This is a genomic window from Acinetobacter sp. 1130196 (assembly GCF_000588095.1).
GTDB classification, from domain to species: domain Bacteria; phylum Pseudomonadota; class Gammaproteobacteria; order Pseudomonadales; family Moraxellaceae; genus Acinetobacter; species Acinetobacter nosocomialis.
Map to the genome: position 1 here is coordinate 1 of NZ_JFWX01000012.1, position 57,671 is coordinate 57,671.

Annotated in this window: 55 protein-coding genes, 1 pseudogene and 1 riboswitch (1 of these 57 running past the window's edge); of the genes and pseudogenes, 21 read left to right on the forward strand and 35 right to left on the reverse strand. The window is 38.9% G+C overall.

Annotated elements, in window-relative coordinates; translation table 11 throughout:
• The first annotated feature begins 103 nt into the window (after nt 1-103).
• The 4 genes from J671_RS12100 to panD all read left to right on the forward strand — a co-directional run bounded on the left by J671_RS12100 (nt 104) and on the right by panD (nt 2,562).
• Nucleotides 104-1,054, forward strand: a complete 951-nt coding sequence (locus J671_RS12100) for a ribose-phosphate pyrophosphokinase (RefSeq protein ID WP_031982366.1) — start codon at nt 104-106, stop codon at nt 1,052-1,054.
• 98 nt (nt 1,055-1,152) lie between these two features.
• Complete coding sequence (gene rplY / locus J671_RS12105) at nt 1,153-1,449, forward strand: 50S ribosomal protein L25 (protein ID WP_002050375.1); 297 nt, start codon at nt 1,153-1,155, stop codon at nt 1,447-1,449.
• 20 nt (nt 1,450-1,469) lie between these two features.
• Nucleotides 1,470-2,051, forward strand: coding sequence for an aminoacyl-tRNA hydrolase (gene pth, locus J671_RS12110; RefSeq protein WP_004888501.1), 582 nt, complete (start codon nt 1,470-1,472; stop codon nt 2,049-2,051).
• Nucleotides 2,052-2,181: 130 nt separating this feature from the next.
• Nucleotides 2,182-2,562: an aspartate 1-decarboxylase gene (gene panD / locus J671_RS12115; protein WP_005129474.1), complete on the forward strand. Its 381-nt coding sequence runs from the start codon at nt 2,182-2,184 to the stop codon at nt 2,560-2,562.
• A 52-nt stretch (nt 2,563-2,614) separates the two neighbouring features.
• Here panD and J671_RS12120 read toward each other — a convergent pair whose 3' ends face one another.
• Both J671_RS12120 and J671_RS12125 read right to left on the reverse strand, forming a co-directional pair.
• On the reverse strand, nt 2,615-3,175 hold the full coding sequence (locus tag J671_RS12120; RefSeq protein WP_031982367.1) for a GDYXXLXY domain-containing protein: 561 nt from the start codon (nt 3,173-3,175) through the stop codon (nt 2,615-2,617).
• Entirely contained in the window at nt 3,175-4,956 is a 1,782-nt protein-coding gene (locus tag J671_RS12125) for a DUF2157 domain-containing protein (RefSeq protein WP_031982369.1), read from the reverse strand. Before J671_RS12125 ends, J671_RS12120 begins: the two co-directional genes overlap by 1 nt.
• Before the next feature lie 176 nt (nt 4,957-5,132).
• Nucleotides 5,133-5,283, forward strand: a riboswitch (FMN riboswitch).
• Between the two features lie 90 nt (nt 5,284-5,373).
• Here J671_RS12125 and ribB point away from each other — a divergent pair.
• Complete coding sequence (ribB, locus tag J671_RS12130; protein ID WP_006581105.1) at nt 5,374-6,033, forward strand: 3,4-dihydroxy-2-butanone-4-phosphate synthase; 660 nt, start codon at nt 5,374-5,376, stop codon at nt 6,031-6,033.
• 59 nt (nt 6,034-6,092) lie between these two features.
• Here the strand turns inward: ribB and J671_RS12135 are convergent, their stop codons facing one another.
• Nucleotides 6,093-6,767 carry an HAD-IA family hydrolase gene (locus J671_RS12135; protein ID WP_006581106.1) on the reverse strand — a complete coding sequence of 225 codons (675 nt, stop codon included), beginning with the start codon at nt 6,765-6,767 and terminating at the stop codon, nt 6,093-6,095.
• A 97-nt stretch (nt 6,768-6,864) separates the two neighbouring features.
• On the opposite strand from J671_RS12135, the gene J671_RS12140 reads away from it, so the two are divergent.
• The gene (locus J671_RS12140) at nt 6,865-7,632 is read left to right on the forward strand and encodes a hydroxymethylpyrimidine/phosphomethylpyrimidine kinase (RefSeq protein ID WP_006581107.1); all 768 of its coding nucleotides are present in this window, start codon (nt 6,865-6,867) and stop codon (nt 7,630-7,632) included.
• Between the two features lie 45 nt (nt 7,633-7,677).
• Here J671_RS12140 and lysM read toward each other — a convergent pair whose 3' ends face one another.
• From lysM to J671_RS12170, 6 genes are all read right to left on the reverse strand, one after another.
• A complete protein-coding gene (gene lysM, locus J671_RS12145; RefSeq protein ID WP_002050305.1) occupies nt 7,678-8,151 on the reverse strand; it encodes a peptidoglycan-binding protein LysM in 474 nt (157 codons plus the stop codon).
• 188 nt (nt 8,152-8,339) lie between these two features.
• Complete coding sequence (gene acpP / locus J671_RS12150) at nt 8,340-8,576, reverse strand: acyl carrier protein (RefSeq protein WP_001279871.1); 237 nt, start codon at nt 8,574-8,576, stop codon at nt 8,340-8,342.
• 84 nt (nt 8,577-8,660) lie between these two features.
• On the reverse strand, nt 8,661-9,395 hold the full coding sequence (gene fabG, locus J671_RS12155; protein WP_006581108.1) for a 3-oxoacyl-ACP reductase FabG: 735 nt from the start codon (nt 9,393-9,395) through the stop codon (nt 8,661-8,663).
• On the reverse strand, nt 9,392-10,378 hold the full coding sequence (fabD, locus tag J671_RS12160) for an ACP S-malonyltransferase (protein WP_001274818.1): 987 nt from the start codon (nt 10,376-10,378) through the stop codon (nt 9,392-9,394). The genes fabG and fabD overlap by 4 nt, the downstream gene beginning before the upstream one ends.
• A gap of 152 nt (nt 10,379-10,530) precedes the next feature.
• Entirely contained in the window at nt 10,531-10,716 is a 186-nt protein-coding gene (rpmF, locus tag J671_RS12165; RefSeq protein ID WP_000290730.1) for a 50S ribosomal protein L32, read from the reverse strand.
• Between the two features lie 74 nt (nt 10,717-10,790).
• Nucleotides 10,791-11,351 carry a YceD family protein gene (locus J671_RS12170; protein WP_002050389.1) on the reverse strand — a complete coding sequence of 187 codons (561 nt, stop codon included), beginning with the start codon at nt 11,349-11,351 and terminating at the stop codon, nt 10,791-10,793.
• Nucleotides 11,352-11,447: 96 nt separating this feature from the next.
• Between J671_RS12170 and J671_RS12175 the strand changes: the two genes are divergently transcribed.
• The 5 genes from J671_RS12175 (at nt 11,448) to rluB (ending at nt 15,390) form a co-directional block, all read left to right on the forward strand.
• The gene (locus tag J671_RS12175) at nt 11,448-12,110 is read left to right on the forward strand and encodes an elongation factor P hydroxylase (protein WP_006581109.1); all 663 of its coding nucleotides are present in this window, start codon (nt 11,448-11,450) and stop codon (nt 12,108-12,110) included.
• Between the two features lie 89 nt (nt 12,111-12,199).
• A complete protein-coding gene (locus J671_RS12180) occupies nt 12,200-12,817 on the forward strand; it encodes an L-threonylcarbamoyladenylate synthase (RefSeq protein ID WP_002050309.1) in 618 nt (205 codons plus the stop codon).
• 226 nt (nt 12,818-13,043) lie between these two features.
• Entirely contained in the window at nt 13,044-13,835 is a 792-nt protein-coding gene (locus J671_RS12185) for a segregation and condensation protein A (RefSeq protein ID WP_006581110.1), read from the forward strand.
• Complete coding sequence (scpB, locus tag J671_RS12190; protein ID WP_002050325.1) at nt 13,832-14,425, forward strand: SMC-Scp complex subunit ScpB; 594 nt, start codon at nt 13,832-13,834, stop codon at nt 14,423-14,425. Before J671_RS12185 ends, scpB begins: the two co-directional genes overlap by 4 nt.
• A 41-nt stretch (nt 14,426-14,466) precedes the next feature.
• Nucleotides 14,467-15,390 (forward strand): 23S rRNA pseudouridine(2605) synthase RluB, encoded by a 924-nt coding sequence (gene rluB, locus J671_RS12195; protein WP_006581111.1) that lies wholly within the window; start codon nt 14,467-14,469, stop codon nt 15,388-15,390.
• A 62-nt stretch (nt 15,391-15,452) separates the two neighbouring features.
• Here the strand turns inward: rluB and bioD are convergent, their stop codons facing one another.
• From bioD to J671_RS12220, 5 genes are all read right to left on the reverse strand, one after another.
• Nucleotides 15,453-16,097 (reverse strand): dethiobiotin synthase, encoded by a 645-nt coding sequence (gene bioD, locus J671_RS12200; RefSeq protein ID WP_002050388.1) that lies wholly within the window; start codon nt 16,095-16,097, stop codon nt 15,453-15,455.
• Nucleotides 16,098-16,847, reverse strand: coding sequence for a malonyl-ACP O-methyltransferase BioC (bioC, locus tag J671_RS12205; RefSeq protein WP_031982371.1), 750 nt, complete (start codon nt 16,845-16,847; stop codon nt 16,098-16,100). It lies immediately after the preceding gene.
• Nucleotides 16,844-18,001: an 8-amino-7-oxononanoate synthase gene (locus J671_RS12210; RefSeq protein WP_031982372.1), complete on the reverse strand. Its 1,158-nt coding sequence runs from the start codon at nt 17,999-18,001 to the stop codon at nt 16,844-16,846. Before J671_RS12210 ends, bioC begins: the two co-directional genes overlap by 4 nt.
• Before the next feature lies 1 nt (nt 18,002).
• Nucleotides 18,003-19,283, reverse strand: coding sequence for an adenosylmethionine--8-amino-7-oxononanoate transaminase (gene bioA, locus J671_RS12215; RefSeq protein WP_006581113.1), 1,281 nt, complete (start codon nt 19,281-19,283; stop codon nt 18,003-18,005).
• 90 nt (nt 19,284-19,373) lie between these two features.
• The gene (locus J671_RS12220; protein WP_031982374.1) at nt 19,374-20,108 is read right to left on the reverse strand and encodes a hydrolase; all 735 of its coding nucleotides are present in this window, start codon (nt 20,106-20,108) and stop codon (nt 19,374-19,376) included.
• Nucleotides 20,109-20,462: 354 nt separating this feature from the next.
• On the opposite strand from J671_RS12220, the gene otsB reads away from it, so the two are divergent.
• Both otsB and J671_RS12230 read left to right on the forward strand, forming a co-directional pair.
• Nucleotides 20,463-21,314 carry a trehalose-phosphatase gene (gene otsB / locus J671_RS12225; protein WP_031982375.1) on the forward strand — a complete coding sequence of 284 codons (852 nt, stop codon included), beginning with the start codon at nt 20,463-20,465 and terminating at the stop codon, nt 21,312-21,314.
• Nucleotides 21,302-22,732, forward strand: coding sequence for an alpha,alpha-trehalose-phosphate synthase (UDP-forming) (locus J671_RS12230; RefSeq protein WP_031982376.1), 1,431 nt, complete (start codon nt 21,302-21,304; stop codon nt 22,730-22,732). The genes otsB and J671_RS12230 overlap by 13 nt, the downstream gene beginning before the upstream one ends.
• Nucleotides 22,733-22,799: 67 nt before the next feature.
• On the opposite strand, the gene J671_RS12235 is transcribed toward J671_RS12230, so the two are convergent.
• From J671_RS12235 to J671_RS12265, 7 genes are all read right to left on the reverse strand, one after another.
• Complete coding sequence (locus tag J671_RS12235; RefSeq protein ID WP_002050338.1) at nt 22,800-23,993, reverse strand: MFS transporter; 1,194 nt, start codon at nt 23,991-23,993, stop codon at nt 22,800-22,802.
• A 353-nt stretch (nt 23,994-24,346) separates the two neighbouring features.
• Nucleotides 24,347-24,751, reverse strand: coding sequence for a heteropolymeric bacterioferritin subunit Ftn (gene bfr, locus J671_RS12240; protein ID WP_032040461.1), 405 nt, complete (start codon nt 24,749-24,751; stop codon nt 24,347-24,349).
• Nucleotides 24,752-25,005: 254 nt separating this feature from the next.
• Complete coding sequence (gene ligA, locus J671_RS12245; protein WP_031944290.1) at nt 25,006-27,042, reverse strand: NAD-dependent DNA ligase LigA; 2,037 nt, start codon at nt 27,040-27,042, stop codon at nt 25,006-25,008.
• Nucleotides 27,043-27,136: 94 nt separating this feature from the next.
• Nucleotides 27,137-28,174: a cell division protein ZipA C-terminal FtsZ-binding domain-containing protein gene (locus tag J671_RS12250; protein WP_031982377.1), complete on the reverse strand. Its 1,038-nt coding sequence runs from the start codon at nt 28,172-28,174 to the stop codon at nt 27,137-27,139.
• A 1-nt stretch (nt 28,175) separates the two neighbouring features.
• Nucleotides 28,176-31,625, reverse strand: coding sequence for a chromosome segregation protein SMC (gene smc / locus J671_RS12255; protein ID WP_006581119.1), 3,450 nt, complete (start codon nt 31,623-31,625; stop codon nt 28,176-28,178).
• Between the two features lie 10 nt (nt 31,626-31,635).
• Entirely contained in the window at nt 31,636-32,331 is a 696-nt protein-coding gene (locus J671_RS12260; protein WP_001047228.1) for a GntR family transcriptional regulator, read from the reverse strand.
• A gap of 249 nt (nt 32,332-32,580) precedes the next feature.
• Nucleotides 32,581-33,384: a sulfite exporter TauE/SafE family protein gene (locus J671_RS12265; RefSeq protein WP_004710335.1), complete on the reverse strand. Its 804-nt coding sequence runs from the start codon at nt 33,382-33,384 to the stop codon at nt 32,581-32,583.
• Nucleotides 33,385-33,414: 30 nt separating this feature from the next.
• On the opposite strand from J671_RS12265, the gene J671_RS12270 reads away from it, so the two are divergent.
• Together J671_RS12270 and J671_RS12275 are read left to right on the forward strand one after the other, a co-directional pair.
• The gene (locus J671_RS12270) at nt 33,415-34,167 is read left to right on the forward strand and encodes a biotin--[acetyl-CoA-carboxylase] ligase (RefSeq protein ID WP_031982379.1); all 753 of its coding nucleotides are present in this window, start codon (nt 33,415-33,417) and stop codon (nt 34,165-34,167) included.
• Between the two features lie 15 nt (nt 34,168-34,182).
• Nucleotides 34,183-34,917 (forward strand): pantothenate kinase, encoded by a 735-nt coding sequence (locus J671_RS12275; RefSeq protein ID WP_031982381.1) that lies wholly within the window; start codon nt 34,183-34,185, stop codon nt 34,915-34,917.
• Nucleotides 34,918-34,966: 49 nt separating this feature from the next.
• On the opposite strand, the gene ffh is transcribed toward J671_RS12275, so the two are convergent.
• Complete coding sequence (gene ffh, locus J671_RS12280) at nt 34,967-36,376, reverse strand: signal recognition particle protein (RefSeq protein WP_000460622.1); 1,410 nt, start codon at nt 36,374-36,376, stop codon at nt 34,967-34,969.
• A gap of 140 nt (nt 36,377-36,516) precedes the next feature.
• Between ffh and J671_RS12285 the strand changes: the two genes are divergently transcribed.
• Together J671_RS12285 and J671_RS12290 are read left to right on the forward strand one after the other, a co-directional pair.
• On the forward strand, nt 36,517-37,326 hold the full coding sequence (locus J671_RS12285) for a cytochrome C assembly family protein (RefSeq protein WP_000624644.1): 810 nt from the start codon (nt 36,517-36,519) through the stop codon (nt 37,324-37,326).
• Between the two features lie 84 nt (nt 37,327-37,410).
• A complete protein-coding gene (locus J671_RS12290; protein ID WP_006581124.1) occupies nt 37,411-38,355 on the forward strand; it encodes a tRNA dihydrouridine synthase in 945 nt (314 codons plus the stop codon).
• A 75-nt stretch (nt 38,356-38,430) separates the two neighbouring features.
• Here J671_RS12290 and J671_RS12295 read toward each other — a convergent pair whose 3' ends face one another.
• The 7 genes and pseudogenes from J671_RS12295 to J671_RS12325 all read right to left on the reverse strand — a co-directional run bounded on the left by J671_RS12295 (nt 38,431) and on the right by J671_RS12325 (nt 47,981).
• The gene (locus tag J671_RS12295) at nt 38,431-39,384 is read right to left on the reverse strand and encodes a DUF6160 family protein (RefSeq protein WP_031982382.1); all 954 of its coding nucleotides are present in this window, start codon (nt 39,382-39,384) and stop codon (nt 38,431-38,433) included.
• Nucleotides 39,385-39,543: 159 nt separating this feature from the next.
• Nucleotides 39,544-41,955, reverse strand: a complete 2,412-nt coding sequence (locus J671_RS12300) for a DUF6160 family protein (protein ID WP_031982384.1) — start codon at nt 41,953-41,955, stop codon at nt 39,544-39,546.
• A gap of 32 nt (nt 41,956-41,987) precedes the next feature.
• The gene (locus J671_RS12305; protein WP_004888567.1) at nt 41,988-42,713 is read right to left on the reverse strand and encodes a DUF6160 family protein; all 726 of its coding nucleotides are present in this window, start codon (nt 42,711-42,713) and stop codon (nt 41,988-41,990) included.
• A gap of 15 nt (nt 42,714-42,728) precedes the next feature.
• On the reverse strand, nt 42,729-44,861 hold the full coding sequence (locus tag J671_RS12310; RefSeq protein WP_031982386.1) for a hypothetical protein: 2,133 nt from the start codon (nt 44,859-44,861) through the stop codon (nt 42,729-42,731).
• A gap of 229 nt (nt 44,862-45,090) precedes the next feature.
• Nucleotides 45,091-46,392: a hypothetical protein gene (locus J671_RS12315; protein WP_031982387.1), complete on the reverse strand. Its 1,302-nt coding sequence runs from the start codon at nt 46,390-46,392 to the stop codon at nt 45,091-45,093.
• Between the two features lie 310 nt (nt 46,393-46,702).
• On the reverse strand, nt 46,703-47,272 hold the full coding sequence (gene dcd / locus J671_RS12320; RefSeq protein WP_000985728.1) for a dCTP deaminase: 570 nt from the start codon (nt 47,270-47,272) through the stop codon (nt 46,703-46,705).
• Between the two features lie 113 nt (nt 47,273-47,385).
• Nucleotides 47,386-47,981 (reverse strand): annotated as a pseudogene (locus J671_RS12325) (LysE family translocator).
• Nucleotides 47,982-48,336: 355 nt separating this feature from the next.
• On the opposite strand from J671_RS12325, the gene J671_RS12330 reads away from it, so the two are divergent.
• Entirely contained in the window at nt 48,337-48,903 is a 567-nt protein-coding gene (locus tag J671_RS12330; protein ID WP_006581130.1) for a DUF2062 domain-containing protein, read from the forward strand.
• Between the two features lie 30 nt (nt 48,904-48,933).
• On the opposite strand, the gene J671_RS12335 is transcribed toward J671_RS12330, so the two are convergent.
• The 3 genes from J671_RS12335 to J671_RS0104430 form a co-directional block, all read right to left on the reverse strand.
• Nucleotides 48,934-49,806: a 5'-methylthioadenosine/S-adenosylhomocysteine nucleosidase gene (locus J671_RS12335; RefSeq protein WP_004888582.1), complete on the reverse strand. Its 873-nt coding sequence runs from the start codon at nt 49,804-49,806 to the stop codon at nt 48,934-48,936.
• Between the two features lie 142 nt (nt 49,807-49,948).
• Nucleotides 49,949-51,178 (reverse strand): iron-sulfur cluster carrier protein ApbC, encoded by a 1,230-nt coding sequence (apbC, locus tag J671_RS12340; RefSeq protein ID WP_031982388.1) that lies wholly within the window; start codon nt 51,176-51,178, stop codon nt 49,949-49,951.
• Nucleotides 51,179-51,324: 146 nt separating this feature from the next.
• Nucleotides 51,325-51,873, reverse strand: a complete 549-nt coding sequence (locus tag J671_RS0104430) for a hypothetical protein (RefSeq protein WP_050675041.1) — start codon at nt 51,871-51,873, stop codon at nt 51,325-51,327.
• 358 nt (nt 51,874-52,231) lie between these two features.
• Between J671_RS0104430 and metG the strand changes: the two genes are divergently transcribed.
• Nucleotides 52,232-54,298 carry a methionine--tRNA ligase gene (gene metG, locus J671_RS12345; RefSeq protein ID WP_031982389.1) on the forward strand — a complete coding sequence of 689 codons (2,067 nt, stop codon included), beginning with the start codon at nt 52,232-52,234 and terminating at the stop codon, nt 54,296-54,298.
• A gap of 81 nt (nt 54,299-54,379) precedes the next feature.
• Here the strand turns inward: metG and J671_RS12350 are convergent, their stop codons facing one another.
• The 3 genes from J671_RS12350 to J671_RS12360 all read right to left on the reverse strand — a co-directional run bounded on the left by J671_RS12350 (nt 54,380) and on the right by J671_RS12360 (nt 55,670).
• A complete protein-coding gene (locus J671_RS12350) occupies nt 54,380-54,715 on the reverse strand; it encodes an EF-hand domain protein (RefSeq protein WP_002050345.1) in 336 nt (111 codons plus the stop codon).
• Nucleotides 54,696-54,884: an NF038215 family lipoprotein gene (locus J671_RS26060; protein WP_004888592.1), complete on the reverse strand. Its 189-nt coding sequence runs from the start codon at nt 54,882-54,884 to the stop codon at nt 54,696-54,698. Before J671_RS26060 ends, J671_RS12350 begins: the two co-directional genes overlap by 20 nt.
• A 162-nt stretch (nt 54,885-55,046) precedes the next feature.
• Nucleotides 55,047-55,670: a LysE family translocator gene (locus J671_RS12360; RefSeq protein ID WP_002050276.1), complete on the reverse strand. Its 624-nt coding sequence runs from the start codon at nt 55,668-55,670 to the stop codon at nt 55,047-55,049.
• 177 nt (nt 55,671-55,847) lie between these two features.
• Here J671_RS12360 and J671_RS12365 point away from each other — a divergent pair, with 177 nt between their 5' ends.
• On the forward strand, nt 55,848-56,417 hold the full coding sequence (locus tag J671_RS12365) for a TetR/AcrR family transcriptional regulator (protein WP_022575897.1): 570 nt from the start codon (nt 55,848-55,850) through the stop codon (nt 56,415-56,417).
• Nucleotides 56,414-57,671 carry the 5' portion of an MFS transporter gene (locus tag J671_RS12370; RefSeq protein WP_031982390.1) on the forward strand. It continues 386 nt past the right edge of the window, so the window shows 1,258 of its 1,644 coding nt (coding positions 1-1,258); it begins with the start codon at nt 56,414-56,416; its stop codon lies beyond the right edge, outside the window. Before J671_RS12365 ends, J671_RS12370 begins: the two co-directional genes overlap by 4 nt.

Below are 57,671 nucleotides of genomic sequence, written 5' to 3' on the forward strand. Positions count from 1 at the left end.
CGCCAAGTGGTAAGGCAGCGGGTTTTGATCTCGCCATCCGTTGGTTCGAATCCAGCCGCCCCTGCCATCTATTTCATTACATACCAACCGCCAAGGGTGCTTCATGCCCAATCTTGTCGTTTTTAGTGGAAATGCTCATCCACAGTTCGCTCAAAAAGTCGTAAGTCACTTACATATCCCTCTAGGTGCTGCATCAGTCGGTCACTTTTCTGATGGAGAAATTTCAGTAGAAATTACTGAAAATGTTCGTGGTAAAGACGTATTTATCGTTCAGCCTACTTGTGCGCCTACCAATGATAACCTTATGGAAATCTTGGTTATGGCAGATGCTTTGCGTCGTGCAAGTGCTGGTCGTATTACCGCTGTTATTCCTTATTTTGGTTATGCTCGCCAAGACCGTCGTCCACGTTCTGCACGTGTGCCGATTACAGCTAAAGTTGTTGCAGACATGCTTACCACTGTTGGTATTGATCGTGTCGTAATGATTGATTTACATGCTGACCAAATCCAAGGTTTCTTCGATATTCCAGTCGACAACATCTACGGTACTCCTGCTTTGCTTGCTGACTTACGTCAACAACAACATGATAACCTTATGGTGGTTTCTCCTGACGTTGGTGGTGTAGTACGTGCTCGTGCTGTTGCCAAACATATGGGTGACATCGATTTAGCAATTATCGACAAACGTCGTCAAAAAGCCAACGAATCGCAAGTTATGCATTTGATTGGTGATGTAAAAGATCGTGATTGCGTTATTGTAGATGACATGGTTGATACTGCTGGTACATTGTGTAAAGCAGCTGATGCACTTAAGCAATTTGGTGCACGTCGTGTTGTTGCATATGCAACTCACCCTGTACTTTCAGGTAAAGCAATTGAGAACTTACGTAACTCAGTAATTGATGAGTTAGTCGTAACTGACACAATTCCTCTTTCTGAAGAAGCATTGAACTTGGGCAAAATCCGTCAAGTTTCTGTTGCTAGCATGGTTGCTGAAACGATTCGTCGTATTAATAACGAAGAGTCTATCAGCGCGATGTTCGATAGTTTATAATATTGCAGCTTTTTCTTAACCCTGGCCTTGGCTGGGGTTTTCTATCACTAAACTGGTCGCAAGTTTAGTTTATTTAATCTTTAATGAGGATTTATCTCATGGCAAACTTCGTATTCAACGCTCAAGCGCGTGCTGAAGACAAACAAGGGAAAGGTGCGAGCCGCCGCCTTCGTCGCGAATCTTTAGTTCCAGCTATCATCTACGGTGGTAACGCTGAACCTGTAAGTGTTACTTTAGAACTTCGTGAGCTTGTAAAAGCTTTAGAAAGCAATGCTTTCTTTGAAGAAGTTGTAGAAATCAAAGTGGGCGATAAAGTTGAAAACGTTAAAATCCAAGCGTTACAACGTCACCCATCTAAAAACACTCCTATGCACGCTGACTTCAAACGCGCATAAGTGTTTAAAGGCGTAAATTAGTGTCAAATATTTCGCTAATTGTTGGTTTGGGCAATCCTGGTTCAGAATATGCCCAAACCCGCCATAATGCAGGTTTTTGGTTCGTTGAACAGCTTGCAGATAAATATGGCATTACATTAAAAAATGATCCAAAATTTCACGGAATTAGTGGTCGTGGTAATATAGAAGGGCACGATGTTCGTTTACTTCTCCCAACGACTTATATGAATCGTTCCGGACAAAGTGTTGTTCCTTTCTCAAAGTTCTATCAAATTGCTCCTGAAGCAATTTTGATTGCTCATGATGAACTTGATATGAACCCTGGTGTAATTCGTCTTAAAACAGGCGGTGGTCACGGCGGTCATAACGGTTTACGTGATATTGTCCCACATATTGGCCCAAATTTTCATCGTTTACGAATTGGTATTGGACATCCAGGTTCAAAAGAAAGAGTTTCTGGCCATGTACTCGGAAAAGCGCCAAGTAGTGAACAAAGCCTGATGGATGGAGCAATTGATCACGCTCTTTCTAAAATGAAGTTACTTGTTCAAGGACAAGTATCACAGGCCATGAACCAAATTAATGCGTATAAACCAGCTTAAATTGTTGAACAATCAAGCTTGCTATCTTGCTTTTTTAGGAGCAAAATGCGCATCAGCCACATTGCCAGAACGGCAAAGGCAAAAGATTTCACTATAAGATCTTCTTAGGTCTACTCAGGAGACGCTAGCCATGCTATCTCGTTTATTAAAATGCAAAATTCACCGTGCAGTTGTAACCCATGCTGAACTTCACTATGAAGGTTCTTGTGCAATTGATGGCGTATTAATGGATTTAGCTGGTATTCGTGAATACGAAGAAATCCACGTTTGGAACGTAACTAATGGCAAGCGCTTCACAACTTACGCGATTCGTGGTGAAGATAACTCTGGCATTATTTCAGTAAATGGTGGTGCTGCTCACCAAGCAGATGTTGGCGATCTTGTAATTATTGCTACGTTTGGTGATTTCACTGAAGCTGAAGCAAATACTCACAAACCACGTTTGGTATATGCAAACCCAGACAATACAGTCAATCACACAGCGAACTGCATTCCTGTGCAAGTTGCCTAATTAAAGATTTAAAAGTAAAAAAGCCCGTAAATACGGGCTTTTTTATACGCCTTTATAAACTTCTAGCAGTCCCCTTCCACCAACTGTGCTGTTGCTTACAGTTTAAAGGCTGTAGCTCTTCTCCACGTAAATCAAATAAAATCGCCTCTCCTTTTGTATTTACTTTAAATTCAGCATACTTTGCTTTCCCATAACATTGAGCTAGACCTTCGGCAAATAAGAAGCTTCGAGAAGCTGGATATAAAGCCTGTAAACGATTTTCAGGATTTTTTAAAATTAAACGCTGTCCAGTAAATGAATTCTGAGTATCTAAAATGGTACGAACTACTCGATTTTGTGAATCTAAAATAACTTTTGCTGGAACAGAAGCATGATTAAAAATCACTTGATCTAAAGCCTCACTTTCACTTCCCGAAAGCGCTTTGAGAGATTGTAAATTTAATTCATATGCGAGCGCCATATAGTCCCCCTGTAAAATAGAGCGAGGGTCAACCGGCTTAAGCTTAATAAAAATACTTTTACCCTGATACAGGTGCCATTCATTTTTCGCAACCAAACCTGCAAAAAATAATACAGTGGCTACTGCAAGCATAAGGGAGAAATACTTTTTCATTACTTTTCCCCCTCAATAAAATTGCTTTTAGCTTCCTTCAGAAGCAATCCATATAAAGCCAACAATATAATTCCTGACACTAAGATTGATGCACTTTTAGCTAAAAAACTTAATTGTAAACTGTAATAAAGTTGCCAAAGCACAAAGGTAAATACTATGAGCGTAACACCATAAACAATGCGATCTTGATTTTTTAAAGCCCATGTCAAAATTACAAATAGAATGAATACATCAAAATAGCCGAGTGCAATAAGTGCTATGCCAAAAATTAAAAAAGCAACGAAAGTGATAGCTTGAAGCTGCCTATATAAATAGAAAAGGCTAAAGCACAATAACCATAGACTTGGAAAAATATAGATAAACCATAATGGCTGATCAGCAGAATCAATCAACGCAAGCCCCATAAAATTGTCAAAGAATGAGCTCACAAAAATGACGCTAAGTACAGATAAAAAAATACTCCGCTCATACCGTAAAACCGCTTTACTCCCTATCAGTAGTATCAAGCTAAAAATCAAATAGTTAAGTAAAGTTAAATTGAAATAAGTTTGAGTAGAATGTACCGACCACAGTGAATGGTCTAGTTGCAGTATGTAGATAAATGCTATGCCATAAGTTGCGAGCATTTGAATTAAAACAAAGAACCAATGAGGCTTAAGAAAATAACTGACGCATAGAATAAAAATCTGGGCAATCAATACCCATAAAATTTGATTTGTTTCAGAACCAAGATGAAATAAAAAAGCAGTCTGTCCACTCACAAATAAACAATATGCAAATTGCCGAATGAAATAGCTTTGCGATTTTGTTAGTAAAGTTATAGCTATAGCAACAAAGATGATTCCAATAACTAAGGAAATAGTTTCCCAAAATACTAAAGTAAATGCTGCAAGTGCTAAGCCAGCAAGCCAAGCACCAATTGCTAAAGGAATGATATAAAAACGGCTTTGGCGAAAAATTCTTATTAAGAAATAACTAATGAGTGCAAACCAAATAAAAATAATGCCCGCAATCAATAAGAAAATGAATTCATTAGAATCTTTAAATAGATAATTAATACCATCAAAAAGCCATATTGTAGCTGTCACGCCAAGAATAGCAGCCATTAAACTGGCACATAGCTGATCATTCTTTTTGAAGAAATAATAAAAAGCAATAATTCCTAGTAAGAACGCCGAGATCAGATAGGGTAAATTTTCACTTGATAAGAATTGAATCATCCCTGTTATTGAAATAACAGCAAACCAAGCAATAAAAACAAAACGTAAGGCTATATATTTCTTTTGACAGATCCAGAACTGTACAAGACTTAATAAATTTAGAGCAAAAAGATAAAGATAAGGAAACTTTTCTGCCCAGAAAGTCTGTTTAAAAAATAAAAATAGGGCGAGTTGGCTTGTAATACAAATTAAAGCAAAGATTCCAATATTTGGTCGATATAGCCACGGCAATAAAAGCAAAGTCCAAATCAAGAAAAGTAAATAACTGTCTGCACCAGTTTGATAAACTTGTCCAATTACAGCCAAACTCAAACCGATCATTAAGCCGCAAGTACCATGTAAAGTCTGCCGTATTCCCTCGCTTAAGGTATCTTTTATGCTCACCCAAGCTATGACAAGCAATATAACAGGTGGAATGATGAGTTGAATGCTATCAGGAAGCATCAACCAATTAGCAGCAATTAAGTACAGAATACTGAGCGCCATAAATACATAACTGAAAATATGGAGATGCTGAATAAATAAAGTATTCCTAAATGGATAATAGTCTCTTATCTGCATGAAACACCTGTTTTATTTATAATTTTCTATAAAAAAACATAGCATTCCCTTTTAAAGCCAACAAGTAAGCGCTTGTTAAAAACCTATTTCGATTTATGAAAATACTTATTCATAATGAGACTTAGCATTCTACAAAAGCATCTAGCCAATTTTGCCAAGCGCGCTATAATAAAACCCATCGCTTCAGGGCGGGGTGTAATTCCCCACCGGTGGTAAAGTTAATTTTCATATATAAATTAACAAGCCCACGAGCTTAAATTGTGTAATTTGAGCAGATTTGGTGAAACTCCAAAGCCGACGGTATAGTCCGGATGAAAGAAGACGACGAACTGGGATAAATCCGTTTTATTTCAGTGCCAGCCTGTTTTTACATCAGTCCTGAAATGTTCAACCGTATTTTTACGAGAGCGTTTCATTATGTCTAGCTTAATTCAACCAGAACTTTTTTTCTCAGCCCTCTCTCCTGCAGAACAGCGCATTCAACAAGCATTAGAAGATATCCGTCAAGGTAAACCTGTATTGGTGATGGATGACTTTGATCGTGAAAATGAAGCAGATTTAATTGTTGCAGCCGAAACCCTAACTGTTGAGACCATGGCACGTATGATTCGTGATGGCTCAGGTATTGTATGTTTATGCCTGACAGAAGAATTAGCAGATCATTTAGATCTTCCACCAATGGTTTCTCAAAACTCAAGTCAGTTTCACACTGCATTTACAGTGACCATTGAAGCTGCTCAAGGTGTTACCACTGGTGTTTCTGCAAAAGACCGTGTAACAACGATTAAAACTGCAATTAAAGATGGTGCTGTTGCAAGTGACTTAAATCGTCCTGGTCACGTTTTCCCATTACGTGCACGTAATGGCGGCGTGCTTACTCGACGTGGTCATACTGAGGGAACAATTGATTTAGCAAGATTAGCGGGTTTAAAACCTGCTGGTGTGTTATGTGAATTAACTAATCCGGATGGCACTATGGCATCAGGCATTCAAGTTTTGGCTTATGCGCAAACTCATCATTTAACTGTGATTACGATTGAAGAACTTGTTCAATATCGCCAACAACACGGTGTTTAAATAAAAAAAGGTTTGGCTTTATATCAAAGCCAAACCTTTAAATTAAAACTTACTTATATTTAAGAAACTTTCTTTTGTGCTGCCACTTCTTCAACATAGTCCAAGAGTTCAGAGAATTGATTAATCATTGCTTTTGGCTGTGCTTGAGCAAGTTCCTCTGCTGTTCCATAACCATAAGTCACAGCTACCGCCTCAATACCATTGTGGCGAGCACCTAAAATATCATATTGACGATCACCCACCATTAAACACTCTTCTGGATTTAATTGCTCACGTTCAAGAATATAATGGATAAGCTCAGCTTTATTGGTGCGTTCACCCGTTAATTCACTGCCATAAATATGTACAAAATACTGGCTTAATTCAAAATGGTCTAAAATTCGTTTTGCATAAATCGTTGGTTTAGCAGTAGCAACGAACAAACGATATCCTTCTGCTTTTAAAGCTTTAAGGGTTTCTGCAACAGATGGATATACTTCATTTTCAAATAAGCCAATCACCGAAAAACGCTCACGGTAAGCAAGTAAAGCTTGCTCAGCTAGAGCATCATCTTGGGTAGCTAATAATTTTGCTAATGATGCTTTTAATGGCGGTCCAATTGTCCAATCAATATTTAAATCGGCAGCTAAAGGATAACCAAGCTTCTCCATTGCATAACGAATTGATGTATGGATGCCAACTTTAGGGTCTGTTAAGGTTCCATCTAAATCAATCAAAATATGTTTTATAGCCATTCAATCACTAACCCAGTAAAGTATTTAATTCAATTGGTCGAGAGTTTAATTAAACTCTCTTATACTAACGTAAATTTAAATTGAAAAGGAAATAACCGTGCGTCCAACCGTACTTTGTTTCTCGGGTTTAGACCCTTCAGGTGGTGCAGGTTTACAAGCCGATATTGAAGCGATTGGACAAAGTGGTGCCCATGCAGCAATTGCGTGTACAGCTCTTACCATTCAAAACTCACAACAAGTATTTGGCTTTGAAGCAACCTCAAAAGAACTATTATTAGCCCAAGCAAATGCTGTTGTAGGCGATTTACCGATTAAATGTGTTAAGTCCGGCATGCTTGGCACAACAGATAATATTGCGGCTCTAGCCGAATTTTTACGTGCCCATCCTGACTATCAGTATGTATTAGACCCAGTATTAGTTGCTAATAGCGGTGGTTCTTTAGGAGATCAGGCAACTTTAGTTAAAGCATTTGTTGAGCTGATTCCCCTAGCGACACTTATTACGCCAAATACAGTTGAATTACGTGCATTAACAGGTATTGATGACTTAGAAGAAGCGACTCACAAGCTCTTTGAAATGGGTGCTAAAGCTGTATTAGTAAAGGGGGGACATGAAGATACCCCTAACTTCATTAAAAATAGTTTATATATTGATGGTGAACTTGCAGCGAGTAGTACTTGCCCTCGCCTTGAAGGTGAATATCATGGCTCAGGGTGTTCATTAGCAAGTTTTATTGCAGGTCGCTTAGCTTTAGGTGATTCTCTAAAAATTGCAGTACAGCATGCAGAAACATGGTTGTTTGGTGTTTTAAAAAATGCCGAAACACCTGTACCTAATGGACAAAAGATTCCAAAACGATTTTAACAACCAAATAAAAAGGCGCTTAAAGCGCCTTTTTATTTATTCCAATTACTGTGGAATACGTAAAACTTGCCCAGGGAAAATCTCATCCGGATCTTTGAGCATTGGTTTATTTGCTTCAAAGATTTTCGGATACTGGTTGGCATCACCATAAAACTCTTTCGCAATTTTTGAAAGATTATCACCAGATTTTACCGTATAAAATTTGCTTTCCGGTTCAGGCGTAGCAACGGTCATCTGGTCATCTACATGTGCAACATGATCGACGTTACCAACAATAAGAATAATCTTTTCTTTATCCGCTTGGCTTTGTACTTGACCATTAATAGTCGCAGTATCAGTTGAACCATTATATGTTACAGATAAGCCTTCCACCCCGAGGCCTAAACTTTTAATTAATCCTAATAATTTATTCGCTACTTCTTGTGCAGAAGGTTCTGCTGGCGTTGCTGGAGCTGGTTGTGGTTCTGCTGGTGCGGTATTTTTCTTACCAATACCTTTTACAAAATCAAAAAGACCCATTTTTAGTCCTCATCTTATTGTTTATAGTAAAGTCATTAAACTGACCCTTATTGTTATACTTGAAAAAAGAGACACCTCTGCTATCAATTGAGGTTGATCTTGTAAAAATATGTATCTCTCTCAATTATTTTACTCAAATAAAAAAAGCCACCTTACGGTGGCCTTCTTTTTAATCAGCAATATGCGAATTAACCAAGTTTTTTAGTTACATAGTCAATTGCAGATTGAACTGTAGTGATTTCGTTTGAATCTTCATCAGGGATAGTGATGTCGAAGTCATTTTCGAAAGACATAACAAGTTCAACTAAATCTAAAGAGTCAGCACCCAAGTCATCCATGAAAGATGCTTCGTTTTTAATCTCTTCAGCTTTAAGACCAAGTTGTTCTGCAACCGCTTGTTTAACGCGTTGTTCGATATCGCTCACAGGAATTCTCCTCATTGCTTGTGGCGTTTGATTTGCCACTAGTTTAATTGAATATAAAAATTTTTAAAAGTTTATACATCGGCGTTAGGCCATGTATAAACCACCATTTACATGTAATACCGTACCGGTAATGTAACCTGCTTTATCACTTGCAAGGAAACTCACCGCATTTGCGATATCTTGTGGCTCACCTAAGCGATTTAAAGCCACTTGATCACTCATTTTTTTGCGAATGTCTTCACTAAGTGCATCTGTCATTTCTGTTGCAATAAAACCTGGTGCCACACTGTTTACAGTGATTTGGCGGCTACCCATCTCTTTTGCAAGACTACGGCTAAATGCTTCAATACCTGCTTTAGCAGCAGAATAGTTCGCTTGGCCTGGGTTTGCAAAATGAGCTACAACAGAACTGATATTAATAATGCGACCAAAACGCGCTTTCGTCATACCCTTAAGCACGCGTTTAGATAAACGATAAACGGCTTTAAGGTGGATATTGAGGATGTCATCCCAATCATCTTCAGACATACGAAGCAACAAATTGTCTTTCGTAATACCTGCATTGTTAACGAGAACAAGTACAGGACCATAGTTCTGTTCAATATGAGATACGACTGCTTCAATCTCATTGAGATTGCGCACATCGAGAGCCAAACCTGTACCTTGCTCACCAAAGCTATCAGTTAGCTTTTGTGCACCAGATTCAGAAGTCGCAGTACCTACGACAAAATAACCGTCTTGAATAAGTTGCTGGGCAATTGCAGCGCCAATGCCCCGACTCGCGCCCGTTACTAATGCAACTTTGCGTTCTTGTGTCATGCAATTTTTCCTTCTGCCACTAAAACAGCATTTAGGGCATCTTCCATTTTGCTCTTACTATCAATAGAAAAAGCTTTTTCAATATTTGGTAAACGCTTTGCGAGATTACTCAATACTGTACCTGGGCCACACTCAACAATGTACTGAATACCTTGGTCTTGAAGAGACTGCATGGTACGAGTCCATTGTACAGACTGGTACAATTGTGCTGTTAAAGCCTGACGTAATTGAGCAACATCGGTAGCAATTCCCGCGTTGACATTTTGTATTACAGGAATGGTAGGTAGCTCAATGGCAGTTTGTTCCAAAGCTTCTGCAAATTTTTCTGCTGCCGGCTTCATCAATGAACAATGCGATGGAACAGAAACCGGTAAAGCAATTGCTTTAGCAGATTGTTCTTTTGCAAGTGCCATAACTTGCTGTACAGATGCAGTACTACCAGCAATCACAACTTGACCTTGTGAATTATAGTTTGCTGCTTCAACTGAACCTTGACCTGATGCACTCACGCTCTGGCACAATTCAACTACTTTATCATCAGCTAAACCAAGAATAGCAGCCATAGCGCCTTCCCCTTGAGGAACAGCATTTTGCATGAGTTTTCCACGCAAATTAACTAATTTAACTGCATCCGCCAAACTCATTGAACCTGCTGCAACTAAAGCGCTGTATTCACCTAAAGAGTGACCTGCAAGGTATTTAGGGGCTAAACCACCTAAATCTAACCATAAACGCCATAAAGCAATACTGGCAGTTAATAATACAGGTTGGGTATTTTCTGTTTGGTCTAAACCTTCACCACTTTGTGCAATGTGCCAAAGATCAAATCCTAGCGCGTCTGAAGCTTCGGCAAAAGTTTGCCCAACTCCACTAAACTGTTCTGCGAGTTCAGCGAGCATACCAACTTTTTGTGAACCTTGACCTGGAAACACAAATGCAGTTTTTGTGGCTAAAGCTACTTGTTCAAGACGTTTAGCAGACATAAGAAATCCTTTTTGGGTTTTCACTCATTTCTCTGGAACGGAAATTTAACATTTAATTTGTATATTTATAATTGCGAAAAACAACAAAAAAAGGGAGCTTTCGCTCCCATTTTTTCTATACTTAAGCATCACGCTTAATGCATATCATGCAATTATTCAGCATCAGCTGCTTTAGCGAATAATTGGCGACCACGGTAGAAACCGTCTTTAGTCACGTGGTGACGACGATGAGTTTCACCAGTTGCTTGGTCTACTGTTAATGCATTCTCGGTTAAAGCGTCATGTGAACGGCGCATGTCACGGCGAGAGCGACTTTTACGGTTTTGCTGAACGGCCATGATGGCTCCTTACAAAGATCGAAAAAATGGATCAGAACAAATTCAGTTGTCTTATCTCATAATCATAACACAAATTATGAGTTAAGTTTACCCTTCAAACCTGCCAAAACATCAAACGGGTTATCCCGTTTCTCTTCGACAACGTTCTGAATGGTAGGTTGATGTTTATGTTCACAAGCATCATGCTTGGGAGATAAAGGCATCAACAATAACAGTTCATCTTCTAGTAATGCGAGTAAGTTGATCGAAGCAGGTGTATCAAAATCACCTTTTGTCGAAGACTCACTTTCACCTAAAACGATGAAATCAGCATCCTCATCCAAGCGCTCTATCAGTGACTCATCATCTACAAGTGCAATATGAAAGTCAGAAACAATTGGCATTTCAACAGGTTCCAAACAACGTTGGCACTCCATTGGAACTTTTGTTTCCATGTGACCATCTAACCACACAATGCGATGATAGGCATCCATTGATAGCTTACAGTCTATGTTGATCAATTGGTTATCAATTGATCCAACAGCTTCACGAGCAATACGAGCAAGACGAGACAATGGCAGTTGACCTGACCATGTAAAGCCTTGTTCAGCCCATTTAAACGGCTCAATCTGTGCCGGAAAGGTATTTGCTGACATAATTAATGCGGCAATTCTACAAATTCATCGGTACTCTGTCAAAGATTAAGATACAATTTTGTACTTCTTTAGACAGAACTCGGGGTAAATTAAGCAATGCACCTGTTGCAGCCGCAACCTGAAGTTAACACTTCATTACTCGTTTGCACCCATTCAACTCACCAAAACACTCTTTTACCTGACGTGGTGCAACTCTCACCATGGCCAAGCTCAAAATTAGAGTCTGAGCAAGTTGATTGGCTTATTTTACACTTTAATCACTGGTTTTCCCACCATAATGTGACATTAGTTCGTGGAGAATTTGAACCAGAATATTTCCCAGCAAATGAACATGAGCCAGCTAAAATCCAATTTGCTCATGGTTTTTTCAATAGCGCTTTGCATGAAATTAGCCATTGGACAATTGCAGGTGCAAAACGACGTCTGTTGCCCGATTTAGGTTATTGGTATGCGCCAGATGGCCGAACTAAAGAACAGCAGGATTTATTTGAACAAGTAGAAATTAAACCTCAAGCCATTGAATGGTTATTTGCCCAATCTTTTGGCAGAAAATTTAGAGTATCTCTAGATAACCTGACAGGTGATGGCGGAGATGGCAAAAAGTTTAAAGATAATGTTTATATCCAAGTTCAACGTTACTTTTCTGGTGAAGCTAAACTACCTGTTGATGCAGCAAGATTCATTGAATGTATTTGCCAATGTACACGATCAGGTACAGCGTTACAATTAGATGAATTTAAACGTGAACTCCTTGATTAAATGACAAAAAAACTACGTAAGTTACTTGCTTCCGAAGTTTGAAAAGTCTAATACTATTTTTAATAATGGCGTGATGGAGTCTCTAAAATATGCTGCATTTACATGTACATCCTGAAAATCCACAGCAACGCCTCATTGATCAAGCAGTTGAGCGTATTCGTGCAGGCGATGTTGTGGTCTACCCGACCGATGCTGCCTATGCAATCGGATGTCAGATTGGTAATAAAAATGCGATGGAACGTATTGCCCAGATTCGTGATTTAGGCCCTAAGCATCAATACGCAATTATGTGTTGTGATTTATCAGATATCGCGACTTATGCAAAAGTTGATAATGCGACGTATCGGTTATTAAAAGCAAATACCCCTGCCATTACGACTTTCATTTTACCTGCAACAAGTGAAGTTCCACGCAGGTTAATGCATCCTAAAAAGAAAACGATTGGTTTACGCATTCCAAGTAACCCGATTTGTCAGGCTTTATTAAAAGAACTTGGTGAGCCTTTACTTACAAGTACATTAATTTTACCCGGACAAGAAGACCCACTTGATGATCCTTACGATATTGAAAGTCAGTTGTCTAAACGTATTGATGTCTTTATCGATGGTGGTTTTGGTACTTTAACAACAACTAGTATTGTTGATTTATCGGGTGAACATCCGGAAATTATACGTCACGGTGCTGGAGATGTAAGTGCTTTCGAATAAGCACTTACTCTCCTTTTTACCAATAGTTAAAAAAAAAAGTATTATCAAGAAAAAAAATACTCTTTATTTAGTTTGGATTTTTTTTACACTTTAGTCGTTAAGCAATTTATTAAAAGCCACAATTCCTTTAGAATGTTTTTCACTATCTGCTGTTCTTCTGCTACAGCTCTTATTGACTTGAAAACAAGTCTCATGCTTTTGAAAATTCGCGTGGCTTATAATCGTAATGAACCAATCACTTCATCAATCCATGGAAGACGTTCCACACATCCGTGTTTTAGATGAGTGGCACGACACAATTCCTGAAGATCTTTATATTCCTCCGGCTGCTTTTGAGATTTTACTCGAACAGTTTGAAGGACCACTCGACTTTTTAATTTATCTGATTCAGAAAAACGGTTTTGATCTCATCCAGCTCGATATTGCACCTATTGCAACTCAATATTTGGCTTATATGGATAGTATGAAATCCTTAAATATTGAGTTGACTGCCGACTATATGGTTATGGCTGCTCTATTGGCTGATTTGAAATCTCGCTTACTCTTACCTAAACCTACAGTAGTGAGTATCGAAAAAGATCCTAAACAGGATCTTATTGATCGACTTGAAACTTATTTACGCATTAAACAAGCGGCTGAACGTTTAGGTCAAATGCCAGTTCTTGACCGTGATACATTTAGTGCCAATGTAAGCTTAGGTCATATCGCGCCTGTTTATGAAGGTTATGATGTTTCAGCATTACATGACGCTTTGTTTTGCGTATTTAATCGTCCTGAACCCGTAACACACACAATTGCGCAAGAGCCTGTACTGTTAGAAGAACGTATTGCTTATATTGAAGAGAAATTAGAGTCAGGCGACGTGTTAAGTTTTAAAGAATTACTTAATCCCCAACAAGGCCGTATGGGAATGGTTGTAACTTTTATGGCTGTTTTAGAATTGACCCGACAACAAAAGATTAAAATTATTGCTACAGGTATTGAAGCTCCATTGGCTATTCAAGGGTCTGCGGCATGAGTTTTGAACAAAATAATAATGATTTGTCATTAGCTGACATTCATCACGAAGTTTTATTGCAACTTGAAGCGATTATTTTTGCCAGTGAAGCACCTGTTTCGATTGCTCGTTTAAAAGAAGCTTTTAATAATCAATATAACAAACAACAGCTTCGTCAGCTTTTACAACAACTTGCCCTCTTACAACATGGCCGCTCTATTGAGTTGATTGAAACCGCGCAAGGCTTTCGTTTTCAGGTAAGATCCAAATATCGCAATATTATTGCGCAGATTTGGCCAGAGCGACCAACAAAACTGTCGCCATCTTTACTAGAAACCTTGGCTGTCATTGCGTATCATCAACCAGTCACGCGTGCTGATATTGAACAAATTCGTGGTGTATCTAATAATAGTCAGATTCTCAGAACGCTATTTGACTGGAACTGGATTAAAGAAGCCGGTTTTAGAGATTTACCCGGAAGACCTGCGTTGCTAATTACAACGCCTCAATTTCTGAATGCTTTTGGTCTAGCCTCTTTAGGCCAATTGCCTCCCCTACAGAACGCCAAGGAAGCATTTATGGCTCTCGATGCGAATGCACCGAAATCATAAAGAGGTGGACTGTTGATCATTATGTCTAAGGTTGTGCTGTCATGAGTGAAAAATTGCAAAAAGTATTAGCGCGAATCGGATTAGGTTCTCGCCGATATATGGAAGAGGTTATTGCCGCAGGACGCGTGAGTGTAAACGGCCGCGTTGCCCAAGTGGGTGAGCGCATTGAACCAGGCGATGAATTACGCATTGATGGCCGTAAAGTTCAGTTCCAGATCGAAGATGAAATTCGTCGTCGTGTACTGATTTATTATAAACCAGAGGGTGAGATCTGTTCACGTAATGACCCAGAAAAACGCCCAACTGTATTTGATCATTTGCCACAAATTGCAAATGACCGTTGGGTAATGGTAGGTCGTCTGGATATTAACAGTACAGGTTTATTACTATTTACAAACGATGGTGAGCTTGCTAACCGCTTAATGCACCCGTCTAATGAAATTGAACGTGAATACGCTGTACGTGTAATGGGTGAAGTAACACCACAATTACGCCAAAACATGGTCAATGGTGTAGAGCTTGAAGATGGCCCAGCCAAGTTCGAATCTTTCTCTGAAATTGGTGGTGAAGGTATTAACCGCTGGTATCAAGTTGTAGTGAAAGAAGGCCGTAACCGTGAGGTTCGCCGTATTTTCGAATCGCAAGGTCTTAAAGTAAGCCGCTTATTACGTACTCGCTACGGTACTGTTATTTTACCACGCGAATTACGTACTGGTCGTTGGATGGAACTCGATAAAACTGATATCGACAACTTAGCTAAATCTGTTGAGTTGAAACCACGTCAAGGTACAGGTTTATTTGGTATGGCAAAACGTCGTACTGACCGTATGACCGAAAAACCAATGGCAGCACGTCGTGGTGGTTATTTACGTCAACAACGTCGTGATGATGAAAAAGAAGCACCAACTAACACAGGTAATCAGCGTAAATCGACTGGTTTTAACCGTGGATTTAAAAAGTTCTAAGTAAAACTTTTAAATCAAAAAAACCGCTCACTTTAGAGCGGTTTTTTATTATTTAATTTCAATTAATTCATTTTTGCTAGTTCAATCCACTCAGCTTCTGGAAAATGAATAGCTAAATAGTTCTTTAAATAATTTGAAGTATCCTGCGAAATTAATGGATCTTTTGATTCATCTTTTAAGTTATAAACCAAAGCTTTTAATTTCAGACCGCGTGACTTAAGTGCCTCGAGACTAAGCAAAGTATGGTTAATACTTCCTAGACGACCAGATGTCACTAAAATAACAGGAAACTGATGCTGAGCAACATAATCAATGGTGAGTAAACTGGTGGTTAAGGGCACCATTAAGCCACCCGCCCCTTCTAATAATACAATTTCAAAACGCTCAGCTAATGTTTGAGTCGCATTTTCAATTTTTTGAAAATCGATTTCTCGATTATCAAGACGTGTTGCTAAATGAGGTGAAGCAGGATAACTAAAGATTTCGGGCATAGTCAGCTTATCGTGATCTTCTTGAAACCAACCTTGCCCCATAATTTCACGATGCTTTTCAATATCTTCAGAAATATCAGCATTACCTGTTTGAATGAGTTTTTGGGTAATTACTTTTTTACCCTGCTCAGTCCATAATTTTGCTAAAAAACCTGTCGCGTAGGTTTTACCAATTTCGGTATCAATCCCACTGACAAAATAGATCTGACCACTCATTTACTTCATTCTCCGGGCAATACAATAAATTGGGTGATATGTTAGGGCATATCCCTCGGCGTGCTTATACCGATCATAATCTTGATAAAACTGCTGTAAAGTTTGCTTGGTCCAACGGTGCTGCGCTGTCGCTGTTACACCAGTCGCTTTTAAATGTTGTAATACAGCTTTAGGTAAATCGAAATAGAGCTGAGTTTCTGACTCAGATAGATACAGAACTTCAAAACCAGCCTGAGTTAAGGCACTGTTCCAACTTTCAAGATTCCAATAATTTAAACCTTGTCCGGTTAGCTCTTTAATTTCAATTAGGTTCTTAGGGCCAAATGTTGAAAAGCATAGCCAACCACTGTCAGTTAAAACATCATTACAACGCTTCAGCAAAAGCGGCAAATTCTGCATCCATTGCAAGGCAGAACCTGAAACAATCATATCGAGCTGCTGAGGGAGTTCTAAGGTTTCAACATCTCCAATTAACCATTTTAAATGCTCTTCATGATTGAAGTGCTCCTGCACCTCTGAGTACAGATCATTCAAAATTAAATCTTCAATTTGAAAAGCTTCAACAAGCAGACGAGTTAAATTGCCAGAACCACAACCAATTTCAAAAACACGTCGTATCTTACTTGGGCAAAACTGCTTGAGTAAGCTTGTTAAATTTTGACAAATTTGTTTTTGAACAACTGCGTGCTCTGAATAGCTTTGACCTGCTTTAGCAAAACGCTCGGCAACTAAATTTTTATTCAGACTCACAGAAAACTCACCAGTGCTTCAAGCTCGTGTTGCTCGACCATTGACGTTAAAGAAATACGTAAACGCGAACTATTTTTAGGTACGGTTGGTGGGCGTACAGGCATGGCATAAAAACCACTTTCCTGAACCTGCTTCGCCTTATCGATAGCAGCCTGACTTTCTCCCACAATCACTGGAATAATATGGCTGGGCGATGGACTCAAATAACCCTTTTGTACCACTGCTTGTTGAAGATATTGGCTAATATTTTTTAAGTGTTCACGCTGAGGTTGAGCCACTAATACTTTTTGAAAAATAAAATTTGCCCAAGCCATAACAATCGGAGGTTGAGCGGTACTAAAAATAAGCGGGCGCATTTTATTAATGAGATAATCTTTAATAATTGGATGGCAAATAATATAACCACCGACTGCTGCTAATGCTTTACCTAGGGTACCAACTAGAAAATCAATTTCCTGAATTACATTATATTGTTCAGCACACCCTAAACCTTGCTGTCCACGTACGCCAATTGAATGTGCCTCATCGACATAAAGCATGGTTTTACCAAAACGTTTTTTAAGCTGGACTAAAGCGGTTAAATCCGTTTCATCACCATCCATACTAAAAATACTTTCCGTGACCACAATGATTCGTTCAATCTTGTCATCATCATGATACTTTTGTAGAAGCTGTTCTAAGTGCTGTAAATCATTATGTCGATACCGCACATACTGGGCACCAGACAAACGGATCCCATCAATCATACTGGCATGAACTAACTTATCTGCCAAAATTAAAGTTTTACTATCAGCAACAGCGGGCAAAATACCAATATTCATATGGTAGCCACTATTGAATAACAGAGCTGCCCGTCCACCAAATGCTTGGCTTAGGCTATTTTCCAACTGTTCATATTCATCAAAATTACCTGTCAATAAACGGGCCGATGAAGAACTAAAATAGCTGCGTTCTAACGGTAAGCTATCTAAAAACTCTTGGCGAAGATTAATATCAGCCGCCAGTCCAAGATAGTCATTTGAAGCTAAGTTGAGCATTGTTTTATTTTTAATTGTAATAAAACGACCATGCTGCACATTTTGGGTAAATTGTCTGAAGTTACCTTGTTGTTTTAACTCATCTAACTCGGTAGCAAAATGATCGAGCAATGACATTTTAATGTGCCCCCTGCATCGTTTTAACTACTTCAACCAACTGTTCAAGCAAGTCACTTAACTCTTGTTGAGTAATAACATAAGGTGGCATCACATAAACCAGTTTGCCAAAAGGACGAATCCAGATTCCACGCTCTACAAATTGTTGCTGTAAAGTTTTCATATCGACATTAAAGGTGAGTTCTACCACACCAATTGCACCGAGCACTCTTACATCAGCAACATAATCAAGCTGGCTTAAAGGTGCTAGATATTGGCTAAGCTGTTGCTCAATTCGCTTAATATTGGCCTGCCAATCTTGCTCAATTAATAATTGCGTACTTTTTAAAGCAACGGCACAAGCGAGTGGATTGGCCATAAAAGTTGGGCCGTGCATAAATACCCCAGCCTCACCGCGACTAATGGTTTCAGCAACATGCTTTGTCGTTAAAGTCGCAGACAAAGTCATATAGCCACCAGTTAACCCTTTACCTAGGCACATAATATCTGGCTCGACTTGCGCATGTTCCCAAGCAAAAAGCTTACCTGTACGACCAAAACCAGTAGCAATTTCATCGAAAATTAACAACAGATGATATTGTTCACAAAGCGCTTTAGCCTGACGTAAATATTCAGGATGATAAAAGCGCATGCCCCCTGCACCTTGAACAATCGGCTCAATAATGAGTGCAGCAAGGTTTTCATGATTTTGCTGAATGGCTTGCTCTAGCTCGGCAATATCTTTTTGGTTCCATTCTTCATTAAATTTAGTTTGTGGTGCTGCTACAAAAAGACGATTCGGTAAGCTGGTACCAAAAATCTGATGCATACCTGTCACAGGATCACACACAGACATCGCATTCCATGTATCGCCGTGGTAACCGGACCGTGTGGTAATAAAGTTTGTTTTTTGTGGTTTTCCCTGTGCTGTCCAGAATTGCACAGCCATTTTTAAAGCAACCTCAACAGCGACCGAACCTGAATCTGCATAGAAAATTTTATCGAGACTTGGTGGGGTAATTTTTAAAAGAATTTTACCAAGCTCAATAGCAGGATCGTGAGTCAAACCACCGAACATGATATGTGACATGTTTTGTAGTTGATCGGTCACTGCTTGATTAAGTTCAGGGTGGTTATAACCATGTATTGCACACCACCAAGACGACATACCATCAATTAAAGTTCTACCATCATCAAGTTCAATCGTTGCCCCATAGGCACGCTTCACTTTAAATGTGGGTAAAGGTTGGGTCATTGAAGTATATGGATGCCAAATATGTTCCAAATCAAAATTATCGGTCATCCTCTATACCCTTTTACAGCAATCAAATCTTTCATTTAACACATGTTAAACCTGTTAAGAATGAAAGAAAATTGCGAGATCAACCAAAGCTTATGAACTTTGCTGATGAATTATTAAAAATTGGCAGATTTCTTCAATTGTTCTTTCAGCCTGCAAGTAAGGAAAAGCGTGCGTAGCGTCTTTTAGCAACTTATAAGTCATGTTTTCTGTAGCGAAATCCTTAAAATTCTCGATAATTTTGCAAGGAATGACATTATCTTGCTCAGCAAACAGGTGAAGCTGTAGACCTGGATAATTTTTCAAGTTACCTACCAAGTTTAACTGTTCTAACATTTTTAAACCGTCTACCAGTATTTCCTGTGCGGGTGGATTTGCGATGTTTTGTACGCTCATCCAATCTTGTTTCGCTTGAGATGAGCCAAGTGTAATCAAATAATAAAAACGCTTTAAAGTGGCTTGTGGGGTCTGTAAAAAAGACCCTTTAAATTGACTAAATACATCAGCAGGCATTGCGGTTTGCCAATTATCATGAGCAACAAAACAAGGATTCGACGCGAGCGTAATTAATATTTTTGTTTGCCCTGTTTGCTTGTAAAAAATATCAACCAGTTGAGTTGCTAACTGCCCACCTAAGGACCAGCCTATTACCACATTAACTTCAGCCACTAAATCAAGCCGTGCTTGAAAGCTACTATCTAAAACATTAAAAATATTAATCAGTTGTGTGTCATAGCCAAATTTATTTAAACCTAATTTTAACGATTGCAGAGGTTCTATACCTACTCCCCACCCTGTAATCAATAAAATTTTATTTTGTAACTTCATATGCCTATCCACAGTCAACTTTAGGAAGATTATATATGAAGTTCAATTCTAAATATCTTTTAAAATCAACAGAACACTTGAATTTCAAAAAGTAAAATCAGTCATTTATAGTAGATAAATATTCTGAAATATATTGATATACAAGAGCTAAAATATTCATATGAAATATACAAAAATTTAATTATCTAAACATTGAAGCAAATCAAAAAACAACATAATCCACACTTCCCCCATAAATCCATTGTGCAATGTAATTAATGTTAATAGTTATGTTTTTTTATTAAAAAAAATGACTCATCAATTCACTTTAATGTTAGAAGATTAATTAATGATCAAAATAATGGGCGGATTAATATGAATACTCAAAGTGAAATATCTGACGGGAGAGAAAAAGATACATATTTTGTTACACCCAACGATATTATAAACACCTTACCTGTAGATAAAAATTATTGTTTATTTCTGGATATTGATGGAACATTAGCTCCATTTCAAATTCATCCTGAGCATAGTTTTATACCTAATACTACATTAGAAGTTATAAAAAAAATTATTGAATTAAATATACCAGTGATTGCTGTAACAGGACGTGATGTTGAAACAGCTAATAAGTTATTTCAGTCTATTGAAATTCCTATAGCTGGCTTACATGGTTTAGATATTTATTTTGATTCCGACAATTATATTCGTCCAGATTTAAGCAATATTAATTTCAAAAAATTAAAAGAAGATATTATAAAATCTTGTGAAAAATATCCCGATTTATTAATTGAGGATAAAGGATATTCTATTGCTTTACATTATCGAAAAAAACCAGAATTAGAAGATAATGCATTTTATATTATGCAACAAATTAAATATTTCTATCCTCAATTAAAATTAAATAAAGGTAAATTTGTCATTGAGTTATTACCTAAACAGGCAGATAAAGGTAAAGCAATTCAAACAATATTAGACCATCTTAATTTACCATTAATTCACCCAATATTTATTGGAGATGATTTAACGGATGAATCGGGTTTCACTTTTATTAATCAACAATTTGGTACTTCAATTAAAGTAGGTTCTGGTGAAACAGAAGCTCAATATAGATTAAAAGATATTAACAGCGTTTCTAATTTTCTTTTTTTCTTTCTAGAAAAAATCAAAAAGTTATACGTCAAAAATAGTCAAGATCAGAATGGAGAACAAATATGTCTAAATTAATCGTGTTATCGAATCGAATAAGTATGCCATCAGGTAAGGCCTCAGCAGGTGGCCTTGCAGTAGCTGTACAAGACGCATTAAATGACAGTAACGGTATTTGGTTAGGCTGGAACGGTCAGCAAATTACCGATACTGAAGCGCCTGAATTCGATCAGGCATATTCTCATGGAATTGACTACATTACCTGCCCTCTTACACATCAGCAATATGCACAGTACTACTGCGGTTTTGCTAACAAAGTTTTATGGCCTGCCATGCATGATCGAGATGAACTGATCGAATATGATGCTGAAGAATATAATACTTACCAAAGGGTTAACCGTTTATTTGCTGAAAAATTAAAAGAGACTGCTCAGCCTGATGATCTGATTTGGGTACATGACTATCACTTTTTTAGTGTAGCTCGTCATTGCCGCGAATTAGGTATGCAAAATAAAATCGGTTTCTTTTTGCATATTCCTTTCGCAAGCTTAAACATTTGGCGCAAAATTCCAGTTGCACTGCAGTTGGTACAAGACCTTTGCCAATATGATGTAGTTGGCCTACAAACCCAAGCCGATCAAAACACCTGTATGCAAACGTGTATGGGCTTACTTGAAGCTCAAAAAATACTAAGTGACCGAATCAGCTATAAAAAACGTCAAGTACTCATAAAGTCCTACCCTATTGGCGTGCAACCAGAACTTATTCAGCGCCAAGCACAACAGGCATTTCATACTCCCTATGTATTTAACTTTGAAGATATACCACGTCAAAAAACCATTATTGGCGTTGACCGGATTGATTATTCAAAAGGTCTGCTTGAACGCTTCAATGCATTTGCGACCTTCTTGGAAACTAACCCTGAATATCATGGACTGGTACGCCACCTTCAAGTTGCAACACCTTCACGTACAGATATTCCGGCTTATCAACGCTTATACCAACGATTTAAAACCAAGTTAGAACTGATTAATGAAGAGTTTGCTCACGAAGACTGGCGTCCAATTGATTGTTGCTACGACACTGTTCAACATGACAGTCTCATGCATATTTATCGTCGCTCTGATATTTGCTGGATTAGCTCATTACGGGATGGTATGAACTTGGTCGCAAAAGAATATATTGCGGCTCAAGATCCAGAGAACCCAGGTGTGCTGATCTTATCTAAATATGCCGGTGCTGCTGAGCAAATGACTCAGGCCTTAATTGTTGACCCATTAGATCGGGCAGCGATGATGGATACTCTAAAAACCGCTCTAGAGATGTCTAAAGCTGAACGTATTAATCGTTATGAACAGTTAATAGAAGGTCTGGCAGCCACTGACCTTAGCGATTGGAGAAATAATTTCTTGAAAGATCTTGAAAATGCTCCAACCTTTACGAAGACTAAGTTGTCATTACAAGACAAGTATCAACCCACTTATCATGTTTTGTAATGATTTAAGCTTATAGAACATCGAGAAGTTTTTCTCGATGTTCTATCGATTGGTAAATTGACTTAAGTTATTTTGCCTTTACAAGAGTAAAGCGATTGAGTATGGCAATCATAGTTAATAAAACCGCTACCCCAGATAACACTGTGGTTAGACTGGTCCACTGGCCAATCAAGCCAATTAAGGCGGGACCACTTAATGAACCTGTATAAGCAATCGTTGACACTAAAGATAGTGCCGCAGCCTTCGGCATATCATTTTGGCGTCCAACACGAGAGAACATGACTGGTACAATATTAGAACAGCCTAAACCCAAAAGTGCATAACCCAATACGACAACTTGCCAAACAGGTGCCATCACAATAGTAACCATAGCAAGGGCTGCAACAATTGCACTATAAGTCACAATAGTTTTCTCACCCCATTGTTTTAACAAGAGATGCCCTGCAAAACGACCACTTGTCATACTAAGCGCGAAGAAAGTATAGGCCAGCCCAGCAAAAGCAGGGTTAAGATGATATTTACTGGTCAAATAAATACCACCCCAGTCCATTGCTGCACCTTCTGACAAGAAAGCAATAAAACACATCATTCCAATCAACAGGATCGCACCATTCGGACGCGAAGTTTTTTTAGGTGCGTCAGTTATTTCAGCTGCACCTTGTTCATCTTGCTCAAATGTTGTTAAAGCAGATGGAATAGCAACAAAGCTCACGACCATTAAAATCATGACCACAGATAGCGTACTCATGAGTGGTGAAAGGCCAATTGCTAGTAGCGTGGTGACGAGCATGGCGCCTATTAAACCACCAAGGCTGCACATACCATGGAAACTAGACATGAGCGCACGTAAGCTGTGTTTTTCCACCACAACTGCCTGCAAATTAATAGCTACGCCAAGGCTGCCTGCTGCTGTACCAAAAATAAATAACGCCACAGCCATCGATACAAGACTATGCCAGATCGTTAAACTTGGTAGTAACACCATTAAGAGTATGGTCGCCACAGCAATTAATGGACGACATCCCCAACGCTTAACTAAAGCCCCTGTCGCAGGCATAGCAATCATTGAGCCGATTCCCATACAAAGCAGCAATAAACCAAAATTTGCATGATTTAGGTTTAAACGTTGCTGTGCATACGGAATGAGTGGTGCCCAAGCAGATATCGCAAAGCCCAAGCTAAAAAAGCTAAGACGAGTTGCTAATCGTTGTGTGCTTAAGAGAGTAGCTGTATCTAAAACAGCAGGTTTGGAAAATAACATATACGCGAAGCTCACCATAAAACCATTGGCGATCCATACCAACCGATTCCCCATAGAAAAACCCCTGCCTTATTAAGTTCCAGGCAAGGGTTTTTGTTGGCGAAATTATATCCAATTCCACAAAAAAAACATGGGGTCTGATACAAATTTTCTGACTTTTTTGTAACTGCCAAAGCCTTATATAGTAAGGCTTTGAATATATTCAATTTGACATTATTAACATCTAATCAGTGACTTCATTTTATTAAAATGAGCCAATAAAAAACCCAGCTTAAGCTGGGTTTTTCACATCATTAAATTTGAGACTGAATATAATTTTGCAGGCCAATCAGCTCAATTAAACGCAACTGTTTTTAAAGCCAATAAGTATGGTCTTCTTCAGTATCTGATAATTGTTGACGTAACATGTCACGACTAATGTAGTCGCCTTTTTCTTCACAAAGTTTAATACCTGTGGCTAATTTTTCACGCACATGATATTCAAGTGCTAAATCAGCTTTTAAGCAAGATACAACGTCTGTACCAACATTGATATCTTCACGGTGCATGTTTGGTTTGGCACCTAAAAACAATACACGACGAATGATTGCATCGGCATGAGAAGCTTCTTCTTGCATCTCATGGTCAATACGCTCATAAATCTTGTTTAAGCCCCAATCTTCATACATACGAGAATGGATTAAATATTGATCACGGGCAGCCAACTCTCCGCCAATGAGCATATTTAAATAGTCTATGACTTCTGGATTGCCACGCATAATAAATCTCCTATCGTATGAGTCTATTATGGGCAAACTTAAAAATGATTGCAAAATAAAAAATAGTTAAGTTTATGATTTTTATCAAATTAAAATGAGAAACATACGCATTTGCAGTTTAAGTTATTTAAATTTCCTTTGCAAAAAGAAACGCTTGTCCGATTTATAAGCTCAGACAAGCGTTCAAATATGGCATAAACCATCAATTTATAAATTTGTAACTAAAATCAATGGTTCTTATTTCGCTAAGTCTTTTAGCTCAAAGTCTGCCCATAACTCGCCATGAGTGATAAGAAATCTGTTTCATTCATGACAGGAATACCTAATTTCGTAGCCTTTTCTAATTTTGAACCGGCTTTTTCACCTGCAACCACACACTTCGTTTTGCTTGATACGCTACCGCTTACACGCGCCCCTAATGCTTGTAGCATTTGAGTGGCCTGATCACGGGTCATTTGCTCTAACGTGCCTGTAAGTACCCAGCTTTCACCATTTAAGGGTTGGCGTGTTGGTGCAGTTGGCGCATCCCAATGAATACCCGCGGCAATTAAACGATCGAGTACTTCAATGTTATGCGGTGCCAAGAAAAAGTCAGCAATCCACTCTGCTGTAATATCCCCTACATCCGGGGTTTTCTTTAAAACTTCTACATTCGCAGCTTTAAGGGCCTCAAGCGTTTGGAAGGTATTTGCTAACATTCTAGCCGTTGTTTCACCTACTCCACGAATACCTAATGCATAAATAAAACGTGCTAGAGTTGTTTTCTTACTTGCTTCAATCGCATCTATTAGGTTCTGTACTGACTTTTCTCCCATTTTTTCAATGCCCAACAGTGTTTCTCTGTGTTCATGCAAATGGTAAATATCAGCCACATCTTTAAGTAAATCGAGACGTAATAAAGATTCTACCCAACGATCTCCCAAGCCCTCGATATCCATCGCTTTACGCGATACGAAGTGACGAATGGCTTCAATACGCTGTGCAGCACAATATAAACCGCCTGAACAACGTGCGAGAGCTTCACCTTCAGGCATCACTACAGGAGATGCACATACTGGGCAGGACTCTGGTAAATGAACAACTTCTGCTTCAGCAGGACGGAACTCTGGCCAAACTTTTTCTACTTTAGGAATTACGTCACCTGTACGGTAAACACTTACAGTATCTCCAACACGTACATCTAGACGGTGAATTTCTCCAATATTATGCAAAGTCACGTTAGAGACAGTCACACCACCCACAAAAACAGGGTTTAAGCGTGCTACAGGCGTTAAAGTCCCTGTACGCCCTACTTGCCAGTCAATTTGCTCAACAGTCGTAAGAGCGGCTTGTGCAGGGAATTTATAAGCGGTTGCCCAGCGTGGTTCTCGGCTTAAGAAACCAAGCTGCTGTTGTTGTTTTAAGTCATCGACCTTTACGACCATGCCATCAATTTCAACTTGGAGGCTTGGACGTTCTTGCTGAATTTGCTCATAACGCTGCTGTACTTCTTGAATTGAATTACACAAGTACTGACGCTCAGCAATTTGGAATCCAAGTTCCGTTAACCATTGCAAGCTATCATGCATAGTTGTGAGACCATGATTTGGTTCACATTGTGCAATTCCATACGCGTAAAATGCCAAAGGTCGACCAGCAGCAATATTCGGATCAAGTTGTCTTAAACTTCCTGCGGCTGCGTTTCGAGGGTTAGCGAAGGTTTTTTCCCCTTTTGCTTCCTGATCGGCATTCAGTTTTTCAAAACCAGACTTAGGCATGAGTACTTCGCCCCGTACTTCAAGTAGACGAGGTATTTCATATTTTTCTGAATGCAGAACTTTAGGTAAGTTACGAATGGTTTTAACGTTTTGAGTAATATCTTCGCCAGTTTCACCATCCCCACGAGTTACACCACGAACCAGTACGCCATTTTCATACCATAGTGAAATCGCAAGACCATCGAGTTTTAACTCAACTTCATATTGTACTTTCTGGTTTGGTAGTCGCTCTTCTACACGGCGTGCAAATGCAAATAAATCTTCTTGGTTAAATACGTTACCAAGTGAAAGCATTGGCACCACATGCGTCACACTCTCAAATTTTGAAAGCGCTTGACCACCTACTTTCGTAGTTGGTGAATCGGTTTGTACAAGTTCCGGATATTGCTCTTCTAAAGCTTTTAACTGATGAAATAAATGATCATATTCACTGTCCGAGATTGTCGGCTGATCCATAACATAGTAGGCATGGTTATGCTTTGCAATCAGTTGAATAAGCTGACGCATCTGTTCGATCACGGAAGTTATTGCCATTATTTTATTCACCATAAAAAAGGGTGGAAATTTCTCCACCCTGAGCTGCGACTAGATATTTTGCAATTATCGCAACCTATACCAAAAATTTAAACTAGGCTGTTGCCTGTGCTGGACGATAATCAATCACATGATGGCGCCAATGTTCTTTTAACTGCGGCGTAAATTCAAGATTATTTTCATCATAAACCTTACCATCAATTTCACGAGCAATCAGACCTGCAATACTGGTCATCATGTCAAAACCTGTCACGGCTTTACTGTTTGGAAGTGCAAGGAAAAATGCCAAGCCTTGAACTTGTTCAGCAGATAAAGTTTCTAAATCGAAACCAGCAGGACCATTATCGGTCATACGAAGTACAGAGAACATGAGTGCACTTGGTTCATCTGTATTTTCATAGCGATGGAAACAAGACATTTCACCGTAACGTAGACCATATTTTAAAAGTACTTTCAGTGCTTTATCGCCCGATAATGCACGGCGCGGATTTGGATAAACATTTAATGCAATAATCTGTTCAGCCATTGCCAACGCACTTTCGTCGTCAAAACGTTGTTGCTCATGTAGATGTACATCCAGAATATTACTTTCACCTTCAAATTCGGCAATTTCAGCCGTTTCAATATTTGGGTTTAAACTTAATTCTGGCTCAATTTTCAGTTGCTCTTCTGCAACTTTTGGTTCTGATGAGCTAACAACTTCTGGTTCAGCAGAAACGGTATCGACTAACTCAACTGAACTATTTTCGCTTACAGTTGGGCTAACAGTATGTTCTTCAGCTTTAACTTCTTCTACTTCTACTGGCGTATTTTCAACGGGTACTTGTGTCTGGACTGTTTGAGCTTGCGAAGCCTGTTCTAGTTCTTTTGTTTCCTTTTCTTTTGGCTGTTCCTGCTCGCTTAAAGTTGGTTCCACTCGTTCAGCCACATTTGCTGACGCAACAGTAACTTCTGGCTGTTCAAGTTGATCTCGTACATGACGAGGGATAACTGGTTGATTACTTTCAGGATTAATATGTAAATCACTGTCTAGCGAGGGTTCAGCATGGTTCGGCTTTTTTAAAATCATTCTTAAGCCAATTAGCATGATAATAATGGCAACAACGATGCCAATAATCGTATTGATTTCCATTCTATGACTCCGAAACTAACCCGTATTCTTTTGCCTGTTCTAAATTGACAGTGACTAATTTTGATGTACCCGGTTCAGGCATGGTTACACCCAACAAGTCAGTTGCCATGGTCATCGCCAGCTTATTATGTGTAATGTAAATGAATTGTACATGTTCAGAAAGCTCTTTTACCAAATTACAATATCTCTGTACATTCGCATCGTCGAGTGGAGCGTCCACTTCATCGAGTACACAAAACGGTGCCGGATTTAACCTGAAAATAGCAAATACTAATGCTAACGCTGTTAACGCTTTTTCTCCACCGGAAAGTAATGCCAGAGAACTGTTTTTCTTACCCGGTGGTCTCGCCATGAGCTTAACCCCAGATTGCCAATCATCCTCAAGACTTAAACTGGCTTCACCACCATTAAAAACTTTTGGAAATAGATTTTGTAACTCTTGATTAATCTGATCAAAAGTCGACATAAACAACTTACGGGTTTCTTGGTCAATGCTCTTCATTGCATCTTTTAACTGAGTTACCGTATTTTCCAAGTCTTGAATTTGATGACTCAACTCATCAAAACGCTGAGAAACCTCTTCAAACTCTTGTGAAGCAGCTAAGTTAACTGCACCGATTTTTTCAAACTGTTTCTGTACTTTTTCCAGTTTTTGCTGGTGTTCAGTTAAATCTATTTTCAAGCCCGTTTGAAGCTCGGCATTTAACTCTTTGAGCTGTTCTTGATAGTGCTCACGATCAGACTTGGCTGCTTGCCATGCTAAACGCTTTGCTTCAAGCTGCTCTCTAAGCTTTTCATCTTGCTGTTGGTATTGATGACGTTGGTCTGTAAGTGTTTGTTGCTTCTCTTGAACACTATTAAGCTCAATCTGCCATTCATTCCATGTCTTTTGCAGCTTTTCAGTTTGAGCAAATTGTTGTTGAAACTCTGACTCAAGGTTTGGCAACTCTAACTGAATAGGGTCCACAAACTTTTTCGCCTGTTCCATTTGCGCTGTAATTTGTTGATATTGGCTCTGCAAGAACGAAATATCTTTTTCAAGTAGCTCAATCTGTTGAGTTGTATGCGTACTATTACGGCGTAAAATCTCACGTTCTTGTTGTTGCTGTTGCAAGACTTGTTGCTGTTCTTCAAGCTGCTCTGTTAATTCTTCTACCTGAAATTGCAAAGTTTTATAGTCAGGTAAAATGGTTTCAAGCTTCATTGCTAATGCATGCAAATCAATTTCAAGATCGTCTTTTTGCATTGCATCTTCTTCAAGCTGCATATCTAACTGAGCGAGTTGATCTTTCAATTGTTGTTTTTGCAATAAAAATGCTTGTGCTGCGGTTTGCTGTTTAGCAATTTGAACATCTAGCTGTTGCAAGTCTTTTTGCTTTTGTTTAATGGTTTGTTGTTTCTGCTGTAAGTCAGCTTGTAGCTGTGTAAGTTTTTCTTTTTCCTGAACTACCGTTTCATCTAATGCTTGTAGTTCAGGTTGCTGCTTGTGAAGAACTTGTTCAATTTCATCTAGACGAATACGATGACTGAGCATACCTTGCGCACTTTGACTTTCGTCATCATACATAAGAGCAATTACCCAGTCCTGCCCAACATGATAACCATCCAAGGTTAAGATAGACTGGCCATGTTGCAATTGCTTTTGCTCGTTTAAAGCGTGAGATAAATCTTGTGCAATCGCCACATTGGAAAATATTGAAAGCTGTGGTGACGCAATCCAATCATTCAAGCAAGTCAGGTTGCCCTTAAATTTGCTTGATTGCTCTGAAGGTTTTAACTGGCGAGCAATTCCTTCCTGAAAAGCTTGTTCAGTTTCAACAATATGTGCCTGTAACCATTTTGCTAAAAACTTTTCAATAATCTGTGCGTGTAGTTTGCCCTGCTCGGTTAACTCTAAAGCCTGCATTAAACGTAGCGTATCTTGGTTTTGCTTTGGACTTTGTTTAGCAACAAGCTGGCTTAAGTTTTTCTGCTCTGACAATAAAACCTGTATTTCTGTCTTTAACGTTTGCTGCTGGTTTTTATTTGCCTGATACGATTGTTGAGACTGTTCAATATGCTGCACATACTGCTCAATATCAGCCTCTAAGGTCGAGATTTCACGACCAAGCTGCTGTTGCAGTTGCTCAAGCTCGCCTTGTTCATCTTCGTGTACTTGCGATTGAATCTGACTTGCCTGATGTTGCAGTGTTTCTTTTTGCTGTTCAATGCGCTGAACATTTTTGCCTAATTGCTCGATTTGAGCAGACATTTGCATTTTTTGCTGCTGTTGTTTTTCAACCTGAGCTTTTACTTGCTCAAATTGTTGCTGCGCTTGCCGTTGCTGTGATTGTAAACCAGCAAAATTTTGCTCTGCTTCAGCTGCTGTATGCTCAACTGCTGTTAAAGCTTCAGTTTGTTCTTCTAGCTGACTATTCAGTGTTTCAAGCTGTAATTCAGAAAGCTGTAAACGTTCTTTCGTTTGAGCTTTTTGTTGTTCCAATTGAACAAGGGTTGTACTATTTTGCTGAAATAAACTCTGTTTTTGCTCAAGAGTCATTTTAAGTTCAGATAATTTTTTTTCAGCTTGCTGCCACTCTTGTTGTAGTGGTGAAGATTGCTGAATAAGTCTCTGAAATAAAGCACTGGTAGATTCTAAATCATGTTCAATCGTACTTAGCTCAGAGCGAACTAATTTAAAAGTTTCCCCCAGTTCGTTCATTTGAACGGTATATTCTTCTTGTAGGCGTACACTTTTCTCTGCCTGAAAAGACAAAATTTCAATTTTGAGTGTACGAATTTGACTTTCTAAGGTTTTATATTGAACCGCAGCTTCTGACTGACGCTTAAGTGTTTTAAGCTGAGATTTTAACTCAAGCGCAATATCTTCCAAACGTGAAAGGTTTTGCTCCGTATGTTCAAGGTGCTGCAAGGTTTCGCGGCGACGCGCCTGATAACGAGAGACACCAGCTGCTTCTTCAATGAAAATACGCATTTCTTCAGGTTTAGCATCAACCAAGCGGTTAATCATGCCCTGTTCAATCACAGCATAAGAGCGTGGCCCTAAACCCGTTCCCAAGAAAATGTCGGTAATATCACGGCGGCGGCAACGTGTACCATTTAAGAAATATTCAGATTTACCTTCACGGGTCACCTGACGACGAACAGCGAGCTCGTTATAAGCGTTATAAGCTCCCCCCAATTTGCCATAGGTATTGTCAAAACGCAGTTCCACACTGGCAACACCCACTGGTTTACGCTTGGATGTTCCGGTAAAAATAACATCTTGCATACTACCACCACGAAGCTGACGAGCGTTTGACTCACCCATCACCCAGCGGATCGCATCAATAACATTGGATTTGCCACAACCATTTGGACCAACCACTGCTGTACGGTTAGCCTTGAAATTTAAAGTTGTACTATCTGCAAAAGATTTAAAGCCGGAAAGTTTTAAACTGCTTAAACGCATAATGCCCTAACTAACGGCGTGAGCGTCTCGCCCAAGCCAATTCAATCTGTTTCATTCGTGTCAGCGATTCCAACACAAGGTTACGTAAGTGTCGACAAAAATCTTCCATAAATAAAGCGGCTTGTTGTGATTTTCGGATCAAAATTGCATCAGTCACGAGTTTAAATAATGCAAACGCTTCTTGCAGTTCCCTTTTAGAGGTATTTAGCGTCAAAAAATAACTACGACGTAACGAAGGTAATAATTCTTTATAAAATTTCATTAAATAAGGATTACCCACCATATCTTGCTGTTCAGCCAGATATTGGAAAATGGCATCGTAGAATTTTTCAATATCGCCTGCTTTTACATGTTCAAGAAGCTGTTCTAACAAAAGCTGTAATTGATCAGCTTCATGGGCGCGCCATGTTTCACTGATGCGTTGTACAATATGCCCCAATAACATCATATTTGTATCAAACAGTGCTTTCACTTGTTGTGCCGACATTTCTGAAACAATTGCCCCCCGACGCGGAAAAATCTCAATAAGATGCGTACGTTCAAGCAATAATAATGCTTCACGAACTGACCCCCTACTTACATCAAGCTCTTTCGCAATACGAAGCTCTTGTATGCGTTCGCCTTCGACCAATTCGCCGCTAATAATCTGTTCGCTAATATATTTGACAATTTGCTCAGAAAGACTCTCTGTCTCTTCGAGATTCATAAATCACCCGCTACTTTTTATATGCATTAATCCATGCTTTTCTTTCGCATCCTTGTTTTTAACTGATCCCATCCATTAAAAACTATGTCATTGTCTGACAATTTTATTGCATTTTAAGCCAACCCGCCCAAAATCTATACAGAAATCGGATGAAAAACTCAGCTTTAGTCTGTTTAAATCTTTAAATAAAAAAAAGCTTAAACTGTGAGAGTCTAAGCTTGCTTTTCTATATTTTTTAATAAAACGTTTTTAATTCATAAAACCTTTATAAATAAAATAACTGCCTACCACGACTAACAAACAAGCAAAGCATTTTTTTAGCATTTGTGGTGACAATGCGTGTGCAACCTTGGCCCCAAGTTTAGCGGTCACAAAACTCATGACACTAATACCAATAAAAGCATAGATGTGCACATAACCAATCGTATTAGGTACAGAAATGTGCTCTTTAGCACCAAACCACATAAAGCCAATTGCACCCGCTACAGCAATAGGTAAACCACAAGCGGCAGAAGTCGCGACTGCTTTTTGCATGACTACACCATGACGGTTTAAATATGGAACAGTTAAGCTACCGCCTCCAATACCAAAAATTGCTGAGGCAATACCAATACCCCCCCCTGCCATAAACTGCATAGGTGTTGAAGGAAGCTGACGTGTTGGGTCAACAACCACATTTGCGCCTTTAAACATACGATAGGCCATCACAACTGCAAACACACCAATCAGAAGCTGTAAATGCTGACCAGATAAAAGATCGGCAATGCCTGCGCCTAAAAATGAGCCCAGCACAAGACCGGGTGCTAGATTACGAAAAACAGGCCAAAGAACTGCACCTTTTTTATGATGGGCAGAAACAGAACTAAAAGACGTCACAATAATAGTTGCTAAGGAGGTTCCGACTGCAATATGCATGATTACTGCCGGGTCATAGTGCAACTGGGTAAAAACGACATAGAGGATTGGTACAATAATTAGTCCACCGCCAACTCCAAACAATCCGGCAGTAAAACCAGCAATTGCGCCAATGAGTAAATATATGATTAACTCCATAAATGTTTTACCACTCTGCTCATATTCAACATGGATTTAGAGACTCGCCAACTACAACAACTTTTAAGCGCAAAAAACCAGCTTCCAGAAGTGGTTTTATTAAAAGCAACCACAACTTCGACCAATGATGATATTCGTGAAATTGCCCAAAAAGGCATTACAACGGGCTTGGTTTGCAGTGCTCAACAAACTCAAGGGCGAGGTCAACATCAACGGCAATGGATTTCACCTGAAGGAAACATTTATTTAAGCACATTGGTGCAAACTCGAACACCCTTAGATGGTCGCTTAGCACTTGAAGTTGCTCTAAATATTCTGCAAATCTCACAGTTACAACCTTTGAGCTTACAAGTGAAATGGCCAAATGATTTGTACAGTACGCAAGGAAAATGGGGTGGAATTTTGGTCGAACCACTTTCCCAGCATCAGGCTATTGTGGGTGTAGGTATTAATTTAAAAACACCACCAGTAACTGATAGTGATCAGCCAATTACTTCTTTAGAAGATTTGGGCCTAGAGCAAATGAGTCGGCTTGAACTCATTTCAGAACTCTATGTGGCAATTCAAAATGCAGCTCGCTGGTTTGATCATGGTTGCTACAACTTGGCAGGCCGTTTTAACCACCATGCAGCATGGATTAATCAGTTAGTTCAATTTGAACATAGTCAAGGACTAGTATATGGCCGTTTCGTTGGAATCTCTAATGAGGGTGCAGTCATTCTTGAAACTCCGGAACCACAGCAGTTTTATCAAGGTCGTTTAAGACCACAATCAACTCAGTAATCAGGTATTTTCCCCATGAAAAGTTTATGGCTTGATATCGGAAACACCCGTTTAAAATACTGGATTACTGAGAATCAGCAAATTATTGAGCATGCAGCTGAGTTACATTTGCAGTCACCTGCCGATTTATTACTTGGATTAATCCAACACTTTAAGCATCAAGGTTTACATCGTATTGGAATTTCTTCAGTTCTCGATACCGAAAACAATCAGCGTATTCAGCAGATTTTAAAGTGGCTTGAAATTCCTGTTGTTTTTGCCAAAGTGCATGCTGAATATGCGGGTTTGCAATGTGGCTATGAAGTACCAAGTCAGCTCGGGATTGACCGCTGGCTACAGGTACTTGCTGTTGCTGAGGAAAAAGAAAACTATTGTATTATTGGTTGCGGAACAGCGCTCACGATTGATTTAACCAAGGGCAAACAGCATTTAGGCGGTTATATTCTACCTAATTTGTATTTGCAACGTGACGCACTCATTCAAAATACCAAAGGTATTAAAATTCCCGATTCGGCTTTTGATAATCTAAACCCGGGCAATAACACAGTCGATGCAGTACATCACGGCATTTTGTTAGGTCTTATTAGTACGATTGAGAGCATCATGCAGCAATATCCTAAAAAGCTGCTCCTCACAGGTGGAGATGCTCCTCTTTTTGCTAAATTTCTACAGAAGTACCAGCCAACTGTTGAAAAAGATCTTTTACTTAAAGGGCTACAACAATATATTGCTCATTATCCTAAAGACTAAAATACAGAACAAAATAAAAGGCGCTCTAAGCGCCTTTTATTTTATGGTTTTATTTCTTTTGGTCATTGTTACCAAACAGTGGTCCCATACCGCCACCACCGCCAAATTGTTTTTGCATATTGCCTAATGAACGCATCATTTTGCTCATACCAGATGGATTCGCAAACTTCTTCATCATTTTAGCCATTTGAGCTTGTTGCTTAATGAGCTTATTCACTTCAGCAACATCCATACCACAACCTGCCGCAATACGTTTTTTACGACTTGGGTTCATCAGGTCTGGGTTACGGCGTTCTTTAACAGTCATCGATTGGATAATTGCTTCCATTTTTTTGACTTGTTTTTCAGGATTCGCTTGCTCAATCGCTTGCTGGATTCCTGCACCGCTCATGCCAGGCAACTTGTCTAAGAAGCCCATCATGCCGCCCATTTTTTTCATTTGCTCAAATTGCATCAGCATATCTTCAAAGTTGAAGCTACCGCCTTTTTGCAATTTTTTCGCCATTTTTTCGGCTTTTTCTTTGTCGATTTTACGTTCAACTTCTTCGACTAAAGAAAGTACGTCACCCATACCTAAAATACGTTGAGCAACACGATCCGGATGGAATGGCTCTAAGGCATCAAGCTTTTCGCCCATACCCAAGAACTTGATTGGCTTACCAGTAATCGCACGTACAGAAAGTGCCGCACCACCACGCGCATCACCATCAGTTTTAGTAAGAATCACACCTGTAAGTGCTAATGCATCATTAAAGGCTTTAGCAGTATTTGCAGCATCCTGACCTGTCATAGCATCAACCACGAACAGAGTTTCAGTCGGCTTAACTGCTGCATGCAATTCTTTAATTTCGTCCATCATGTCTTCATCGACATGTAAACGACCTGCTGTATCGACAATCAACACATCGGCAAACTGGATTTTTGCCTGTTCAATTGCACGGTTAACGATATCAATAGGCTTTTCAGAAGGATCTGAAGGAATAAAGCCTGCACCAACTTCTGCTGATACAGTTTCTAACTGTTTAATTGCTGCCGGACGATAAACGTCGGCAGAAACGGTCATTACTTTTTTCTTTTGACGTTCTTTTAAGAAACGTGCCAGCTTGGCAGCAGTTGTAGTTTTACCTGCACCTTGTAAACCAGCAAGCAATACAACCACTGGAGGCTTAGCACTTAAATCCAGTGTTTCATTGGCCTCACCCATCATCTTGGTGAGTTCGTCATAGACAATTTTTACAAATGCCTGGCCTGGAGATAACTGGGTCATCACTTCTTGGCCCAATGCCTCTTCCTTAACTTTCGCGATAAATTCACGAGTTACAGGTAACGCGACATCGGCTTCAAGAAGAGCCATACGTACTTCACGTAAGGTATCTTTAATATTGTCTTCGGTCAGCTGCCCTGAGCCAGTAACATTTCTTAAACTCTGCGTGAGTCGTTCTGTTAAGGTATCAAACATTGCAAAATCCGCTTAAAATGGCTAGTTGCAAAAAAATCTTTCTCGAAATAGAAAATTTATGCATAGAATGCTATAGGATACTTTAGTTCGCAGCGAATTTATATCTTATCTAGATGAATTAATCCTGAAAAAGGTTTGACATGATTAGCCTCCCCTTGGTTTACACAATTTTGGCACTCATCGCATATACCACTTCTTTCTGGTATCTGTTCATACGTTTAATGTCAAAACGTGAACCAAACCCATGGTTATTTGCTCTTGTTACGACCTTGGCACTGCTACTGCACGGCACAGTTTTATGTCATGCAATGCTCACGCCTTTAGGAATTAACTATGATGTTTTTAATCTAGTCTCTTTTACATCGTGGCTTATGTTGTTGTTAAGTTTAATTTTTAGTACTTTTCGTCCGATTGTACCTTTAAACTTATTAGGCATTCCTGTAGCAGCCATTGGTCTTATTTTAGGTTTTGCATTTAGTAAACCAAATCAGTTTATTGAGCAGCACTCATTAGGCTTAGATACGCATATTATTCTTTCACTTTCGGCCTATGCGGTTCTACTCATGGCAACCATACATGCAATCTTGATATGGTTCCAAAACCGTGAACTCAAAAAGAAACAAAAAAAACGCTTCTGGGTCAATTTACTCCCGCCCATTCAGGCCATGGAGTCCTTGTTATTTGATTTAATTATTACCGGTTTTATTTTATTAACCATTGCTCTGGCGTTTGGTTTCTTAACTGTTGATAGTTTCTTTGCTCAGCATCTCGCTCATAAAACCGTATTTAGTATTATTTCATGGATTATTTATGGCTCATTACTCATTGGCCATTACAAACTCGGCTGGCGCGGTCAAAAAGCGATTCGTTTTACCCTAATTGGTTTTGCATTATTAGCGATCGGCTTTATTGGCAGTAAATTTGTGCTTGAGATGATATTAGGCCGATAAAACAATTAAAATTTCAGCACTACTAGACAGCGTTATACATATCCCGTATAACGCTGTTTTTGTTTTAATCAGGTGACTCAGACTGTGAAACTCATACTCGCTCCAATGGAAGGTTTAACTGACCCGATCATGCGGGATACACTCACATCTGTTGGTCATTTCGACTGGTGTGTAACCGAGTTTATTCGCGTTACAGACAGTATTTTGCCAGACCATATTTACTATAGTTTTTGTCCTGAGTTAAAGAACGACGGTAAAACAGCTGCGGGAACGCCTGTGCATGTTCAGTTCTTAGGGAATAATCCAGATATGCTGGCAGCAAATGCTGCAAAAGTGGTTGAACTAGGTGCTCCTGCAATCGACCTTAATTTTGGTTGCCCTGCAAAAACAGTCAATCGTCATAGAGGTGGATCCGTACTTCTAGATGAACCAGACGTGGTACATATACTCATTAAAGCAGTCCGCGATGCGGTACCAGCGCATATTCCTGTTTCAGCAAAAATGCGTCTGGGTTATCTCGATGAAAACCACACCATGGAAAATGCCCATGCGGTCGAAGATGCTGGCGCAAGCTGGTTAACAGTACATGCGCGAACGAAAGCAGATGGCTATACGCCTCCTGCCTACTGGGAAAAAATTCTACCGATTAAAGAAGCTTTAAAAATTAATGTCATTGCTAACGGCGAAATCTGGACCAATGCCGATGCAAAAGCCTGCCAACAGCAATCTGGTTGTGAAGATTTAATGATTGGTCGCGGTGCTGTGACGACTCCCGACTTAACGCAGTGCATTCGTAATAATATGGATGAGGCATTATTTAGTTGGGAACAACTCGTTGACTTACAAATCCGTTTTTTAAATGGTCAAGCCAAAACAGAAATTGGTATGGTTGGTCGTTATAAGCAATGGCTAGGTATGATGACCAAAGCCTACCCTCAAGCCAAAGAATTATGGGACCAAGTTAAACGCATTAAAGCTTTAGATGAAATTGTTCAAAAGTTACAACAAACCAGTTCATCACATCGTTAAACAATTAAAATTTATAAAAGAGGGTGGTTGTTTATACAACTACCCTCTTTTTTATTTCAGGTTAAGTAATTAGTTTTAAAAACCGCTTACTTTCATTTTAAAGTCGGTTACCGAAGCACCTGTAACTCCAAAACTCCCCATCGACCCATTAGGTAAATTATTAAACGTTGTTGGACTTTGTATTCCTGCATTTCCTAAAGTTATATTGTTAAGCGATGCATCAAATTTACTCGAGACACCTGTATTGCCAAAAGTAAGCCCTGTTGGGTCAACTCCAGCATAAAACCCATCAAGAACAAACCCTGTAGATGAATTTGTTCCTGCAAATTTAAATCCAAAATTCGCACCGGTATTATCAGACACTAACGTAATTGGACAACCAGATGCAGCAGAACAAATCGATTGAATAGCTCCACCAAATTTGACCATGACAGACTGGGCAGCATGACCCAATTGAATGTTTAAACGGGGCTTATTGGTCTGTACAAAGTTAATATCCAAATTTCCGGTAGAGCGAATAAGTTCTTTCACTCCTGTATTTACCGTGGTTCCCGAGCTAAAAATTGATTTGGGTGCATAACTAGTCACCGCATAATCCGAAGGACTAGAAACTGATGTATTAGGCGCTAAATAAACTGAAAATGGTGTAAGCCGAATACCATTGACGTCACTTCCCATTGTGACAGCCAAGTTCACAAAAGGCTTACCTGCACCTGCATCGGTATCTATAGCAATATTGAAAGACGGATTGGTCGATACAGCTGCTTTAATAAATTCTATACTTGGAACAGGATTAGTAGAGTTCCCCGCAATGACGAGACCAGCTTTGCTGTTGTAAGACGTAGACGCAATACCATTGGTATCAATCAAGGCGACTTGATTAAATTTAACTTTATCGGCCTGAATGCCTAGCGTTAAACCATTTTGACCCGTCGTTGCTGAAAGACTTTGGTCGTCTAAAGGCTGCATCGCAAAAACACTTGAACTACTGGCAAATAATAACCAGCAGGCTATATTTTTATTTTTCATGTTGCTCTAATCCTTAAGAGACAAACGTTTATTATTTGTTCAGATTATCAGAATAATAGATGAGTACAAAACAATTATCCCTATAACCCGACGAATGCAAATCCAATCACATTCAAAAATTAAATTTTAAAAAAGTGGCGATATCACTACTTTTATTTATTAGTTAAAAGCACCATTTCTCGGCACAATGCTAAAGTTACTATTTAAACGTCCACCAGTAATAGCAAGTTCACCTAAACGTGCGCCCGCCCCTGTTGAAGGTGGATAGAAATTAATATCTTTAACACGTAAAGCACCATCAATGTTCTTATCAGGGTTAAAGTACACTGCGGTATTTACACCCACTTTGCCTAGTCCGCTCGCACTGTCTTTTCCAACAACTAATGCTGTGTTGAACCCAAGCTTTCCAGTCATGTTCTCCAGACCAATTGCAGAGCCATCAATCGGGTCACTAATTTGAACTGAGTTTCCGGTTGCTGTGGCAGGCATTGTAAAATCACCCAAAACAGTGAGCGCACTACCATCCGCAATTGAACTGTTTGGCACTATTGATAAATTAAGATCTCCGCCTAAACGCAGCTTTAAACCAAATAAAACATCGTTATTTCGAGCAAAGTTATCAATTGGTGAGGTACAAGATCCTGTTGCTGGACAAGATTTATATTTAGCCCCCGGTAAATAACCCGCTGCAATTTCAGTTGATAAGGCAAGTAACATATCTTTTAAACCGATATTTAAACTGCCATTTTCTAAACCGATAGTCCCATTACCTTTTAAGAACATATCGATATTACGTAAGCCCATATAGTAGTCGGTAGGATTACCCGCATTATTGGCATTTGGAGAACCATCAATTAATAAAATTGAAGTTGTTTTTGTACCGCCTGAGTCACGTCCTGTTGTGCCAACAGCAACACCAAATCCTAAACGCGAAGTCGTTCCCGAGGTACCTACAGCATTCTGAACAGGTCTACCATTAGCATCTTTTGTATAGTAAAAAGCGCTATTCGCAGGTGCATCTACCCCATAAACTGCGGCATTAGCATTTAAATTATAAAAAGGTAACGCCAAGCCCCATTGATTACTTAAGCCATTATCTGCAAATTGATTAGCTGCAGCGACATTTGCACTGGTAGTAAAGCGACCACGTCTAGAAAATGCCTGAAACTCTGCTCCACGCATCGCAAGAATTAGACTAAATGGATTAGTCACCGTATCCCGGTGAATATTATGTTGATAATCGGCAGCGGTTGTTAAAGTGCCAGATCCTAAACGAATTGCATTTAACGTTGCGTTATTCGGCATTAATAAGGTTTTTGTATCAGCAAGATTTAAATAAATATTTCCGCTATCAAAGTAACCACGTGTAGCTGAGTTCAGCCCAGTTAAATTACCAAACTCAAAACCATAAGCATTCAACCCTGCCCCACCAATTTCTAAAGTCGTGGCTTTGCCATCGGCGCCTAGCATAGAATCGTTATCTTTAGTGAACTCACCTTTCATACGAAAGGCAATTCCAGTATTACCCAAAATACTATTACTTGAGGTGGTGCCTGAGGCAGTATTTGCTGTACCTAAGGTTGCCGTGTCCGAAGAGCCATCCATACCACGGACTTGTAAATAACTATTTACCATACGTCCGCTTGCACCTACACGAATTAAACCTTTTGAATTTTGCGGTGTATTCGTAGCATCTAACCCATAAGGATTGGTTTTATCTACATTAGAACTGAGCATTACTTCAATGTTCAGACCTGAATTAGTCACTTTGCCATTGCTATCAACATAAGTACCTGCCGTTAAACCCGAAGCTGAGTCTGCTACCCGATTAAAGTCGACATAGCCATATGTACTATTTGGTGTTTGTCCAATAGCGGCCACATTTGACCCAGTATTAGTTTGTAAAACTAAGCCACGGATAGGGTCAATAAACATGACACCTTTACCCACAAAATTAAAGTTAAAATTCTTTAAAATTAGTTGGTTGAGTTGACTACGAGCATCTAACTGTCCTAAATAAATATTTGCGTTATTTATACCCAATGTCATATTTGACTGGCTATTTGGAGTAAACAGGCCATCTTGAGTAGTCAATGCTAGATTTAAAGGTGATGTTGTTTGAATAGCCAACTGCCCTAACGTAGGTGAGCATGTAGCAGAACTATTACAAACTTTAACGCTATTTACCGTAATGAGGGATGGACTACTTTGCATAGAAAAATCAACACCAGCTTTACCTGTAGTCGTATTACTCCCCACATCTAAACGGTAGTTCGTTCCTAAAGCTTGTGTAGAGGCATTACTTTTTTGTATTTTTACACCGCTCGCTTGAGCTCTTAAAACCTGATCAGCACTTGTTGGCGTGCCCGCATGATCATCCCAATAAGCAGTATCAACATTAATTTCGTTGAAAGTCGTTTGAATTGAGATCCCATCTTGACCATTGACTGCACTCAAATCGGCATCGGTTAACGCTTCTAAAGCAAAAACTTGTCCACTCACTAACAACATGCTGGCTGTTAATGTATTTAAAATAAACTTTGAGCCGTGACTTTCTTTATTTTTGTTCATCACTTCAGTTCCTTTGAAATCTACATTAACCGTTAACAACGGGGATGGCTACCATCACAGCTAAACACCATGACTTTTCCTTGAATAGCCAAGTTGCCGTTCATCATTAAACCCATAAAACCTGTTTCACGTCCATAGTCATAGGCTGAAGGCGTTGCTGTGGCCACTTGCTGAGTCGCACTGTTTGCAGTTGCAGCATACGTTGGTTTTTTGAAATATGCATAATCATACATATTCGTACTCGAGCCTTGGGTCGTTGTTGAACTTGTAAAGTTATCTTGCTCAATGGATAAAGCATTAAAACCAAAATTACGAATTAAAATTGGTTGTGCAGCACTAAAACTTAGTTGAATAGCAGGTTTTATAATTTCGGTATTGGTTTTATCGAGATACTTCAAATCAGCACCATCCAAACCCATTTTTTGGATGTTTAAAGTTCCTTGTACACCTTTAAACACCAACCAAAGCTTATTACCACTATCACTATTTTCAGCCCAACCACTTGGTTTAGTCGCGTCTGCTTGCACAAAGCGTTTATTAATTGCTAAACCAATGTGGCAGAACTCTACGTTTTCACAAACGCCGCCACTACCATTATCAAATATACCGTTACTGGTCTGGTTTAAATTAAGCATTAAAGACAAATCAGCACCAGCTTGACCATTAATCGCCTGTAAAGCGTCGTTGTCCAAAGTTTGTAATTCTGCATGACTCGCAGTTGCACAAAGAGTAAGGAGTAAAGCAGTTATTTTTTTCATCGCATTATTCTCCTCTTATAGACCCTTTGTGGTGAGTTTTAAATGCTGAATGAGCAAGCCATCCACCACAGCAGAACCTAAATTGTTCAGAGGAGTAATGTTATTTAATGCAGGTGCCTGATTGGCAGTTGGAATCACATAGCCTGTGGTACCGTTACTACTACCAATTAAATCGTTGACCACAGCATTTCTTGATGTGAGCCATGGAATAGAAGAGTTACTCCAGTCACGGTTTGAAACCGTTCCATACATTGGAGTTGAACCTGATGTACTCGTACATCCTAATGCACCAGAACACTTCGCTGCGTCAGCTGGTTTAGCTGTTGGATTTGTAATCACCCAAGAGCCTGTACCTTGGTTATATTCCCACTGATATAAATACCCGACAGTGGTATAACCACAGTTGGAATTAAATAAACCACAACTATAGGTTTGATTCCATGTTTGAGTATTTTGCTCTCTTTGTTTAAAACGTACTTCTGTCATGGTAGCAGATGTAGTACCAGACACAGAGTTAGTCAATGACACTAAACTACCAGCTGAAGTTCCAGAAACTTGTGTTCCAGTTGAAATTAAACGACCAAAGGAAACTCCAATTGCGCCTTCACTTGTGTTTGCTAACAAGGTTTTCCCATTATCAGGGCTATAAACTGTCCCAATTGCAATACTACTGTGTGTTGGATTAGCACATGAGTAAACGTTACAGGTAGATCCTTTGTAAGTAGCATCAGCACCCGTGTAATCGGTATAAATCTGCTTATATATTTCTGGCTTATTGGCAATTCGTGCAATTTCTATACTAAAATTTTTACCATCAGAACCCAAAATAAGGGGTTGATATAAATTACCTAACACTAAGTTAATATTGGGATTATATAGATATAAGCCTTCAGTATCTGCAAATTTCGGTGCTATAGCACCTGTCGAATCCAACGCTGGCGTATATAAGTTATTTGATGCATTCGGAGAGTCAGAGGTTTCACGAGTACTCAATCGTAAAACTTTACTGGTATCGTTAAAGGCACTTCGTGTCTTACTTGATGTTTTTGTATCTGTTCTTGTGCGATTTTCTACATAATAACGACAGCCACGTGATGTACTAAAACTTCCTGTACTGCTATTACCACAGTCGCCACTACTGCTTGTACTTAAAGTCGAATTTGCCCCAGCATGTACTGTTTGCCAACCATTATTCGCACTCGTTGCATAGGTTTGGGTTTGACTCGTAACATTTTCAGTCACAATACTTGTGTCTTTACTATCACCTGTATTTAAGCGAACTAAGCCAGACATCCCCAAGGTATTGTTATAAAAAGGACTCATTCCACCAACAGAGGTTGCGCCACCTAGTGTTTGGAACATGCTAATCTGGCTGCCATTGAGACTAAAGCCATTTAGAATTCCTTGTAACCGTAAACGGTTCGCACGACTTGTATCAATACTGGTACCAATTAATCCATTACTATCGCCATATTGGAATTGTGCTAAAGAACCATTTGTCGTTGCCACAATATTAGGATTCCGTACAAATGCATCCGCCCATAAACCTAATTTTAAATTATATGCGTCTGCACCCTCTGCACCATCAATAGTAGGTTGATATAAAGGAGCCTCTAAAGATAAATAGGTAACAGGATACCCCCCACTATCTGTAGTACTAAAGTTAGGAATATTGTTGACAGTTTTTACTTTAAATACCCAAGGGTTCGCACCTGTTCCCCAGCTTGAAATCGCTGCTGCTGTTGCAGTATTGGCAATACGTGAGTTTGCATCACCGTCCGATTTGGAAAGTGCTAAACCATAAAGAAAGATATCCGCTTTCCCGACTGCTTTATCCTCGGGCCCAACAGAGCCATTACCACTAGTATCAGCGGCTGCGACACTTAAAGGGCCTACAGGTACATAGTTAATATAACCAGTATCTTTACTACGGTCGGTAATAATTTGATTTACAGATTCATTGGGACCAGCACCACGGAATACCATAAATGCATTTTGGGGTAATATTGCGATCCCCTCACCCGTAGTTTCACTTAAACCAGCATCAGAAAGTTCTTCAAGAGCAAAACTCGATTGACTTAAACAAAGTCCAATTAAACTTGCTAAAACGGTTTTTTGAAAACTGACCGTATAATTAAGTGTAGTCATCGTGACCTTCCTGTTTTATACGATGCCGCGCACCATATTTCTTTTTCTTTAACAGTCCTTAATGTGTGATGAAATCACTTCCTTTTCCATCTCACAAGGGGCAAACTTTAAAAAAAATTGCCAACCTTTCCACATTTCTATTATGCTGAATATTTATTCAAATGCAAAATTAAATCAGCAAAAATGCATTTTTCCGATGAATGAAAAATGGTTAAAACAAACAACTTAATTAGCAGAATTTTAAAGAACCATAACAGTTAGCTGAGAAATTTTGCTTTTGTAAAACCACATTAGTTAAGCTCATAGAAGCTGGGGTTTTTCCTGCTAAATCAACATTTCCAATTGGAAGATTACCTAAAAGTAAGCAATTGTACGCAAGTGCTCCACATGGAACAGGATTACTATTTAGATATGAGCTGACTTGTCCTAAAGCATCATTAATAGTAGCTAGAGCAATATCCACACTTCCTGTAGGAGTAATTTGACCAATATCAATCGGGTTTGTAAGCTCTAACCACCATCCTGTTTGAGCGGTGGACGCAGCCTCAGGCCACAGAATATTCACCCCCTGCACAGATAAATAACCAGCAGATCCATTTAATTGCGCAGCATGGAAATAGCCCAGGCTTTGTTTAATAGCTACATTTACATCTAAATTATTTACTGTCCCGGTTACATTACCTGAAATCGCAACGGGAAGACCTAGTACTGAAGCAGTTGCATCTAAAGTGCCCGTAACTGCAATTCCTCCAACCCTTGCAGTCGCATTTAAATTAGCTGTATTAATACGTTTACCCGTAATAACTTGTTGCCCCATAGATAGAGTTCCAGTACCACTACCCAAGTTTAAATTATACGAATTGGAGGTAAACGGAACTGTATATACATTACCGAGAACTTGCGCTCGTCCTGTAATTGCTGTTCCTGTCTCATCTTGAGTAATCCCATAGTATGGATTGGTAGTTACCGTCCCACCCGTTGGTTTAGTTACCATATATCCACTCAAAGAGTTAATACCACTCGCCGCATCGCCATTTTGTAAACCAAAAGTAAGTAGGCCAGAAAGAGATTTCGCACTTAATCGGAAACCTTGTATTTCACGTGTAGAAGCTGAATTTGGGTTTTTAACCGCGAACTCTAAAAATGGGTTTGTAATAACGGCGGAAGATGCAGCTCGTTCCGCACTGGTACTATCGACAGTACCACCACTTAGGCTCAAATAATCGATATCAATATCACAAGCCCCTGCTCCATTGACACCACCACAACCTAATTGTAATTTTTTAATATTGGCATTCAGTTCTAACTGGGCATCTAGGGCAAGTCGATAAAAGCCCATATTTCCGTTAGTACTTGAGTTACTTGCAGCATCGGTAGGTGCGATATAAGACATACTCATCAAGGCTTGGCCACGAGTAGCTGACAACTCAGCATCTGACATTGGAACTAAGGTAGAACCAGCATAAGCTGAAGAAAAGCATAAACTTCCAAGCGCTAGAATAGCTAAATGAAGAGACTTAAACTGTCGCATGACCGACCTCCGTATCCTTGGGGGCATAATCTAATTTAATTTCTTTTTATTTGGCTTCCTTTCTTTAATCTAATCTTAAATTGAATAAAACAAAGAAATGCCTATAGCTGATTTTTATGATTTAAGTCCATTTAAATTGTGTGATACAACTCAAAGAAACAAATCAATTATTGATCATTTTATATCATTTTTTACAAAAGAAAACGTTCATTTATAAATATTCCGATGAATGCCACTTTCTTTATTTTTCAACAAAAATGGGCCACTTCAAGTGACCCATTTTTTAGAATTTAATCTACGTTAGAATAACTTAGGTTTTAGGAAGTGTAACACCAGTTTGTCCTTGGTATTTACCACCACGGTCTTTATAAGATGTTTCACAAACTTCATCGCTTTCAAAGAACAACATTTGTGCAACACCTTCACCAGCATAAATACGTGCAGGTAAGTTCGTCGTATTTGAAAACTCTAAAGTAACGTGACCTTCCCACTCTGGTTCCAAAGGCGTCACATTTACAATAATTCCGCAACGTGCATAAGTTGATTTACCCAAGCATACAGTTAAAACATTACGTGGAATGCGGAAATATTCAATTGTGCGCGCCAAGGCAAATGAGTTTGGCGGAATAATACAAACGTCAGACTCAATATCGATAAAACTTTTTTCATCGAAATTTTTCGGATCAACAATTGCAGAATGTACGTTGGTGAAAACTTTAAATTCACGTGCACAGCGTACGTCATAACCATAGCTAGAGACCCCGTACGAAATCAATTTTTCGCCATTCTTATCAAAACGGACTTGATTCTCTGCATAAGGTTCAATCATGCCGTGTTTTTCGCTCATTTCGCGAATCCAACGATCAGACTTAATAGCCATGTATTTTCTATCCAAAAGGTAATTTCATTGATTGCGACGTACTTTAACGTAAAAAAGCAATTATGAAAACAATGGTGGCTACTCTTCGTGACAAGAATAGCCCAGCAAGACTTTTAAAGGTTTAATAAAGCAGAGTAGCTAATCGGAATTGAGAAGCTGACCAAAACCAGCGAAGCTGTTTTTTGTAAATTCGTCTGATTTAACCAACTTACTTTATTAGCTGCCAAGATTGATCCTAAAAAAATCCAAAATAAAGCAATCGGTGTAATTAAAGCCAAATAAGCCAGCATATGAATGAGATAAATATGAAAATCAGTCCATGCTGTAACAGGAAAAATTGCAGAAGCAAAAAGTAATGCTTTAGGGTTCAATAGAGTTGCACAAAACAATTCACGTGGTCGAATAGTTGGCTGATCTAACTCAAATTGTTGATTTGCTGTGTGCCATAACTTAATCGCTAAAAAAATAATGTAACAAGCACTTAGCAATTTAAGCATAGGAGGTAAGAAAGGAAGTGTTGCAGAAACTTTCCCGATTAACATGCCCCAAGCGGAAATCGAAATAATATATCCAAGAACTTCTGCTGGAATTAACTTAGCAGACTTCCTAAAACCAACTTGTACACCAGATGATGCCAGTAAAGTATTGGTTGGGCCTGGGGTAAGTAAAATTGTGGCAACTAAGCCAATAAAAAAAGCCATGAAATCATTGAATGACCTCACAATGTAGTCATCTCAGATTAATAGATATCTTTTATGAAGGCAAAATCTAATTGTAAGACGATTTTTTAAAACACTAACACGGTAAAAGTAAATATTATTATTAAACAAATAGATACAAAAAAGTAAAGAAACTTAAGCTAAAAAACTTTAGAGTCAGTTGTCGAGCTTTGCGTGCCAAATTGTATTAAGTAATATAAGTATTTTTATTTTAAATCTATTTTTAAGTTGAAAAGATCTATAATGAATTATTACAGCAGTAAGTTTAATTTTTAAGCTTTTAATAAGTTTCAATTAATATATTGTTTTTTTGTGTTTATATGAGTCACCAGACTCTACTATTCTATGATTATGGCAAAGCAATTTTTTCAGTCTTGGCTTCCTTCTCCAGAGAAAGTTTCAAATATGAAATTTTTAAGAATTTTTGGGCAAAAAACCCTTAATCCAGTGCTTTGGTATGTCAACCGTAAATCGATTACAAGAGCGGTTTTTGTAGGAACATTTTTTGGTTTACTGCCTATTCCATTTCATAGCGTTTTTATTGTGATGGCCGTATTGCTGTTTGAGGTGAATTTACCCATCAGCCTAATGCTTGCTTGGCTTAGTAACCCTCTCACATTAGTTCCTATTTTATATGTTGGATTCTGGTTTGGTTCACATATTTATCATGTACATATGATCAATAAAAAGATGCTCCTAGGCGTACTTCATCAGATTTCTAGATGGATTACTCATTTGGGTCATGGTCATATAGATTTCAGCCTCGCTAAAATTTTAATGACCGGGCTTATAGTTGAAGCTTTTGTCTTTGCAATCATACTGTACATAGTGACTGAAGTTTTCTGGCGTTGGATGGTCATCCGAAATTGGAAAAGTAGACCTGGTCATAAAAGACAAGAAGATGCCCTATAAGAACCCATCTTCTTGCCTATAGTTAAATTATTATTTTGGTAGTTTAGATTTCATATATTCTTCTGCCACATTAAGCACATAGTCTTGGCAAGCCTCTCCTGTACCAGGATCATACGCTCCATTATTAGTAATATTATTAGATAAAATCCGAATTCCTAAGAAAGGAACATTAAACTGACTTGCGATTTGTGCAACAGATGCTGCTTCCATTTCCTCAACAGAAGTACCATAACGCTGATGGAAAAATTGAATTCGGTCAAGCTCATTATTCCACACATCTGCCGAGCCAATCGTTCCTTCGACTACCTCACCTTTATCATAACGGACTTTATGCGCCGCCATTAATAGCTCTTGATCACCTTCAAATTTGCGTATTGCGATCGGTTCTGGGTCAGATTCATCTGTTGGCAAAACATCAAAGGCCTCAACCCATGTAAGTGAGTTTGAACCGCCACCTAATGGCTGTTTAGGCGTTCTAAACGCACCAATATTGGTTGCATATTTTCCTAAAACAATGTCATAAACGTGTAAATCTGGGTCATGACCACCTGCCGTCCCCTGATTAATAATTGCAATCGGCTTATAGCGCTCAATGGCCAAAGCTGTTGCAGCAGCAGAGTTACTCATGCCCATGCGTGTTTTAGAAATCACCATTGGGTAACCATTGTAAGTTCCTTTCCAGAATGTCCACCCCCCTACTGTTTCAACAGTCACATTCTGCAATTTAGAAGCCATCTGTTTTGACTCTACAGGTAAGGCGCCTTGAATAATAATCGGCTGTAATTTCTGTTTTTGTTCTTCAACTGGCGTTGTTTGGGACACTGTTGAATGATCGTCGTTGCATCCAACCAAAAATAAAGCGCTACATAAACTGATAACGCCAAAAGTATATTTAAATTGCATTTCTCACCTATTTCTTTTTAAAAGCGTAAAGTAGCAATCTATATGCCAATTTCAAGTTCAGCTTTGTTATTTAGATTCAGTAATTTAATTTTTTCTTTTAACCCACCAATAAAAAACCCAGCTTAAAGCTGGGTCAGTTGAATCAAAAGATTCGTTTATCATCACGCATGCGTTGAGGAATTTTTTCAATTTGTTGCCACACAGCTTTCGCAATATCAATGTAGCTATCAGCTGCGTCATCCATTGCTATAACACTTGGTTTACCCTCATCAGCATGTTCACGTATTTGAGCATTTAAAGGCAAACGACCCAATAATGGAATATGGTATTGCTCGGAAAGCTTATCACCACCACCAATGCCGAAAATTTGTTCTTCATGTCCACAATTCGAGCAAATATGAGTCGACATATTTTCAACTACACCCAATACAGGTATGCCAACTTTATTAAACAGTTCAATTCCTTTGGTCGCATCCAGTAAAGCAACATTTTGCGGTGTAGTAACAATAATTGACCCTGTAACCGGAATACGCTGTGCAAGCGTAAGTTGAATATCACCGGTACCCGGCGGCATATCAATCATGAGTACATCTAAATCTGGCCAAAGTGTTTGGTTAAACAATTGCATTAAAGCACCGGTTGCTTTTGGTCCACGCCATGCAACAGGAGTATTGTTGTCGCCTGTTAAATGTCCAATAGAAAGCACAGCCATACCATATGCCTCCAAAGGTACAAAATTTTCACTTTCAATAAGAGGTGTTTTGCCTGCATTACCCAGCATGGTTGGAATACTTGGGCCATAGATATCGGCATCTAATACCCCAACCTTAAGCCCCATTTTCTGTAAGGCAAGTGCTAAATTGACAGTAGTTGTTGACTTACCAACTCCACCTTTCCCCGATGAAACTAAAATGACGTTTTTAATCCGAGGATGAAGTGGAACATCTCTTTGTTGTGGAGCAGCTTTTTGAATCGGAGGATTGTTTGGATCTGGCTCAGATTTAGGTGAGGCATCAAGCACAGGAGGTAAGTTCGCACTTTCTTTAGGCGCTTTAGATGAGCAGCCTTGGCCTGAACTTTCTTGAGCAGGACGTTTTTGTTGAACTACATGTAAGTTAAGTTCTTCAATACCACACTTTTGCAAAGCTCCAGCCAAATCATCATGAATTTGTTGCAAATACTCTTTTTCATCTGGAAAGGTATTAATAGTGAGTTGTAAAACTCGGCCTTGTACCTGAAGCTGACTAATGCGCTCTTTTAAGGCATCTTTTGAATGAGGTAGTAAATAGTTTTGGAGTACGGTTTGGATTTCATCTTCTTTCACTTCTTGTGCGGGTGAAAAAACGGATTTTAATGAAGAAAGCCAAGACATATTGTTTACTCCAAAAACAGATCATTACAGCTTGTTGGAGCTAGTGTAACAGTATTGATCCGCACTCGCTCAACTCGAAATGAATAATTGCTAATTTTAAAGCCTCATCATTTGAGTGAGGAGCACGAATTTTTGTTTAAATCAGCTTATTCAGCAGAATCGTGATTTTTCAATTTATTGAGTTTATCTGTTGCCGTTTTCTTCAATTCATCAAACTTTGCAGTTGCTTGAGTTTTTAACTCATCTAATTTTGATGCAGCCTCTTCCTTTAATTCTGCTGCTTTTGCTTTAGCATCATCAAGTTTATGAGCTGCTTCAGTTCGCAGGTGATCAAATTTGTCTTGCAGACTATGCTGAGCATCATCAAGTTTGCTCTTCAAATCACTGGCTTTCTCTTCCACTGCTTCTTTTGCAGCCGCCTGTTTCTCTTTTAAATTATCCTTCAAATCATCTAAGGCTTTTTCACCTTGGGCTTTTGCATCTGCTGCTTTTACCTTTAGTTCATCTACTTTATCTTCAACAGCTTCTTTACCAGCAGCCTGTTTCTCTTTTACATTTTCTTTTAAATCTTCCAAGGCTTTTTCACCTTGCGCTTTTGCATCTGCTGCTTTTGTTTTCAATTCATCTACTTTATCTTCAACTGCTTCTTTGCCAGCAGCTTGTTTCTCTTTTACATTTTCTTTTAAATCGTCCAAAGCTTTTTCACCTTGTACTTTTGCATCAGCCGCTTTTGCCTTTAATTCATCTAATTTATTTTCAGTAGTCATCGTTGTTATCCTCATCGTTAATTAAAAAAATTACCTGAATAAGTTATTAGTTATACATCGTTATGGCTTGTTTTTTGACCGTAACTGCAATTTGAAACAAAGACAATACAGGAAGATTCAAATATTTTTTGATTTGTTTATCTGTTCTAAAGAGAAATCCTTTCTGGCTTTAGGCCCATTTCTGTAGCTACCTCTTCTCTTTAGACAAAGATTATTAATCTTTGCTTATCTCCCTGCATCAGTTAAAATCTTCCACCTTATAAATACGAATGAGAGAATGAGATCCGTGCGTAAAATTTTAGTCACCAATGCCCTCCCTTATGCCAATGGTCCAATTCATATGGGTCATTTACTCGGTTATATCCAGGCAGATATCTGGGTTCGTGCCATGCGGGCAATGGGTCATGACGTGACTTATGTATGTGCGGATGATGCTCACGGTACAGCGATTATGCTACGTGCCGAAGCAAATGGTATTAGCCCAGAAGAGCAAATTGCGAATGTTCAAAAAGAGCACATTCGTGATTTTGACGGTTTTGGCGTACATTTCGATCATTATGATTCAACTCATAGTGATGCAAACAAAGCTCGTTCAACAGATATCTATATTAAAAACCGTGAAGCTGGAAATATTGCAGTTCGCCCTGTAACTCAATTATTTGATCCAGAAAAAGGTATGTTCTTGTCTGACCGTTTCATTAAAGGCACATGCCCGAAATGTAAATCAGAAGATCAATACGGCGACTCATGTGAAGTGTGTGGTACAACTTATAACGCAACCGAATTACTTAACCCGCGTTCGACTTTAAGTGGTGCAACACCTGTTGAAAAATCATCAGATCACTATTTCTTTAAACTACCAAACTTCTCTGAATATTTACAGAAATGGACGCGTGATGAAGGTCGTTTGCCTCTTTCAATTGCCAATAAATTAGACGAATGGTTTGAAGCGGGTTTAGCAGACTGGGACATTTCTCGTGATGCACCATATTTTGGCTTTGAAATTCCAGACGCCCCAAATAAATATTTCTATGTATGGGTAGATGCTCCAATCGGCTATATGTCTAGTTTTGAAAACTATATTAAAACTAAACGTCCAGATTTAAACTTTGATGATTTCTGGAAAAAAGATAGTCAAAATGAGGTTTACCATTTTATTGGTAAAGATATTGTTTACTTCCATGCTTTATTCTGGCCTGCAATGCTTGAAGGTGCGAACTATCGCACTCCAACAGGCTTGTTCGTAAATGGTTTCTTGACTGTAAATGGACAAAAAATGTCTAAGTCTCGCGGTACTTTCATTAAGGCCGAGACGTATTTACAGCATTTAAACCCAGAGTATTTACGTTACTACTTCGCTTCTAAACTTTCAGATAAAGTTGAAGACTCTGACTTGAACCTTGATGACTTTGTTCAGAAAGTAAATTCAGATCTAGTTGGTAAAGTCGTCAATATTGCAAGTCGCTGTGCGAAGTTCATTAATAGTAGCTTTAACAATACGCTATCAAGTACATGTGCTGAATCTGAGTTAGTACAAAGCTTTATTGATGCCGGTGATTCAATTGCTAAAGCATATGAAGCACGTGAATTCTCTACAGCCATTCGTGAAATTATGGCGCTTGCTGACCGCGCAAACCAATATATTGATGAGAAAAAGCCTTGGGCTCTTGCTAAACAAGAAGATCAAGAACAACAAGTTCTTGATGTCTGCTCTGTTGGTATCAACTTATTCCGTCAACTCGCAGTGTACTTGGCGCCAGTTCTTCCAACCTTGGCGAAGCAAGTTCAAGATTTCTTAAAACTTGAAAGCTTCGATTTCGAGTCACGCAAACAAATTCTTGTAAGCCATGAAATTGCGCAGTTCCAGCCACTTATGCAGCGTGTTGATCCAAAAGCTGTTGCAGCAATGGTTGATGCTTCGAAAGAGTCTTTAGGTGCTCCTGCTCCACAAGCAACTAAAGCAACAGCAAAGAAAGAGAAATCTGCCGAGAAAAAAGCAACCCCTACTCCAGCAGTGGGTGAAGCTGAAATTATCGGTATTGAAGATTTCTTAAAAGTTGACTTACGTGTTGCTCAGGTCATTGAAGCAGGCACAGTTGAGGGTTCAGATAAATTGCTACAACTGACGTTAGACGTAGGTGAAGCTGAACCACGTAATGTATTTAGTGGTATTCGTAGCCAATACGCACCAGAAGACCTCAAAGGCAAATTAGTCGTGATGGTTGCTAATCTCGCACCACGTAAAATGCGTTTTGGTATTTCAAACGGTATGGTACTTGCTGCTGGAAATGGTGAAGGTATTTTCATTATTTCTCCAGATAGTGGTGCAAAGCCTGGCGATAAAGTGTCTTAATTTGCCTTCATAAAAAAGCTCCCTAATTTGGGGGCTTTTTTAACTATAAATTTTCTAGAAACATCTATAAGAAGATTTAAATTATGTCCATGGCCGCCCTTCACAAGGGTTACTAAGTAAAACGTGTATATTCCCCAATTCCTCATTTGTTAAATAACCATTCTTATTTTTATCTAAATAATGAAATAGTTCTGTTTGCTTATTCTCTCCCTGAAAACGCTTATCCGTAGGCCAACGATAAGGATAGAAATCTTGTACCTGTTGAAACTCTTTTAAGCTGTACAAACCATCATGATTTACATCATATTTTTCTTGAAAAAGCTTCCAATCTAAAGATGCAGGCTCACAGGCACTTACTACATTTAAAATGCAGTAAGTGATGCAGCCTATGAGTAACTTAATAGTTAGATTGCTCATGATTGTTGGCTTGTAAATCAGAAATTTTGTAATCTTTTTCATGAACAGGAGTACCAACTATGCTCATAGTCCGCTCATTGGCTGGCTGTTGCTTGCTCATTGTTCTCATCTCACATCCTGTCGTTAAGATAAGAAAAGCTACAGAAATGCTCACCATCAATTTTTTCATAGCGTGACCCTCATTTCTTTTTGTTTTATTTATTAAGTTACCACTTTTTAAATGGTTAAGAACTAAAAAAGATATTTCAATTTGTATATATTTTACTCAAAAATAAAGCCAGTCTATAAATAGCTGGCTCTGCATTTTTTAGATATTTTAATTAAAGACTTATCATTTGAAGAAAATTAACTTTAAGCCCAATATACTCACAATACTTCCAGCTACCCGGTCAACGCCAGTTTTTGCTTTTAGGTACATTGTTCTTGGCTTCTCTGAAGATAGCAGCATTGCAACACATGAATACCACCCCGCATCGATCATAAAACAAATTACTGGCAATGCAACATAGTAATAATTTGGGATTTCTTTGGGCAATAAAGCAGTAAATACACTCGCCAATACAACAGCAATTTTCGGGTTACTTAACTGTGTAATCAGGCCATATCGATATGCTTGTTTATAAGTCATTTTTGATTTGCCATCATTTTCCATGGCAATTGGTTCTTTGGCATGTTTGATAATTTTAAAAGCAAGCCAAAGTAAATACAGTCCACCACCAATTTTTAAAATTAGATAAGCTGAAGGCACTGCCAACAAAACTGCCTGCAATCCCATGACGGCTAAAAAACCAAAAAGAGCAGCCCCCGTACCTGTACCTAAAGCAGTAAACAAACCATGTTTACGTGATTTAGAAATTGAATTTTGTGCTACATAAATAAAGCTCGGCCCAGGGCTTATTGCTCCAAGCATCAATGCCATCGCAATTGAAAAAAGAGGAATAAGGGACTCAAACATTGTATTGACCTAGCATCATGCAATTTGGCGATATTCTAGCAGCTTTTTATGACACATATAAAAATGGAAAAATATAAATGATAAAAATTGAATTTTCATGTTTTTACAATTTATCTCTTCACAACGGACAAAAATGTCCGTTAAATATATCATCTTTAAATCTCCCCAATCCATGACATGAGTAAGCGTCAAAAAATTGCAGCCCATAATCGGGATGAATTACTCACTGCAGCCGAAGAATGTTTCCGTATTCATGGCATTAATGTGCCTTTACAAGTTGTCATTGACCATGCAGGTGTAGGTAGAGCAACCTTTTACCGAAACTTTTGTGATCGTAAGGCTTTAATTAGCGCTCTTTTAGAGCGCGCGATTACACAGCTAGAGCAAAAAGCTGCTCATTTTCAACAATTCGAGGATGGATTATTTCGTTTAATTGAAGGACATATTGCACAGCTTCCCAAACTCGCAATTTTGCAAGATTTTTGGAGAGTGATTGATCGACAAGATCCAATTATGTTAAAAATTTATGAAAGGCGAAATAATGCACTTAAACCACTGATTGAAAATGCGATAGAACAAAAATTGTGTCGAGCTGATCTGACTGCTAATGACTATGCAATGGTCACTGCAATGTTAGGTTCTTCATTTCAAGGACATGAGCCAGAAGAACAGACTCGCTTAGCAAAACGAGCAATTGAATTACTATTTAATGGTATTCAAATACAAAAAATTCGAGGGATAGAATGAGTAAAACGCCTCGTTATTTAGAAACACCACCCGACTGGACACCAGAGGAACAACCGACTCTACCTGGTTCACCAGCAGCGATTGCACATTCTGTACCTAAACGTTTTATCTATTTTTTCATTGGCTTATTCGTTGCTCTTTCGGCAAGCTTAAGTAATGGCTTTATCACGGCAAATTTGCCTTTAATTCAAGGTGAGTATGGCCTAACCCCTTCCGAAGCTGCATGGCTGCCTGCTGCATATGTTATGGCAAATGTCAGTTCAAACCTGATTTTGTTTAAGGCCCGTCAACAATATGGTCTGAGAGTATTTTCAGAAATAGGTCTCGTCATTTTTATTGCGGTTCTTGTTTTACATATTTTTGTACATACCTATGAAATGGCGCTGTTCGCACGGGTTGTAGCTGGTTTAGCAGGTGCACCACTAAGCTCCTTAGGTATGTATTACACCATGCAAGCTTTTAAAAAAGCTGACATGGCAAAAGGTATATACATTGCCTTTGGTTTTCAGCAGTTAGGTCTTCCTCTCGCTTGGATTATTTCTCCATTTCTTGTTAGTACAGACAGTTGGTCTGTTCTATATACCTTTGAGCTTGGTTTAGCACTTTGTTGTTTAGCCATGGTTGTTTCATTGAAACTACCACGCAGCTTACGTATTTATGTGTTTGAGAAGCAGGATTTCTTTACCTTTGCTTTACTGGCTCCTGGTTTTGCATGCTTATGTATTGTGCTTACACAAGGCCCAATTCTGTGGTGGTTTAATAGCGAATGGCTTGCTTATATATTAATTGCAGGTTTTAGCTTAGTTGTTTTAGGTTTACTTTACGAACACTACCGTGCCAATCCATTAATTATGACACGTTGGTTAGGTACTGCTTCGACACTACGTTTTATTTTTGGTGCTTTTGCGATTCGGCTTTTAATGTCAGAGCAAAGCTATGCTGCTGTTAACTTCTTAAAAGCCATGGGAATGGGGCCTGATCAGTTTGTACCTCTTTATGTTGTGATATTTATCGGGATTTTAAGCGGAACATTATTTAGTGCACTGACTTTTTCACGCGAACGAATTATCTTCCACTTACTTTTTGCAGAGTTCTTGATTCTGGTTGCCTGTGGACTAGATTATCACTTAACCAGTGATGTTCGACCTGTGAACTTTTTTGCAAGTCAATTCTTAGTGGGTTTTGCAGGTGGTTTATTTATTGGGCCATTACTGCTTATTGGCTTTGCTCAAACTTTAGCAAAAGGTCCTTCAT

Bases quoted from the DNA above. Each gene is read 5' to 3' on its own strand.
- J671_RS12100 (WP_031982366.1), top strand. From the start codon at position 104: ATGCCCAATCTTGTCGTTTTTAGTGGAAATGCTCATCCACAGTTCGCT.
- rplY (WP_002050375.1), top strand. From the start codon at position 1,153: ATGGCAAACTTCGTATTCAACGCTCAAGCGCGTGCTGAAGACAAACAA.
- panD (WP_005129474.1), top strand. From the start codon at position 2,182: ATGCTATCTCGTTTATTAAAATGCAAAATTCACCGTGCAGTTGTAACC.
- J671_RS12120 (WP_031982367.1), bottom strand. From the start codon at position 3,175: ATGAAAAAGTATTTCTCCCTTATGCTTGCAGTAGCCACTGTATTATTT.
- J671_RS12125 (WP_031982369.1), bottom strand. From the start codon at position 4,956: ATGCAGATAAGAGACTATTATCCATTTAGGAATACTTTATTTATTCAG.
- ribB (WP_006581105.1), top strand. From the start codon at position 5,374: ATGTCTAGCTTAATTCAACCAGAACTTTTTTTCTCAGCCCTCTCTCCT.
- J671_RS12135 (WP_006581106.1), bottom strand. From the start codon at position 6,767: ATGGCTATAAAACATATTTTGATTGATTTAGATGGAACCTTAACAGAC.
- lysM (WP_002050305.1), bottom strand. From the start codon at position 8,151: ATGGGTCTTTTTGATTTTGTAAAAGGTATTGGTAAGAAAAATACCGCA.
- fabG (WP_006581108.1), bottom strand. From the start codon at position 9,395: ATGACACAAGAACGCAAAGTTGCATTAGTAACGGGCGCGAGTCGGGGC.
- fabD (WP_001274818.1), bottom strand. From the start codon at position 10,378: ATGTCTGCTAAACGTCTTGAACAAGTAGCTTTAGCCACAAAAACTGCA.
- rpmF (WP_000290730.1), bottom strand. From the start codon at position 10,716: ATGGCCGTTCAGCAAAACCGTAAAAGTCGCTCTCGCCGTGACATGCGC.
- J671_RS12170 (WP_002050389.1), bottom strand. From the start codon at position 11,351: ATGTCAGCAAATACCTTTCCGGCACAGATTGAGCCGTTTAAATGGGCT.
- J671_RS12175 (WP_006581109.1), top strand. From the start codon at position 11,448: ATGCACCTGTTGCAGCCGCAACCTGAAGTTAACACTTCATTACTCGTT.
- J671_RS12180 (WP_002050309.1), top strand. From the start codon at position 12,200: ATGCTGCATTTACATGTACATCCTGAAAATCCACAGCAACGCCTCATT.
- J671_RS12185 (WP_006581110.1), top strand. From the start codon at position 13,044: ATGAACCAATCACTTCATCAATCCATGGAAGACGTTCCACACATCCGT.
- scpB (WP_002050325.1), top strand. From the start codon at position 13,832: ATGAGTTTTGAACAAAATAATAATGATTTGTCATTAGCTGACATTCAT.
- rluB (WP_006581111.1), top strand. From the start codon at position 14,467: ATGAGTGAAAAATTGCAAAAAGTATTAGCGCGAATCGGATTAGGTTCT.
- bioD (WP_002050388.1), bottom strand. From the start codon at position 16,097: ATGAGTGGTCAGATCTATTTTGTCAGTGGGATTGATACCGAAATTGGT.
- J671_RS12210 (WP_031982372.1), bottom strand. From the start codon at position 18,001: ATGTCATTGCTCGATCATTTTGCTACCGAGTTAGATGAGTTAAAACAA.
- bioA (WP_006581113.1), bottom strand. From the start codon at position 19,283: ATGACCGATAATTTTGATTTGGAACATATTTGGCATCCATATACTTCA.
- J671_RS12220 (WP_031982374.1), bottom strand. From the start codon at position 20,108: ATGAAGTTACAAAATAAAATTTTATTGATTACAGGGTGGGGAGTAGGT.
- otsB (WP_031982375.1), top strand. From the start codon at position 20,463: ATGAATACTCAAAGTGAAATATCTGACGGGAGAGAAAAAGATACATAT.
- J671_RS12230 (WP_031982376.1), top strand. From the start codon at position 21,302: ATGTCTAAATTAATCGTGTTATCGAATCGAATAAGTATGCCATCAGGT.
- J671_RS12235 (WP_002050338.1), bottom strand. From the start codon at position 23,993: ATGTTATTTTCCAAACCTGCTGTTTTAGATACAGCTACTCTCTTAAGC.
- bfr (WP_032040461.1), bottom strand. From the start codon at position 24,751: ATGCGTGGCAATCCAGAAGTCATAGACTATTTAAATATGCTCATTGGC.
- ligA (WP_031944290.1), bottom strand. From the start codon at position 27,042: ATGGCAATAACTTCCGTGATCGAACAGATGCGTCAGCTTATTCAACTG.
- J671_RS12250 (WP_031982377.1), bottom strand. From the start codon at position 28,174: ATGGAAATCAATACGATTATTGGCATCGTTGTTGCCATTATTATCATG.
- smc (WP_006581119.1), bottom strand. From the start codon at position 31,625: ATGCGTTTAAGCAGTTTAAAACTTTCCGGCTTTAAATCTTTTGCAGAT.
- J671_RS12260 (WP_001047228.1), bottom strand. From the start codon at position 32,331: ATGAATCTCGAAGAGACAGAGAGTCTTTCTGAGCAAATTGTCAAATAT.
- J671_RS12265 (WP_004710335.1), bottom strand. From the start codon at position 33,384: ATGGAGTTAATCATATATTTACTCATTGGCGCAATTGCTGGTTTTACT.
- J671_RS12270 (WP_031982379.1), top strand. From the start codon at position 33,415: ATGGATTTAGAGACTCGCCAACTACAACAACTTTTAAGCGCAAAAAAC.
- J671_RS12275 (WP_031982381.1), top strand. From the start codon at position 34,183: ATGAAAAGTTTATGGCTTGATATCGGAAACACCCGTTTAAAATACTGG.
- ffh (WP_000460622.1), bottom strand. From the start codon at position 36,376: ATGTTTGATACCTTAACAGAACGACTCACGCAGAGTTTAAGAAATGTT.
- J671_RS12285 (WP_000624644.1), top strand. From the start codon at position 36,517: ATGATTAGCCTCCCCTTGGTTTACACAATTTTGGCACTCATCGCATAT.
- J671_RS12295 (WP_031982382.1), bottom strand. From the start codon at position 39,384: ATGAAAAATAAAAATATAGCCTGCTGGTTATTATTTGCCAGTAGTTCA.
- J671_RS12300 (WP_031982384.1), bottom strand. From the start codon at position 41,955: ATGAACAAAAATAAAGAAAGTCACGGCTCAAAGTTTATTTTAAATACA.
- J671_RS12305 (WP_004888567.1), bottom strand. From the start codon at position 42,713: ATGAAAAAAATAACTGCTTTACTCCTTACTCTTTGTGCAACTGCGAGT.
- J671_RS12310 (WP_031982386.1), bottom strand. From the start codon at position 44,861: ATGACTACACTTAATTATACGGTCAGTTTTCAAAAAACCGTTTTAGCA.
- J671_RS12315 (WP_031982387.1), bottom strand. From the start codon at position 46,392: ATGCGACAGTTTAAGTCTCTTCATTTAGCTATTCTAGCGCTTGGAAGT.
- dcd (WP_000985728.1), bottom strand. From the start codon at position 47,272: ATGGCTATTAAGTCTGATCGTTGGATTCGCGAAATGAGCGAAAAACAC.
- J671_RS12330 (WP_006581130.1), top strand. From the start codon at position 48,337: ATGATTATGGCAAAGCAATTTTTTCAGTCTTGGCTTCCTTCTCCAGAG.
- J671_RS12335 (WP_004888582.1), bottom strand. From the start codon at position 49,806: ATGCAATTTAAATATACTTTTGGCGTTATCAGTTTATGTAGCGCTTTA.
- apbC (WP_031982388.1), bottom strand. From the start codon at position 51,178: ATGTCTTGGCTTTCTTCATTAAAATCCGTTTTTTCACCCGCACAAGAA.
- J671_RS12350 (WP_002050345.1), bottom strand. From the start codon at position 54,715: ATGAGCAATCTAACTATTAAGTTACTCATAGGCTGCATCACTTACTGC.
- J671_RS26060 (WP_004888592.1), bottom strand. From the start codon at position 54,884: ATGAAAAAATTGATGGTGAGCATTTCTGTAGCTTTTCTTATCTTAACG.
- J671_RS12360 (WP_002050276.1), bottom strand. From the start codon at position 55,670: ATGTTTGAGTCCCTTATTCCTCTTTTTTCAATTGCGATGGCATTGATG.
- J671_RS12365 (WP_022575897.1), top strand. From the start codon at position 55,848: ATGAGTAAGCGTCAAAAAATTGCAGCCCATAATCGGGATGAATTACTC.